46 protein-coding genes and 1 pseudogene (2 of these 47 cut by a window edge) are annotated in these 57671 nt (G+C 63.9%); 34 read left to right on the top strand and 13 right to left on the bottom strand.

The features are described from left to right. The 4 genes from ACXZ1M_RS07120 to ACXZ1M_RS07105 form a co-directional block, all read right to left on the bottom strand. Nucleotides 1-620 carry the 5' portion of an energy transducer TonB gene (locus ACXZ1M_RS07120; RefSeq protein ID WP_459052489.1) on the bottom strand. It extends 43 nt beyond the left edge of the window, so only the first 620 of its 663 coding nucleotides appear in the window; the start codon lies at nucleotides 618-620; its stop codon lies beyond the left edge, outside the window. Nucleotides 621-1137: 517 nt separating this feature from the next. Next, nucleotides 1138-2676 carry a SpoVR family protein gene (locus ACXZ1M_RS07115; protein ID WP_459052488.1) on the bottom strand — a complete coding sequence of 513 codons (1539 nt, stop codon included), beginning with the start codon at nucleotides 2674-2676 and terminating at the stop codon, nucleotides 1138-1140. Nucleotides 2677-2678: 2 nt separating this feature from the next. Continuing rightward, nucleotides 2679-3947 (bottom strand): YeaH/YhbH family protein, encoded by a 1269-nt coding sequence (locus ACXZ1M_RS07110; protein WP_459052487.1) that lies wholly within the window; start codon nucleotides 3945-3947, stop codon nucleotides 2679-2681. A 66-nt stretch (nucleotides 3948-4013) separates the two neighbouring features. After that, entirely contained in the window at nucleotides 4014-5936 is a 1923-nt protein-coding gene (locus tag ACXZ1M_RS07105; RefSeq protein ID WP_373988553.1) for a PrkA family serine protein kinase, read from the bottom strand. Between the two features lie 29 nt (nucleotides 5937-5965). Here ACXZ1M_RS07105 and ACXZ1M_RS07100 point away from each other — a divergent pair, with 29 nt between their 5' ends. Genes ACXZ1M_RS07100 through ACXZ1M_RS07090 form a run of 3 tightly spaced genes read left to right on the top strand, consistent with a single transcriptional unit; the run spans nucleotide 5966 to nucleotide 9921 of the window. Beyond that, entirely contained in the window at nucleotides 5966-6322 is a 357-nt protein-coding gene (locus ACXZ1M_RS07100; protein WP_459052486.1) for a hypothetical protein, read from the top strand. Between the two features lie 56 nt (nucleotides 6323-6378). Then, nucleotides 6379-7386, top strand: a complete 1008-nt coding sequence (locus ACXZ1M_RS07095) for an adenosine deaminase (RefSeq protein WP_459052485.1) — start codon at nucleotides 6379-6381, stop codon at nucleotides 7384-7386. Then, the gene (locus ACXZ1M_RS07090) at nucleotides 7387-9921 is read left to right on the top strand and encodes an ABC transporter permease (RefSeq protein ID WP_459052484.1); all 2535 of its coding nucleotides are present in this window, start codon (nucleotides 7387-7389) and stop codon (nucleotides 9919-9921) included. Here the strand turns inward: ACXZ1M_RS07090 and ACXZ1M_RS07085 are convergent. Both ACXZ1M_RS07085 and ACXZ1M_RS07080 read right to left on the bottom strand, forming a co-directional pair. Then, nucleotides 9918-10934, bottom strand: a complete 1017-nt coding sequence (locus ACXZ1M_RS07085) for a response regulator (RefSeq protein WP_459052483.1) — start codon at nucleotides 10932-10934, stop codon at nucleotides 9918-9920. The two genes, ACXZ1M_RS07090 and ACXZ1M_RS07085, sit on opposite strands and share 4 nt — an antisense overlap. Before the next feature lie 3 nt (nucleotides 10935-10937). Beyond that, nucleotides 10938-12203: a sensor histidine kinase gene (locus ACXZ1M_RS07080; RefSeq protein WP_459052482.1), complete on the bottom strand. Its 1266-nt coding sequence runs from the start codon at nucleotides 12201-12203 to the stop codon at nucleotides 10938-10940. Between the two features lie 176 nt (nucleotides 12204-12379). Between ACXZ1M_RS07080 and cqsA the strand changes: the two genes are divergently transcribed. The 6 genes and pseudogenes from cqsA to ACXZ1M_RS07050 all read left to right on the top strand — a co-directional run bounded on the left by cqsA (nucleotide 12380) and on the right by ACXZ1M_RS07050 (nucleotide 18874). Then, nucleotides 12380-13612: an alpha-hydroxyketone-type quorum-sensing autoinducer synthase gene (gene cqsA / locus ACXZ1M_RS07075; protein WP_459052481.1), complete on the top strand. Its 1233-nt coding sequence runs from the start codon at nucleotides 12380-12382 to the stop codon at nucleotides 13610-13612. Between the two features lie 15 nt (nucleotides 13613-13627). Then, complete coding sequence (locus ACXZ1M_RS07070) at nucleotides 13628-14020, top strand: group II truncated hemoglobin (RefSeq protein WP_459052480.1); 393 nt, start codon at nucleotides 13628-13630, stop codon at nucleotides 14018-14020. A gap of 4 nt (nucleotides 14021-14024) precedes the next feature. Next, complete coding sequence (locus ACXZ1M_RS07065; protein ID WP_459052479.1) at nucleotides 14025-15293, top strand: DNA recombination protein RmuC; 1269 nt, start codon at nucleotides 14025-14027, stop codon at nucleotides 15291-15293. Between the two features lie 14 nt (nucleotides 15294-15307). Beyond that, nucleotides 15308-16882, top strand: a pseudogene (locus ACXZ1M_RS07060) (acyl CoA:acetate/3-ketoacid CoA transferase); the annotation flags it as partial. 64 nt (nucleotides 16883-16946) lie between these two features. Then, nucleotides 16947-17726, top strand: coding sequence for a DeoR/GlpR family DNA-binding transcription regulator (locus tag ACXZ1M_RS07055; protein WP_459052478.1), 780 nt, complete (start codon nucleotides 16947-16949; stop codon nucleotides 17724-17726). 5 nt (nucleotides 17727-17731) lie between these two features. Further along, a complete protein-coding gene (locus ACXZ1M_RS07050) occupies nucleotides 17732-18874 on the top strand; it encodes an MFS transporter (protein ID WP_459052477.1) in 1143 nt (380 codons plus the stop codon). Here ACXZ1M_RS07050 and moeA read toward each other — a convergent pair. The 3 genes from moeA to ACXZ1M_RS07035 all read right to left on the bottom strand — a co-directional run bounded on the left by moeA (nucleotide 18854) and on the right by ACXZ1M_RS07035 (nucleotide 25298). Further along, nucleotides 18854-20911 carry a molybdopterin molybdotransferase MoeA gene (moeA, locus tag ACXZ1M_RS07045; protein WP_459052476.1) on the bottom strand — a complete coding sequence of 686 codons (2058 nt, stop codon included), beginning with the start codon at nucleotides 20909-20911 and terminating at the stop codon, nucleotides 18854-18856. The genes ACXZ1M_RS07050 and moeA overlap by 21 nt on opposite strands. Before the next feature lie 2 nt (nucleotides 20912-20913). Further along, a complete protein-coding gene (moaA, locus tag ACXZ1M_RS07040) occupies nucleotides 20914-22038 on the bottom strand; it encodes a GTP 3',8-cyclase MoaA (RefSeq protein WP_459052475.1) in 1125 nt (374 codons plus the stop codon). A gap of 107 nt (nucleotides 22039-22145) precedes the next feature. After that, entirely contained in the window at nucleotides 22146-25298 is a 3153-nt protein-coding gene (locus tag ACXZ1M_RS07035; protein ID WP_459052474.1) for an Rne/Rng family ribonuclease, read from the bottom strand. 670 nt (nucleotides 25299-25968) lie between these two features. On the opposite strand from ACXZ1M_RS07035, the gene ACXZ1M_RS07030 reads away from it, so the two are divergent. The 14 genes from ACXZ1M_RS07030 (at nucleotide 25969) to motD (ending at nucleotide 40136) form a co-directional block, all read left to right on the top strand. Then, entirely contained in the window at nucleotides 25969-26955 is a 987-nt protein-coding gene (locus ACXZ1M_RS07030; protein WP_459052473.1) for an RluA family pseudouridine synthase, read from the top strand. 11 nt (nucleotides 26956-26966) lie between these two features. Next, nucleotides 26967-27626, top strand: coding sequence for an HAD-IIIA family hydrolase (locus ACXZ1M_RS07025; RefSeq protein ID WP_459052472.1), 660 nt, complete (start codon nucleotides 26967-26969; stop codon nucleotides 27624-27626). A 1-nt stretch (nucleotide 27627) separates the two neighbouring features. Further along, complete coding sequence (locus ACXZ1M_RS07020) at nucleotides 27628-27993, top strand: Rieske (2Fe-2S) protein (protein WP_459052471.1); 366 nt, start codon at nucleotides 27628-27630, stop codon at nucleotides 27991-27993. Nucleotides 27994-28012: 19 nt separating this feature from the next. Continuing rightward, complete coding sequence (locus ACXZ1M_RS07015) at nucleotides 28013-29029, top strand: S49 family peptidase (RefSeq protein ID WP_459052470.1); 1017 nt, start codon at nucleotides 28013-28015, stop codon at nucleotides 29027-29029. A gap of 301 nt (nucleotides 29030-29330) precedes the next feature. Next, nucleotides 29331-30047 carry a pseudouridine synthase gene (locus ACXZ1M_RS07010; protein ID WP_459052469.1) on the top strand — a complete coding sequence of 239 codons (717 nt, stop codon included), beginning with the start codon at nucleotides 29331-29333 and terminating at the stop codon, nucleotides 30045-30047. Beyond that, nucleotides 30044-31021: a fumarylacetoacetate hydrolase family protein gene (locus ACXZ1M_RS07005; protein WP_459052468.1), complete on the top strand. Its 978-nt coding sequence runs from the start codon at nucleotides 30044-30046 to the stop codon at nucleotides 31019-31021. The genes ACXZ1M_RS07010 and ACXZ1M_RS07005 overlap by 4 nt, the downstream gene beginning before the upstream one ends. Before the next feature lie 118 nt (nucleotides 31022-31139). After that, nucleotides 31140-32330: a flagellar biosynthesis protein FlhB gene (flhB, locus tag ACXZ1M_RS07000; protein WP_459052467.1), complete on the top strand. Its 1191-nt coding sequence runs from the start codon at nucleotides 31140-31142 to the stop codon at nucleotides 32328-32330. Further along, on the top strand, nucleotides 32327-34450 hold the full coding sequence (gene flhA, locus ACXZ1M_RS06995) for a flagellar biosynthesis protein FlhA (protein ID WP_459052466.1): 2124 nt from the start codon (nucleotides 32327-32329) through the stop codon (nucleotides 34448-34450). The genes flhB and flhA overlap by 4 nt, the downstream gene beginning before the upstream one ends. Before the next feature lie 50 nt (nucleotides 34451-34500). Next, entirely contained in the window at nucleotides 34501-35454 is a 954-nt protein-coding gene (locus ACXZ1M_RS06990; RefSeq protein WP_459052465.1) for an RpnC/YadD family protein, read from the top strand. 128 nt (nucleotides 35455-35582) lie between these two features. Further along, nucleotides 35583-37082 (top strand): flagellar biosynthesis protein FlhF, encoded by a 1500-nt coding sequence (flhF, locus tag ACXZ1M_RS06985; protein ID WP_459052464.1) that lies wholly within the window; start codon nucleotides 35583-35585, stop codon nucleotides 37080-37082. Continuing rightward, nucleotides 37075-37875, top strand: a complete 801-nt coding sequence (locus ACXZ1M_RS06980) for a MinD/ParA family ATP-binding protein (RefSeq protein WP_459052463.1) — start codon at nucleotides 37075-37077, stop codon at nucleotides 37873-37875. The genes flhF and ACXZ1M_RS06980 overlap by 8 nt, the downstream gene beginning before the upstream one ends. A gap of 29 nt (nucleotides 37876-37904) precedes the next feature. Continuing rightward, nucleotides 37905-38636 carry an RNA polymerase sigma factor FliA gene (locus tag ACXZ1M_RS06975; protein ID WP_459052462.1) on the top strand — a complete coding sequence of 244 codons (732 nt, stop codon included), beginning with the start codon at nucleotides 37905-37907 and terminating at the stop codon, nucleotides 38634-38636. Further along, on the top strand, nucleotides 38618-39364 hold the full coding sequence (locus ACXZ1M_RS06970) for a flagellar motor protein (RefSeq protein ID WP_459052461.1): 747 nt from the start codon (nucleotides 38618-38620) through the stop codon (nucleotides 39362-39364). Before ACXZ1M_RS06975 ends, ACXZ1M_RS06970 begins: the two co-directional genes overlap by 19 nt. Before the next feature lies 1 nt (nucleotide 39365). Then, a complete protein-coding gene (gene motD, locus ACXZ1M_RS06965; protein WP_459052460.1) occupies nucleotides 39366-40136 on the top strand; it encodes a flagellar motor protein MotD in 771 nt (256 codons plus the stop codon). 17 nt (nucleotides 40137-40153) lie between these two features. Here the strand turns inward: motD and ACXZ1M_RS06960 are convergent, their stop codons facing one another. The 3 genes from ACXZ1M_RS06960 to flgA form a co-directional block, all read right to left on the bottom strand. Further along, complete coding sequence (locus tag ACXZ1M_RS06960) at nucleotides 40154-40630, bottom strand: flagella synthesis protein FlgN (RefSeq protein ID WP_459052459.1); 477 nt, start codon at nucleotides 40628-40630, stop codon at nucleotides 40154-40156. A gap of 7 nt (nucleotides 40631-40637) precedes the next feature. Continuing rightward, entirely contained in the window at nucleotides 40638-40955 is a 318-nt protein-coding gene (gene flgM, locus ACXZ1M_RS06955) for a flagellar biosynthesis anti-sigma factor FlgM (protein ID WP_373988525.1), read from the bottom strand. A gap of 97 nt (nucleotides 40956-41052) precedes the next feature. Further along, the gene (gene flgA / locus ACXZ1M_RS06950; protein ID WP_459052458.1) at nucleotides 41053-41751 is read right to left on the bottom strand and encodes a flagellar basal body P-ring formation chaperone FlgA; all 699 of its coding nucleotides are present in this window, start codon (nucleotides 41749-41751) and stop codon (nucleotides 41053-41055) included. 160 nt (nucleotides 41752-41911) lie between these two features. Between flgA and flgB the strand changes: the two genes are divergently transcribed. The 11 genes from flgB (at nucleotide 41912) to flgL (ending at nucleotide 52773) form a co-directional block, all read left to right on the top strand. Continuing rightward, nucleotides 41912-42340 (top strand): flagellar basal body rod protein FlgB, encoded by a 429-nt coding sequence (gene flgB, locus ACXZ1M_RS06945; RefSeq protein ID WP_459052457.1) that lies wholly within the window; start codon nucleotides 41912-41914, stop codon nucleotides 42338-42340. A gap of 2 nt (nucleotides 42341-42342) precedes the next feature. Then, entirely contained in the window at nucleotides 42343-42753 is a 411-nt protein-coding gene (gene flgC, locus ACXZ1M_RS06940; protein WP_459052456.1) for a flagellar basal body rod protein FlgC, read from the top strand. A 19-nt stretch (nucleotides 42754-42772) separates the two neighbouring features. Beyond that, nucleotides 42773-43471: a flagellar hook assembly protein FlgD gene (locus tag ACXZ1M_RS06935; protein WP_459052455.1), complete on the top strand. Its 699-nt coding sequence runs from the start codon at nucleotides 42773-42775 to the stop codon at nucleotides 43469-43471. A 51-nt stretch (nucleotides 43472-43522) separates the two neighbouring features. After that, nucleotides 43523-45079 (top strand): flagellar hook protein FlgE, encoded by a 1557-nt coding sequence (locus tag ACXZ1M_RS06930; protein WP_459052454.1) that lies wholly within the window; start codon nucleotides 43523-43525, stop codon nucleotides 45077-45079. Nucleotides 45080-45090: 11 nt separating this feature from the next. Further along, nucleotides 45091-45831, top strand: coding sequence for a flagellar basal-body rod protein FlgF (gene flgF / locus ACXZ1M_RS06925; protein WP_459052453.1), 741 nt, complete (start codon nucleotides 45091-45093; stop codon nucleotides 45829-45831). Between the two features lie 66 nt (nucleotides 45832-45897). Next, nucleotides 45898-46689 (top strand): flagellar basal-body rod protein FlgG, encoded by a 792-nt coding sequence (flgG, locus tag ACXZ1M_RS06920; protein WP_459052452.1) that lies wholly within the window; start codon nucleotides 45898-45900, stop codon nucleotides 46687-46689. A gap of 10 nt (nucleotides 46690-46699) precedes the next feature. After that, nucleotides 46700-47356 carry a flagellar basal body L-ring protein FlgH gene (locus ACXZ1M_RS06915; RefSeq protein WP_459052451.1) on the top strand — a complete coding sequence of 219 codons (657 nt, stop codon included), beginning with the start codon at nucleotides 46700-46702 and terminating at the stop codon, nucleotides 47354-47356. A gap of 5 nt (nucleotides 47357-47361) precedes the next feature. Further along, nucleotides 47362-48495 carry a flagellar basal body P-ring protein FlgI gene (locus ACXZ1M_RS06910; protein ID WP_459052450.1) on the top strand — a complete coding sequence of 378 codons (1134 nt, stop codon included), beginning with the start codon at nucleotides 47362-47364 and terminating at the stop codon, nucleotides 48493-48495. Nucleotides 48496-48507: 12 nt separating this feature from the next. After that, nucleotides 48508-49482, top strand: a complete 975-nt coding sequence (gene flgJ, locus ACXZ1M_RS06905) for a flagellar assembly peptidoglycan hydrolase FlgJ (protein ID WP_459052449.1) — start codon at nucleotides 48508-48510, stop codon at nucleotides 49480-49482. Between the two features lie 52 nt (nucleotides 49483-49534). Beyond that, the gene (flgK, locus tag ACXZ1M_RS06900) at nucleotides 49535-51493 is read left to right on the top strand and encodes a flagellar hook-associated protein FlgK (protein WP_459052448.1); all 1959 of its coding nucleotides are present in this window, start codon (nucleotides 49535-49537) and stop codon (nucleotides 51491-51493) included. A gap of 17 nt (nucleotides 51494-51510) precedes the next feature. Beyond that, a complete protein-coding gene (gene flgL, locus ACXZ1M_RS06895; RefSeq protein ID WP_459052447.1) occupies nucleotides 51511-52773 on the top strand; it encodes a flagellar hook-associated protein FlgL in 1263 nt (420 codons plus the stop codon). A gap of 165 nt (nucleotides 52774-52938) precedes the next feature. Here flgL and ACXZ1M_RS06890 read toward each other — a convergent pair whose 3' ends face one another. Then, a protein-coding gene (locus tag ACXZ1M_RS06890) for an iron-regulated protein frpC (protein ID WP_459052445.1) crosses the window boundary here: on the bottom strand, nucleotides 52939-57671 show its final stretch. It continues 5155 nt past the right edge of the window; the window shows 4733 of its 9888 coding nt (coding positions 5156-9888); its start codon lies off the right edge, out of view; the stop codon is at nucleotides 52939-52941.

Here is a 57671-nt window from a genome sequence, read left to right as displayed (position 1 = left end):
TGTGGAACGCCGTCCACGGTTGCCGGTTTGAAACGGCACTTCGTGATACCAGCGACCGCAGCTTTATCCAGATCCCTAAAGCCACTCGATTTCACAACCTTCGAATCTGCCACGCGACCGTCAGCTGCGATGAGGAACGACAGCTGAACCGTACCGGTTTCTTCGTTACGCAGCGACGACTTTGGCCATTCCGGCTTGGCGCAAGTGCCGAAGTCAACAACTGCTGCAGTACGAACACCGGTTTTCGCTGGACCAGGTGGCGCTGCCGGTGGTGCTGGCGGTGCTTTCTGGATCTCGGTAGTGGCCGGCTTCACGTTGGTCGCATTCGCGATCGTGTTGTTAGGCGGCGGCGGTTGCTGCACGTTCACCTCAACTGGCGGGATGAATGGTGGCGGTGGAGCCTTCATCTCTGGCGGAGGTGGCGGTGGTGGGAGCTCTTTCGGTGGAGGAGGTTTCACCTCCTCGATGATCTTGGTCTCCACTGGTGCGATCATCTTGTGCACCAGTCGCGTTCCCAAGCCCGTCACGATCCCATAAGCAACCAGGACGTGCAACAAAACGACAATCGTAATGCCTGTAAAGTTCTTCCCGGTGCTTTTCTCGTTGTGCGTGAAATTCATGCCTGCTTTCTCCAATACCAACTCTCTTTGGTGCTACTTAAACCCCAAAATGGCGACACAAAACAACAGCCGCATCCGGGACGTCGGCGAATTATACATACGAATTCTTGATTTTACATAGAATTTTCATCCCTAAAACCGGTTAAATTTCATAGGGTTTTCCTATATGGTAGCGCTCCCTTTGCACCGTTCTGGCTCAATATGCAAGAACCTGCGGCGCAATTTTGTGCGGGAACGCACCATGACGTTACTTAGTTTTCCCTTAAGGCCAAAAACGGAATATTGTGCTGGTAATTTTACTACTCACAATTGATAATTTGGCCGCTAAAGTTTCTTTCGTGAAATTCTTGCGAGGGCTTCTATACAAGTAGTCGTAGAAATTTATTGACTTCCCGCCCGCGCCGTGCCTTCCGCAAAAAAAACCGGGAGCAGCGCGCCGTCGCTACCCCCGGTTTGATGCTTGCAAGAGCCGTGCCTGAGTTCGCACCCCGGCGAACTGCTCTATATATATGTCGGTTCAGAAGGTGCGGCCGCGTTTCTCCCGCTTCACTTCCAGGGTGCTGACCACCTCGCCGCCCGGCCCCACCGTCTCCAGGTGCACATCGAAGCCCCACAGCCGGGCCACGTGCTTGAGCACCTCGCCGGCCTGCTGGTTGAGCGGGCGCCGTTGGAACTGGCTGTGGCGCAGGGTCAGCGCGCGGTCGTCCTGGGTGTTAACCGACCACACCTGGATGTTGGGCTCGCGGTTGCCGAGGTTGTACTGCTCGGCCAGCTGGTGGCGCACATAGCGGTAGCCCAGGTTGTCGTGGATGGCCGAGACGCTGAGCTTCTCGTTGTCGTCGTCGTCCAGCACGGCGAAGAAGTGGAACTCGCGGATCAGCTTGGGCGAAAGGTATTGGGCGATGAAGCTTTCGTCTTTGAAATTGCGCATGGCGAAATCCAGCGTCTTACGCCAGTCGCTGCCGGCGATGTCGGGGAACCATTCGCGGTCCTCGTCGGTCGGGTGTTCGCAGATGCGGCGGATGTCGGTCATCATGGCGAAGCCCAGCGCGTAGGGATTGATGCCGCTGTAATAGGGGCTGTTGACGGGCGGCTGGTAGACCACGTTGGTGTGGCTCTTCAAGAACTCCATCATGAAGCCGTCGGCGATCACGCCCTCATCGTACAACTGGTTGAGGATGGTGTAGTGCCAGAAGGTGGCCCAGCCCTCGTTCATCACCTGGGTCTGGCGCTGCGGGTAGAAGTACTGGGAAATCTTGCGCACGATGCGCACCATCTCGCGCTGCCACGGCTCCAGCAGCGGCGCGTACTTCTCGATGAAGTACAGCAGGTTCTCCTCCGGCTCGGGCGGGAAGCGCTTGACGACGCGGTTGACTTCCTCTTCCTCGCGCCGTGGCAGGGTGCGCCACAGTTCGTTGATCTGCGACTGCACGTAGGCTTCGCGCTCCTTCTGCCGCGCACGTTCCTGCGCCAGCGACAGCTTGGCAGGCCGCTTGTAGCGGTCGACGCCGTAGTTCTGGATGGCGTGGCAGGAATCGAGCAGGGTTTCCACCGCGTCGATGCCGTGGCGCTGCTCGCACTCGGCGATGTAGTTCTTGGCGAACACCATGTAGTCGACGATAGCGTCGGCGTCGGTCCAGGTGCGGAACAGGTAGTTACCCTTGAAGAAGGAGTTGTGGCCATACGCCGCGTGCGCGATCACCAGCGACTGCATGGTCAGGCTGTTCTCCTCCATTAAATAGGCGATGCAGGGATTGGAGTTGATGACGATCTCGTAGGCCAGGCCCATCTGCCCGCGCTTGTAGCCCTTCTCGGTGCTCAGGAAGTGCTTGCCGAAGGACCAGTGGTTGTACGACACCGGCATGCCGACCGAGGTGTAGGCGTCCATCATCTGCTCGGCGGTGATGATCTCCAGCTGGTTGGGATAGGTATCAAGCCCGAAGCCTTCGGCGACGCGGCGGATTTCCTGGTGTATCTGCTCGATCAGCTCGAACGTCCATTCGGACTGCTCCGGCAGGGCGTTCGGGTGCTTGGGCTTGGGCGTCATATCATTCATGATTATTTCGGCTGCTTCTTGAACAGTTCACGGAAGACCGGATAGATATCAGCCGGCGTGACGATTTTCTGCATGGCGAAATGCGGGTGGTGATCGGGCACCTGCGAATACTGCTCCCATAGATTTTGCGGCGGACCGTCGGTGATCTCGACGTAGGTGTAGTACTGCACCTTGGGCATGATGGTGTTGACCAGCAGCTGGCGGCACAGCACCGAGTCGTTGTCCCAGTTGTCGCCGTCCGAGGCCTGGGCCACGTAGGAGTTCCAGGCGCCGGCGCCGTAGCGCTCGTCGATCACCTTGTCCAGCAGGTGCAGGGCCGAGGACACCACCGTGCCGCCCGATTCGCGCGAGTGGAAGAATTCCTCCTCGTCGACTTCGGCAGCCGCCGTGTGGTGGCGGATGAAGACCACTTCGATCTTGTCGTACACGCGCTTGAGGAACAGGTACAGCAAAATGAAGAAACGCTTGGCGGTGTCCTTGCGGGTTTCGTCCATGGAGCCGGAGACGTCCATGATGCAGAACATCACGGCCTGGGTCATCGGCTTGGGCACCTTGACGCGGTTGGTGTAGCGCAGGTCGAACGGGTCGATGAAGGGGATGGCCAGCAGGCGCGTGTGCAGGTGGTGGATCAGCTTTTTCAGCTCGACCACGCGCAGGTCCTGCAGCGGCACGCCTTCCAGCAGCAGTTCTTCCAGTTCGCGCTCGGCTTCGATGACGCGCTTGCGCGAGTTGCCGCCGACGGCGATGCGCCGGCCCAGTGCGCCGCGCAGCGAACGCAGCACGTGGATGTTGGACGGCGTGCCCGACATATTGTAGCCGGCGCGCTGGTTCTTGAAATCGGTGGTGGCGGTGAGCTGGGTCTTGACCAGGTTGGGCAGTTCCAGGTCTTCGAAGAAGTAGTTCATGAATTCTTCGCGCGAGAGCTCGAAGATGAAATCGTCCTCGGTCAGCTGGTCGCTGTTGCCAGCTTTGCCGCGTCCGGAGCCGGCGCCGCCCTTGGGACGGTTGATCTGGTCGCCCTTCAGGTATTCCTGGTTGCCCGGATTGACCACTTCCCAGATGCCGCCATGGGCATGGCCGAACGAGGGCTCGCTCACATCCTTGACCGGGATGGAGACTTTTTCGCCGTTTTCAACGTCGGTGATGGAACGTCCTTTGATGGCGCGTCCCACCGCGTCCTTGATCTGGGCCTTGTAGCGTCGCAAGAACCGCTCGCGGTTGACCGCGGACTTGTTCTTGCCTTGCAAACGACGGTCGATGAGGTAAGTCAAAAGATGCCTCCTGCTGCTATTGGTCGGCGCCGCGCCGCCCGTGCACAGGCGGCGCGCAGATACTGCTTAGGACGACTTCCTCACGCGCAGATACCATTCGCACAGCAAGCGCACCTGCTTGGCCGTGTAGCCTTTCTCCACCATGCGCGCGACGAAGTCGGCGTGCTTGTTGGCGTCTTCCGCGCTGGCCTTGGCGTTGAACGAAATAACCGGCAGCAGTTCTTCCGTATTCGAGAACATTTTTTTCTCGATCACCGTGCGGAATTTCTCGTAGCTGGTCCACGCCGGGTTCTTGCCCCCATTATTAGCGCGCGCCCGCAGCCCGAAGTTGACAATCTCGTTGCGGAAGTCCTTGGGGTTCGAAATCCCGGCCGGCTTCTCGATCTTCTCCAGCTCGTTGTTCAGCGACTCGCGGTCGAAGCTTTCGCCGGTATCGGGATCGCGGTATTCCTGGTCCTGGATCCAGAAGTCGGCAAAGGTCACGTAGCGGTCGAAGATGTTCTGGCCGTACTCGGAATACGATTCCAGGTAAGCGGTCTGGATTTCCTTGCCGATGAATTCGACGTAGCGCTGCGCCAGGTGCTCCTTGATATACGAGAAGTACTTCTGTTCCAGCTCGGGCGGGAACTGCTCGCGTTCGACCTGCTGCTCCAGCACGTACAGCAGGTGCACCGGATTGGCCGCCACTTCCGAATTGTCGAAGTTGAAGACCTTGGACAGGATCTTGAAGGCGAAGCGCGTCGACAGCCCGTTCATGCCTTCGTCCACGCCGGCATAGTCCACGTACTCGTGCAGCGACTTGGCTTTCGGATCGGTGTCCTTGAGGTTCTCGCCGTCGTACACCAGCATCTTGCTGTAGATGCTGGAATTTTCCGGATCTTTCAGGCGCGACAGGATGGCGAACTGCGACATCATGCGCAGCGTGCCGGGCGCGCACGGCGCTTTCGACAGCGAGGAGTTGGCCAGCAGCTTGTCGTAGATCTTGATCTCGTCCGCCACCCGCAGGCAGTACGGCACTTTGACGATGTAGATCCGGTCCAGGAATGCTTCGTTGTTGCGGTTGTTCTTGAAAGTCTTCCACTCCGACTCGTTCGAGTGCGCCAGGATGATGCCGTCGAACGGAATCGCGCCGAAGCCCTCGGTGCCCTTGTAGTTGCCTTCCTGGGTGGCGGTCAGCAGCGGGTGTAGCACCTTGATCGGCGCCTTGAACATCTCGACGAATTCCATCAGGCCCTGGTTGGCCAGGCACAGGCCGCCCGAGTAGCTGTAGGCGTCCGGATCGTCCTGCGAATAATCTTCCAGCTTGCGGATATCGACCTTACCCACCAGCGAGGAAATATCCTGGTTGTTCTCGTCGCCCGGCTCGGTCTTGGAAATGGCGACCTGCTTGAGCACCGAAGGGTAGCGCCTGACTACGCGGAACTGATTGATGTCGCCGTTGAACTCGTGCAGGCGCTTGACCGCCCATGGGCTGGGGATGTTGCGCAGGTAGCGGCGCGGGATGCCGTAGTCTTCTTCCAGCAGCACGCCGTCCTCTTCCTCGTTGAACAGGCCGAGCGGCGATTCGTTGACCGGCGAGCCCTTCAGGCAATAGAAGGGCACGTGTTCCATCAGGGACTTGAGTTTTTCGGCGATCGACGATTTACCGCCGCCCACCGGGCCCAGCAGGTAAAGGATCTGCTTGCGTTCTTCCAGGCCCTGCGCGGCGTGGCGGAAGTAGGCCACTACCTGCTCGATCACTTCCTCGGTGCCATAGAATTCGCGGAATGCCGGATAAATCTTGATGACCTTGTTAGCGAAGATGCGCGACAGCCGGGTATCGTTGCGGGTATCGACCAGGGTGGGCTCGCCGATGGCGGCCAGCATGCGCTCGGGGGCGCTGGCGTAGGTGAGTCGATCTTTTTTGCAAAGGTCGAGATATTCCTTCATGGACATCTCTTCTTCTTTGGTCCGTTCGTACCGTGCGGCGTAGTTGTCAAAAATGGTCATTTGAATGTCCTTTGATGATGGAAACTTGCTTGTCACGGGTCACCGGCAGTTCGCCTGCCCTGGCCCTGGTTCGTATCAATCCTTTCAGTCTTATTTTTCTTGTGACCAGCTTCCCTTTGGCGGCGCGGATTGCCCGCGCCTTTGAGCTGGCTTTATGGCCGGATGACGGCTTTTATGTGTTGGTCGTAACGCTTCTTACGTCTATGAAATTGATTATTGCGCTATTGGTGAAGGAAGTCAAAAGTTATGTCGTCATATCTTTAATACCCTTTTGTAACGGCCTGATTCAAAAGAAAAATATCGAATTCGCCATGACGTTTTTCGCGCGTTTTCCTAGCGTTTCGCACCACAGTATCATGCCTTTGAAAGATGTGCAGACACACTAAACGCCGCATGCGATAAGATGCCCTTATTAAGCAACCATGTAACAGGAATAAATCAAATGTTGAACGAACAATTGCGCCGCGTGTTGGAACAGATGCCGAAAGCTGAACTGCACATCCACATCGAGGGCTCGCTGGAACCCGAACTGATCTTCGCGCTGGCCGAACGCAACGGCGTCAAGCTGGCCTATGGCTCGGTGGAGGAACTGCGCGCTGCGTATGCTTTCACCGACCTGCAATCTTTTCTCGACATCTATTACGCGGGGGCCAGTGTGCTGTTGCAGGAGCAGGATTTCTACGACATGACCATGGCCTACCTCAAGCGAGCCGAGCAGGACAATGTGCGCCACACGGAAATCTTCTTCGATCCGCAGACGCACACCGCGCGCGGCGTCGACATCAAGGTGGTGATCGATGGCATTTACCGCGCGTGCCAGGACAGCCCGGTCAGCGCCACGCTGATTCTGTGCTTCCTGCGCCATCTGTCGGAGGCGGATGCGATTGCCACGCTGGAAGCGGCGCTGCCGTATCGCGACAAGTTCATCGGCGTGGGCCTGGATTCGTCGGAAGTGGGCAACCCGCCGGAGAAGTTTGCGCGCGTGTTCGCGCAGTGTCGCGAGCTGGGCTTGCACCTGGTGGCGCATGCGGGCGAGGAGGGACCGCCGGCGTACATTTACACCGCGCTTGATACGCTGAAGGTGGAGCGCATCGACCACGGCGTGCGCTGCCTAGAAGACAAGGCGCTGACCGAACGCCTGGCGCGCGAACAGATGGCGCTGACGGTGTGCCCGCTGTCCAACATCAAGCTGTGCGTGTTCGACAAGATGGAGCAGCACAATATTCTGGAGTTGCTGGATGCGGGCATTGTGGCGACCGTCAATTCGGACGACCCGGCTTACTTTGGCGGCTACATGAACGACAACTTCATCGCCACCTTCGAGGCGCTGCCGCTGGGCTTGTCGCACGCGCAGCGCCTGGCGCGCAACGGCTTCAGCGCGGCCTTCCTGCCGGCCGAGCAAAAGCAGAAATACCTCGACGAAGTGGATGCCTTCTTCTCCAAGATCTAAATGTTCAAACTCGCCTTGAAAATGACGGCACGCGATTGGCGTGCCGGCCAGTTGCGCTTTCTGCTGATCGCGCTGACGGTGGCCGTGGCCGCCTTGTCCGCCACCGGCTTCTTCATCGACCGCCTGCGCAGCGGGCTCGATCGTGACGCCCACCAGCTGCTTGGCGCCGATGTCGTCGCCAGCGCCGACCTGCCGGTACGCGCCGAGTGGCGCGCGCAGGCGCTGCAGCGCGGCCTGACCGTCACCGACACCATCAGCTTCCCCAGCATGGCCCAAGCGGGCGAGGGCGAGGATTCATCTTCCGTGCTGGCGGCCCTGAAAGCGGTCGGCCCCGGCTACCCGCTGCGCGGCAAAGTCAAAACCACCACCGACGCCGCCCAGGCCGAACAAAGCATCGGCACGCCCGCCGCCGAGGTGCCGGCCCCCGGCACCGCGTGGGTCGAGCCCGGCTTGCTGGGCAGCCTGAAAACCCAGGTCGGCCAGCAGATCCAGCTGGGCGACAAGAAATTCACCATCACCCGCCTGATCGCCGCCGAGCCGGATCGCGGCGCCAACTTCCTGGCCTTCGCGCCGCGCGTGATGTTCGCGCTGGAAGACCTGGAGGCGACCAATTTGATCCAGCCCGGTTCGCGCGTGAATTACCGCATGCTGGTCGGCGCGCCGCCGTCGCTGAAGAACGGTGCCCAGGCCGCCAAGGCCTACGAGGAGTGGCTGAAGACCGACATCAAGAACAACAACACCAAGGGCGTGCGCGTGGAGTCGCTGGACGGCCGTCCGGAAATGCAAACCACGCTGGAACGTGCCGACCGCTTCCTGTCGCTGGTCGGCCTGCTGTCGGCCATGCTGGCGGCCGTCGCCGTGGCCATGGCCGCGCGCCGCTTCATGCAGCGCCACCTGGACGCCTGCGCCATGCTGCGCTGCCTGGGCCTGACGCAGAACCAGGTCACCACCATGTACCTGATCGAATTCCTGCTGGTCGGCCTGCTGGGTAGCGCCATGGGTGTGGCGGTCGGCTTCGGCGGCCACTACGTGCTGCTGGAAGTGCTGGGCGCGCTGGTGTCGAGCGAACTGCCGGCGCCGACCATCTACCCGGCGCTGCAGGGCCTGGCCATCGGCATCCTGCTGCTGGCCGCGTTTGCGCTGCCGCCCATCCTGCAACTGCGCAAGGTGCCGCACAACCGCGTGATCCGCCGCGAGCAGGATGCGCCGCAGGTCGGCGCGCTGGCCACCTACGGCTTCGGCATGGGCGGCTTTACCGCGCTGCTGCTGTGGCAGGCGGGCGACCCGATGATGGCGCTGTACACGGCGCTCGGTTTCTTTGGTGCGTTTGCGCTGTTCGGCCTGGTCGGCTGGCTGGGCTTGAAGTCGCTGCGCTCCCTGCGCGGCGCCATCGACCATCAAAGCTGGCGCTTCGCCATCACCTCGCTGCAGCGCCGGCCCGGCGCCACCATCGTGCAGATCGTCTCGCTGGCGCTTGGCATGATGGCGCTGCTGGTGCTGACCGTGGTGCGCGGCGACCTGATGACGGCCTGGCGCAACGCCACCCCGGCCGATGCGCCGAACCGCTTCATCATCAATATCCAGCCGGAGCAGCGCGCCGAACTGGCGCAGCGCCTGCAGGCGGCGGGCGTGAGCTACGCGCCGCAGTATCCGATGATCCGTGGCCGCCTGATCCAGGTGAACGGCAAGCCGGTCACCGCCGAAACCTACACCGAGGATCGCGCGCGCGGCCTGGCCGACCGTGAGTTCAACCTGTCCACCATGGCGCAGATGCAGGTCGAGAACAAGATCGTCGACGGCAAGTGGTTCGAGGACAAGCCCGGCGCGCCGGAAGTGTCGGTGGAGGAGGGCATCGCCAAGACGCTGCGCTGGAAGTTGGGCGACAAGCTGCGCTTCGACATCGCCGGCACGCCGGTGGACGTGACCATCACCAGCATCCGCAAGCTCGATTGGGGCTCGATGCGGGTGAACTTCTTCGCCATCATCAACCCGGCGGCGATGACGGAGATTTCGCAAAGCTGGATCACCGCCTTCCACCTGCCGCAGGGCCAGGGTGCGGTGATGAACGGCCTGACGCGCGATTTCCCCAATCTGACCATCGTCGACGTCGGCGGCATCCTGCGCCAGGTGCAAGCGGTGCTGGACCAGGTGATCACGGCGGTGGAGTTCCTGTTCGTCTTCACGCTGGCCTCCGGCGTGCTGGTGCTGTACGCGGCCTTGATGGGATCGCAGGATGAACGCACACGCGAGGCCGGCCTGCTGCGCGCGCTGGGTGCGACCCGCAAGCAGCTGTCGCAGGCGCAGTTGATCGAGTTCTCTTTGGTCGGCGCGCTGTCGGGCGTGCTGGCGGCCAGCGGCGCGGCCGCCATGGGCTGGGCGCTGGCCACCTACCAGTTCAAGTTCGCCTGGAGCTTCAGTCCGATGGTGTGGCTGGTGGGCCTGGTGGCGGGCGCGCTGTGCGCCATCGCCGGCGGCTGGCTGGGCCTGCGCAACGTGCTGCGCCAGCCGCCGCTGCAAACCCTGCGCGAAGCCTAAGCCGCGATCACCTGCGGCTGCATCTCCTGCAGGAATTGTGAATAGGTGTACGGCCGTTGGTCGAAGTAGTGGGCCGGCAGGTCGAACAGCGCCCAGTAGTAAGTCTCCTTGCCCTGGCAGATGCGCGGCGCCGCGCAGTAGCGGTGCCAGTTCTCGTGCATGCTGCTGGTGTACATGCCGTCGCCGAAGGGATCGCTGAAGAAGGTCAGCACGCGCCGCTCCAGCAGCGCGTGCAGCAGCGAGCGCGGGGCGTCGCTGTCGCGGGCGATTTCGTATTGCGCGTACATGCTTTTCTCCGTTTCGATCACCATCAGCGTGGCTTTGCCGTGCTGGTCGAGGAACAGGATGCCGGTCGGATTCGGGAAGATGTAGTGCTCGACGAAGCCCAGCGTGCGCTTGAGCTCCCGCACCACTTCGGCCAGCGCCGGATCGCACAGGAAGCGGTAGTCGTGCAGCGCCACCATTTCGCGCAGCGTGTCGGAGCCGTGGTCGAAATAGGTTTCCTGCAGCGCCGCCACTTCCATTTCCAGCAGGTCCAGCGCATGTTCGTCGCTCTTCTTGATGTAGCGGTCGATCAGGCCGCGGTTGAAGGCGGTGACGGCGATCTTTTCATCGGCCGCGCCGGTGAACAGGATCTTCTTGCAGGGCAGGTGCGCCACCGCCGCGCAGAATTCCAGCCCGTTCATCTGCGGCATCGAGTAATCCACCACCAGCACCGACGGCGTGGCGAAGCGCTGCCGCTGCTCGGCGATGCGGTAGATGCGCTCCAGGTCCAGCGCCACGTTGCACTGGTCGGCCGGCAGGTTCTGCATGTCGAAGTTGACGTGCAGTGGCACGCCGTTGGCGGCGCCATCGGGCACGCTGTTGCGCAGCCAGTGCAGCGCCTCGGTGGTGTCGTGGAAGGTCTTGTTGGCCAGCGTGTGATCGAGCTGGAACGACAGGCTGCGCAGGAAGGAGTCGCTGTCGTCAACCAGTACGGTCAGCGTGGGATGGGCATAGACAGGTAGATGCATGGTTCACCTCGCGGGAAATTCCAGGACGAAGATGGCGTAGGCGCTCTCGCGCGAGACGCAACGGATGTTCGCACCCCAGGCATCCATGATTTCACGGCACAGCGCGAGTCCGATGCCGGCGCCGTTGTGCGGCGGATGCGAGTAGAAACGGTGGAAGATCAGCGACATCTGCTGCGCCGCGATGCCGCAGCCGGTGTCGATGAACAGCAGGCGCGGCGGCTGGTGCTTGCCGTCGATGACGATGCGCACGCGGCCCTTGCCGGCGCGCTGCACGGCGCGCAACGCGTTGCGCATCAGGTTGAGCAGCACCACCACGGCCAGCTCGGTCTGACCGGCGAACTGGAAATTGTCGCGCATTTCAAGGCGTACCATTTTTTGCTGCTTCTGCGTGGCGAAGGGATAGCGCTTGAGCACGGCCTCCACCACGCCTTCCATCGACACGGTTTCCACCGGGTTGAGGTTTTGCCGCACCGCCGTGGCGCTCAGCAGGAACAGGTCGATCATGTGGTTCATGTGGCGTACCTCGAACTGGATGCGCGCCAGCGCGTCGGTCATGCTGGCGCGGTCGTCCTTGCTGTGCAGCTGCGCTCCCCCCATCAGGCGCAGCAACCCGCGCACATTGGCGTCCACGCTGGTGAGCGGCGTGCGCAGCTCGTGCGCCACCGTGGCCAGGCCGGCACCCATGCCGGCCAGCTTTTCCTGCGCCAGTACATGGCGGCTGATCTTGGCGGCCGATAGCGCAGCGATGGTGAACCAGTGGATCGGCACCTGCTGCAGCACCGCGCTGCTGAGCAGCATGTCGCCCGCGCCCAGCGCCGTCGCCGCCGCGCAGGCCAGCGCCGTGCCGATGGCGTAGGCGCGCAGCGCCAGTCCGGTGTCGAAATGGAATAGCACCACCAGGCCGATCAGCAGCGACTCGCTCCACACGCCGGAGGCGTGGTTCATCAGGAACATGAAGGTGAAGAAGAACGGAAAAATATAGCTGAGCGTGACCAGCAGGTAGAGGTCGAGCATCGGCCGGCTGAACTGGCGCGCGAACAGGCCCATGGCGCACAGCAGGATGCCGAGCATGCGCAGCGGCAGCGACTCGTACTCCTGCGGGAAGAAGTGCTGCCAGATCACGTAATACAGCGGCATGCCCACCGTGCCGATGCACGCCAGTAGCAGCACGCGCACGGTCGCGTGGTCTTCGCGGCCGTGGTAAAGCAGCAGCGACTGGAGCAGCCGCTGCGTTCCGCGCTTCCAGTGTTCGTGCAGGGAGGGCCTCATGATGGCTTTTGATTTTTATCAAGCAGCAATCATCGCCCTAATTTGTAACGCATTTGCACATATTGAAACGGTAATTGATCTGCATCAATCTCGATGAGTTTTTTTCGCAGCATGGTCTGGTTTGTCATTCCTAAAAAAACAATCTTTTTTGTCCAAAGCTCAACTGGAGAAATGCCATGACCCATGCGATTGCCCAACACATCCATTCCGACTCCCTGCCCGATTTCGTTACGCGACGCATGGACTTGCATTACGTCACCCGCATCCAGCAGCTACTGGGCGGCGAACATCCCCACGCCTGGCAGCCGACCCCGGCCGGCGCCGTGTTCCTGGCGGGGAACGATTATCTGTGCATGGCGGGCGAGCCGGCGCTGGTGGGCGCGCAGGTGGCGGCCTTGCAGAACAGCCACGGCGAGCTGCTGATGTCGGCGGTCTACCTGCAGGAGGGCAGCGCCCAGCACCGGCTCGAACGCAAGCTGGCGCGCTTCATGGGCGCGGAGGACGGCATCCTGGCGCAATCCGGCTGGGCCGCCAATGTCGGCCTGGTGCAAACCCTGGCCGGTCCCGGCATTCCGGTCTACCTGGACATGCAGGCCCACGCCTCGCTGTGGGAGGGCGTGCAGTCGGCCGGCGCCATGCCGGTGTCGTTCCTGCACAACGACATGGAGCACCTGCAGAAGCAGCTGCAGCGCCATGGGCGCGGCCTGATCGGGGTCGATGCGCTGTACAGCACCAACGGCAGCCTCGCGCCGCTGATGGAGCTGGCGGACATCGCCGAGCGCAGCGGCAGCATGCTCCTGGTCGACGAATCGCACTCGCTCGGCACCCACGGTCCGCGCGGCGCCGGGCTGGTGGCGGCGCTGGGCCTGAGCGAACGGGTGCACTTCCGCACCGCCTCGCTGGCCAAGGCGTTTGCCGGGCGGGCTGGATTCATCACCTGTTCCAGCCAGTTCAAGGGCTACTTCCTGTCCGAGTCGCGCCCGGCGATCTTCAGTTCCTGTTTGCTGGGCCACGAGCTGGCATGGTTCGACGCCGCCATCGACTTCATCGCCGCCGCCGACGACCGCCGCGCCGCGCTGCTGGCCAATGCGCGCGAACTGCGCGACAGCCTGGATGCGCTGGGCTACAACGTCAGCGACGGCAGCGAGCAAATCATCGCGCTGGAGCCGGGGCCGGAACCGAAGACGCTGGCCCTGCGCAAGCTGTTGGAGCAGCATGGCGTGTACGGCGCCATGTTCTGCGCGCCGGCCACGCCGAAGAACCGCTCGCTGGTGCGGCTGACGCTTAATTCCGGCCTCGATGCGGCGCAGCTGGCGCGCATCGTCGATGCCTGCGATGCGGTGCGCGGCCAGGTCGATCTGCAGAACTGGTCTTCCACGCGGCGCCTGCGCAAGCTGGCCCTCGTATAAGCTATCATGGCGGGTATGACTGAAGAATCTCGTACCCTCTATGAAGTAATCGGCGGCGAGTCGACCATCCGCGCGATGGTCGACCGCTTTTATGACCTGATGGAACTCGAACCGGAGTTCCAGTTGCTGCGCTCCGTGCACGGCCCGTCGCTGGAGAACGCCAACCAGCGCCTGTTCATGTTCCTTAGCGGCTGGATGGGCGGCCCGGACCTGTACCAGGAAGCGCACGGCCATCCGCGCCTGCGCATGCGGCACATGCCGTTCGCCATCGGCACCCAGGAGCGCGACCAGTGGCTGCGCTGCATGGCGTGGGCGATGGAGGATGTCGGCATCGACACCGAGCTGCGCGTGCGCCTGATGAATTCCTTCTTCCAGACCGCCGACTGGATGCGCAACAAACCGGATTGATTCCATGACCCAGATCGAGTTCTTCGTGCTGTTGGCCGCCCTGGTGGCGGTGATCGCCTTGCAGGTGATGGCGTTGCTGCGCGCCAGGGGCGGCGCGGCCGGCGACCTGGCCGAACGTATTGAACGCGTCGAGCGCGAAGTGCGCATGCAGTTGCAGACCACGGCGCAAACCACCAACGCCGCCACCGTGCAGCAGTTCGAGGCCGTGCGCCGCCAGCTGGATGAACAAGGCCTGGCCGCGCGGCACGAACAGGCGCGCAGCCTCAAGCTGTTCGCCGACAGCATGAACCAGCGCATGGTGGAAGTACGCGCCACGCTGGAATTGAAGATCAAGGATCTGCAAGCCGACAACGGCGCCCGCCTGGAAGAGATGCGCAAGACGGTCGACGAAAAACTGCACGCCACGCTGGAGACGCGTTTGACTGCGTCGTTCCAGCAGGTGTCGGAACGGCTGGAGCGCGTGCACCAGGGCTTGGGCGAGATGCAGCAGCTGGCGCTGGGCGTGGGCGATTTGAAACGCGTGCTGACCAACGTGAAAACGCGCGGCACCTGGGGCGAGGTGCAGCTGGAAATGCTGCTGGAGCAGGTGCTCACCGTCGACCAGTATGCCAAGAACGTCGAGACCATCGTCGGCAGTGGCGCACGCGTGGAGTTTGCGCTCAAGCTGCCGGGCCAGACCGAAGGCGGCGCGCCGGTGTGGATGCCGATTGACGCCAAGTTCCCGAAAGAGCAGTACGAACGCCTGCTGGAAGCGGCCGACAACGCCGATGCCGATGGCGTGGCGCAGGCGGGCCGCGAGCTGGAACGCGCGGTGCGGCTGGAGGCCAAGACCATCTCCGAGAAGTACGTGTCGCCGCCGTACACCACCGACTTCGCCATCCTGTTCCTGCCGACCGAGGGCCTGTACGCGGAAGTACTGCGCCGTCCCGGCCTGGCTGACGAATTGCAGCGCGTGCACCGCATCAGCATCGCCGGGCCGTCGACGCTGACGGCACTGCTCAACAGCCTGCAGATGGGCTTCCGCACGCTGGCGCTGGAGAAGCGCTCGTCCGAAGTGTGGCAGGTGCTGGGCGCGGTGAAGACCGAGTTCTCCAAATTCGGCGACGTGCTGGCCGCGACCAAGCTAACATTGGAACGCGCGGCCAAGAATATCGAATCGGCCGAAACCCGCAGCCGCCAGATGGCGCGCAAGCTCAAGACGGTGGAGGCCTTGCCGAGCGAGCAGGCGCAATTGCTGATCGGCGCAGACCTGGACAAGATCGATCCCGACTGAGGAAGGAAGCCGCCATGCCTGCCCGCATTCCTGAGTTTCCCCCGGCCGGCATGCCGTCGGTGCAGCGCGACAAGGTGGTGAGCGCGGCGGATGCGGTCAGCCTGATCCGCGACGGCGACACCATCGCCACCGGCGGTTTCGTCGGAGTCGGCTTTGCGGAAAACATTGCGGTGGCGCTGGAGCAGCGCTTCCTGGCGGACGCCGCGCCGCGCGACCTGACGCTGGTCTATGCCGCAGGGCAGGGCGACGGCAAGGAGCGCGGCCTCAATCACTTCGGCCACGAGGGCCTGCTCAAGCGCATCGTCGGCGGCCACTGGAGCCTGGTGCCCAAGCTGCAGCAGTTGGCCATGCGGGGCAAGGTGGAAGCGTATAACCTGCCGCAAGGCGTCATCAGCCAGCTATTCCGTGACACCGCCGCCGGCAAGCCGGGCCTGCTGACCCACGTCGGCCTCGGCACCTTTGTCGATCCGCGCCACGGCGGCGGCAAGATCAACACTCGCACCACCGAGGAGCTGGTGGAACTGGTGACGCTGGGCGGCAAGGAGTACCTGTTCTACAAGACGCAGCCGGTGCACGTGGCGATCATACGCGGCACCACGGCCGACGCCAGCGGCAACGTCACCATGGAGCGCGAGGCGCTCACGCTGGAAGCGCTGGCGATCGCCATGGCCGCGCACAATTCGGGCGGCATCGTCATCGTGCAGGTGGAGCGCATTGCCGAACGCGGCACGCTCAATCCGCGCCAGGTCAAGATTCCCGGCATTCTGGTCGATTGCGTGGTGGTGGCGGAAAAGCCGGAATACCACATGCAGACCTTCGCAGAACCGTACAGCGCGGCCTTCGCCGGCGAGCTGCGCGTGCCCTTGTCGGCGGTGGCGCCGATGCCGCTGTCCGAGCGCAAGGTGATCGCGCGGCGCGCGCTGATGGAGCTGCGGCCGAACAATGTGGTCAATCTCGGCATCGGCATGCCGGAAGGCGTGGCTGCCGTCGCCGCCGAAGAGAAGCTGCTCGATCTGGTGACGCTGACGGCGGAACCGGGCGTGATCGGCGGCATGCCGGCAGCGGGCCTGAACTTCGGCGCCGCCACCAATGCGGACGCCATCATCGACCAGCCCTACCAGTTCGACTTTTACGACGGCGGCGGCCTTGATGTGGCGATTCTCGGGCTGGCGCAGGCCGACCGCCACGGCAACCTGAACGTCAGCAAATTCGGCAGCAAGCTGGCCGGCGCGGGCGGCTTCATCAACATCAGCCAGAATGCGCGCAAGGTGGTGTTCGTCGGCACCTTCACCGCCGACAAGGGCGCCACGCGCAAGTTCATCAAGGAGGTGGAGCACCGCACCTACAGCGGCGAGTATGCGGCGCGGCGCGGGCAGGAGGCGCTGTTCGTGACCGAGCGCTGCGTGTTCCGGCTGGCGCTGGAGGGCGGCATGTCCTGCCTGGAGCTGATTGAAATCGCACCGGGCGTCGACGTCGAACGCGACATCCTGGCATACATGGATTTCCGGCCCGCGATCAGTCCGCAGCTGAAGGAGATGGACGCGCGCCTGTTCGCGCCGCTGGCGATGAACTGGCGCGCCGACCTGATGCTTGTTTGAGCGTATTTGTGCGTGTTTGTTTACACTTCGACGTAAGCCGTGTACACTTTCGTGCATGAAAAAAGAACCCCTGTTGCTGCCCGAGCGGCACGCATTGATCTTGCAACAACTGACTACGGAAGGCCGGGTGCTGGCCGCCGTGCTGGCGCGCGAGCTGGCGGTGACCGAAGACACGATCCGCCGCGACCTGCGCGACCTGGCCGCCGCCGGCTTGTGCCAAAAGGTCTACGGCGGCGCGGTGCGCATGCCGAACGCGCCGGAAGGCGGCTCGCTGAGCCAGCGCATGGAGCGCGACCAGGCCGACAAATCGCGGCTGGCGCGCGCTGCCGCCATGCTTGTGCAGCCGGGCAGCGTGGTCTTCCTCGATGCCGGCTCCAGCAACCTGGCCATCGCCGATGCCTTGCCGCCGGTGGCGTTGACGGTGCTGACCAATGCACCGTCGATCGCCGCGCGCCTGCTGGACAAGCCGCATATCGACTTGATCATGATCGGCGGCCGCATCAAGCAGAGCCTGGGCGGCAGCGTGGGCGCGACCGCGCTGCGTGAACTGGAACTGCTGCATCCGGACCTGTACTTCATCGGCGCCTGCGGCGTCGACGTGAAAGCCGGCGTGACCGCCGTCGATTATGAAGAAGCGGAATTCAAACGCCGCCTGGCCGCGCAAAGCAAGGCCACGGCGGTGGTCGCCACCGGCGCCAAGCTGGGCGCGGTGGCATCCTACGGCGTACTGCCGATCTCTCAACTCACCCACTTGATCGTCGAAGCCGACGCAGGCGAGGATCTGGCCGCAGCCTACGCTGCCGCCGGCGCCAACCTGCTGCGTGCCGACGCCTGAACCTTATGCAAACCACTGATTTGAAACACCGCGTCTCGACGCGGCTGGCCTTCCTTGCCGCCGGCATGGCCATGTCTTCCTGGGCGCCGCTGGTGCCCTATGCGAAAGCGCGCACCGGCGTCGAAGCCGCGCAATTGGGCGTGCTGCTGCTGTGCCTTGGCATCGGCTCGCTGCTGGCGATGCCTGTTACCGGCGTGCTGGCCGCGCGCTTCGGCTGCCGCCGGGTTATCCTGGCGTCCGGCCTGGGTTGCTGCGCCGTGTTTCCCTTCCTGGCCATCGCGCCCAGCGCGCCCTTGCTGGCGCTGACTTTGTTCCTGTTCGGCGCCACCATCGGCACGCTGGATGTGGCCATGAACGTCCAGGCCGTGATTGTCGAGAAGGATTACGGCGGTGCGCTGATGTCCGGTTTCCATGGCCTGTTCAGCGTGGGTGGCATTGCCGGCGCTGGGTCGATGACGGCCATGCTGTGGCTGGGCATGGACATCGTCAGCGCCTCGGTGGCGATGACGGCGGTGGTGGCGCTGGTGCTGCTGGTGGCCGGTCCTAACCTGCTGCGTGAAGCGCCGGCGGCGGAACGCGATGCGCCGTTGCTGGTGGTGCCGCGCGGCGCGGTGGTGGTGATCGGCCTGCTGTGCATGGTCGTGTTCCTGGCCGAAGGCGCGGTGCTCGACTGGAGTGCTGTACTGCTGACCAATGGCGGCATGAGCGGCGCGCAGGGCGGCCTGGGTTATGCGGCGTTTGCGGTGGCGATGACCGTCGGCCGCCTGAACGGCGACAAGATCGTGCAGCGCTGGGGCGGACCGCGTGTGCTGCTGCTGGGCGGACTGGCGTCGGCGGCGGGCTTTCTGATGGTGGTGCTGGCGCCGAGCGCATGGCTGGCGCTGCCGGGCTTTGCGCTGATCGGCTGCGGCGCGTCCAACATTGTGCCGGTGCTGTTCACGGCCGCCGGTGCGCAGAAGGACATGCCGGCCAGCCTGGCGGTGAGCGCGATTTCGACCATCGGCTACGCAGGCATTTTGGCGGGGCCGGGCCTGATCGGCTTTGCGGCGCATGCCGTGGGCTTGCAGTGGGCTTTCGCGGCGCTCGGTGTCGGCATGCTGCTGGTGGCCGCCAGCAGCCGCAGTCGCCTACAGCAAACCGTCGAATAGCAGCACGTCGACCATCTGGCCGGCGGCGACGTTGGCCTGGTCGTGGTGCAGCACCACGATGCAGTTGGCTTCGCTCATGGAGCTGAGGATGCCCGAGCCTTGGGCGCCGGTCAGGCGCACTTGCGCGGCGCCGTCGACGCCGGTGCTGACGATGCCGCGCTGGTATTCTGTGCGGCCGGGGCGTTTGCGGATCGCTTCCGAGGCGCGCGCCTGCAGTGTCGGCAGGGTGCTTTCGGTGCCCATCATGCGCAGCAGGGCGGGGCGGGCGAACATGTAGAACGAGACCATCACCGCGACCGGATTGCCGGGCAGGCCGAATAGCCAGGCGCTGTCCTGTTCCGTTTCAACCTTGCCGAAAGCGAGTGGACGGCCGGGGCGCATGGCCAGCTTCCAGAATTCGACGTCGCCGATCAGCGCCATGATGTTGCGCGTGTAGTCGGCCGCGCCTTCGGAGACGCCGCCGGAGGTGATGATGGCGTCGGCCTTGCCGGCGGCGTCGCGCAGGGCGGCTTCCAGCGCTTGCGGATCGTCGCGCACGACGCCGAGATCGATGACCTCGCAGCCGAGGCGGGTGAGCATGCCGAATAGGGTGTAGCGGTTGCTGTCGTAGACGCAGCCTTCGTCGAGCTGGTCGCCCAGCGAACGCAGTTCGTCGCCGGTGGAGAAGAACGCGACCTTGAGCTTGCGGCGCACGCTGGCTTGGCAGATGCCGAGCGAGGCGATCAGGCCCAGGTCGGCGGGACGCAGGCGCTTGCCGGCGGCGATGGCGATGCCGCCCGCTGGCAGGTCTTCACCGGCGCGGCGCAGGTTGGCGCCGGCGCAGATGGCGTTGGCGGCGATGGTGACCTGGTTGCCGTCGATGGCGGCGGCCAGTTCCTGTGGCAGCACGGTGTCGCAGCCGGACGGGATGGTGGCGCCGGTCATGATGCGGATGCATTCGCCGGCTTGCGGGGCGTGCGTGAATGGGTGGCCGGCGTAGGCGATGCCGATGACTTTGAAGGTGGCCGTGGCCGCGCCGTCCGCCGACAGGTCGGCGCCGCGCAGGGCGTAGCCGTCCATGGCCGAGTTGTCGTAGGCGGGGACGTTGATCGGTGAAATGATGTCGGCGGCCAGCACGCGGTCCAGGGCGGCCAGCAGGGGCAGCGTTTCGGTCGCCTCGACCGGCGCGATGCGCTCACAGATGCGGCGCCGCGCCTCCTCGACCGGCAGCGCGACCGGATCGCCGTCGCGCGCGGCTTGCGCGGGCGCCGCGTCAGCCGTGATCGCCGCCGCCGCCGGACCGCCGTCGTGTGCGGCCTGCGCCGGCGCTGCCGTGATCGTCGTCGCGGCAGCGCCGCCGTCGCGCGTGGCCGGCGCAGTGCCGGGCGCGGTCGCTGGTCCCGTCGCATGGGGCGGTGGCGGTGCGGCGGGCGCCGTGCGTTCGTGGTGCTGCAGCTCTTCCAGCGTATTGATGTTGCTGAACGCGGCGCTGTCGTCGAACAGCACTTCAGCAACGCGCAGCGTGTTGAAGAAGCCTTCCATGCGGCGCGCGCCGGTGTCGAGGTAGGCGTCCAGCTGCGGCAGCACCGCAGCCTTGATCAAGCTGAAGACAGGATGCGGCTGGCGGAACGGCGCCGCCTCCGGCTGCTCCGGATCGCGCTCCATGGTCACGGCCATCGCCATGTCGGCGCCTTGCGCTTCCATCGCCGCGTACAAGCGCTCGGCCAGATCCGCCGGGAAGAACGGCGAATCGCACGGCGCCGTCAGCAGCAACTCGCTAGGGCAGAACTGCAAGCCGATCTGCAAGCCGGCCAGCGGCCCGGCAAAGCCATCCAGATAATCCGGCAGCACCGGCGACTCGCCGGCGATGGCCTGGTACTGCGGCAGGTTGCGGTTGGCGTTGATCGCCACCATGCCCACCTGCGGCGCCAGCCGCGCCATCACATGCGCCACCAGCGTCGCGCCGCGAAACGGCTGCAAGCCCTTATCGACGCGCCCCATGCGGGTGCCGCGTCCGCCCGCCAATATCAGTCCCGTGATCTTGCTCTTCAAAGACAAAACTATCCCCCGATGTAAGACATTTCTACTTTATTGGCGCTGCGTTCCTGCTTGAACGCCTCGGTCTGGCTGGTGCGCAGTTCCGAATAGCGGTCGCTCCGCGCGCGCCACAGGTGCGCCAGCGCGGTGCTGATCTCGGCGTCGCTGCGGCCTTCGCGCAGCAGCGCGCGCAGATCGTGGCCGCTGGTGGCGAACAGGCAGGTGTACAGCTTGCCCTCGGTCGACAGCCGCGCGCGTGAACAGTCCGAGCAGAACGCCTGGGTCACGCTGGAGATCAGGCCGATCTCGCCGCTGCCATCGGCGTAACGCCAGCGCGATGCCGTCTCGCCGGCGTAGTTTGCGGCCACCGGCGTCAGCGGCATCTCGGCGCCGATGCGGCGCACCACTTCGGCCGATGGAATCACCTCATCCATTTTCCAGCCGTTGGAGGCGCCGACATCCATGTATTCGATGAAGCGCAGCACGTAGGGGCTGCCACGGAAGTGACGCGCCATCGGCAGGATTTCCTGGTCGTTCATGCCGCCCTTGACCACCATGTTGATCTTGATCGGACCGAGGCCGACCTGGTGGGCGACGTCTATGCCTTTGAGTACGTCGTCGACCGAGAAATCGACATCGTTCATGCGCTGGAAGGTGGCGTTGTCGAGCGCGTCCAGCGACACGGTGACACGTTGCAGGCCGGCGTCCTTCAGCGACTGCGCCTTGCGCGCGAGCAGGGAGGCGTTGGTGGTCAGCGTCAGGTCCAGCGGCTTGCCGCTCGGTGTTTTTAACTCGGCCAGCATGCCGACCAGTTTTTCGATGTTCTTGCGCAGCAGCGGTTCGCCGCCGGTGAGGCGGATCTTTTCCACGCCGTGCGCGATGAACAGCCGGGCGATGCGGGTGATTTCCTCGAACGACAGCAGCGAGGTGTGCGGCAGGTATTGGTAGTCGCTGTCGAACACCGCTTTCGGCATGCAGTACACGCAGCGGAAGTTGCAGCGGTCCGTGACCGAGATGCGCAAGTCATGCAGCGGCCGCGCCAGGCTGTCGCTGAGCAGACCGGTCGGCGTTTCCAGTGTCGCAGGGACGACCGGCGCGCGCGAGGCTTCGCCGCGCTGCTCGGTCATCATGATAATTTTTTCTGCCATATTGCTGTTTACGAAATCCACGTTGCCAACCTCTAAGGCAGCTACGATAGCATGATAAAAAAAGGGAAGCACGAGGCTTCCCTTTTTAACAGACTGCCGACGCCGTTTTAACGGCGGGTGTCTACCTGAACCAACGGCTCTTCCACTTGCGGTGGCAGCGGCTTGCGTTCACGTGGAACGCGGGCCGGTGGCGCTACCTGGGCGGCTGCTTCCTGTGCGGCGCGCAGCTTGGCCGGGTCAGTGGCGGCCAGCGTCAGGCCAGCGGAGCTCAGCACGGCTTGCAGGTCGATCGGTGCCGATGGCGCCGGTGCGGCTGCAACTACTGGTGCTGGGGCAGCCACTGGCGACGGGGCAGGTGCAGGAGCTGGAGCAGCGACCACCGGAGCGACCGGCTCGACCGCCAGCGGCGCTGCAGGTGCAGGCTCGACGGCGACCGATGCGGCGACTTCAGCAACCACGGCCGGCGTTTCCACCGCTGCCGGGGCAGGGGCTTCCACTGCGGCGGCTACGACAGGCTCGGCGGCTGGTGCGGAAACTTCTGCGGCCACTGGTGCTGCTTCGGCAACTACCGCAGGTGCGGCGGCTTCGGCAACTTCCACTGGTGCGGCTGCGACTGGTGCCGGCGCAACAACTGCTTCAGGCTCGGCAACTGCTGCGGCTTCCACCGGGGCGGTTTCCGCTGATGCTGGTGCTGGTGCAGGTGCTGCCACTGGTGCTGCTTCTTCTGCAATGGCGGTCACGGCGGCGACTGCTGCCGGTGCGATTGGTGCTTCAGGTGCGGCTGGCGCAACTGCAGCAACCGGAGCAACAGCTGCCTCGGCGGCAACAGCCGCAACTGGCGCTGCTGCGGCGGCTTCCGCTGCCTCGGCAACGTCGGCTACCGGGTTGAAGCTCAGTTCGGCCTGTTCGCCGTCTGCGCCTGCTGCCGATTCCTGGCCTTCAACGCCTTCGCGTTCACGACGGTTACGGTTGCGGCCGCCACGACGACGACGACGGCGTGGCTCATCGCCTTCACCTGCCACATCGTTTTCATCGCCCTCTGGACCGGCGTTCGGCGCCGATTTCAGGATGCTGGTGGCGCCGTCGACTGCAGGACCGGCCGATGCCAGTGCTGCGGTGTCCAATGCCAGCTCTTCCACTTTGGCTTCCACTGGCGCTTTGTCGGCGCGTGGTTCGCGTGGCTGACGTGGTGGACGTTCGCCGCGCTCGGCACGTTCCGCGCGCTCAGGACGCTCGGCGCGCTCCGGACGTTCAGCACGTTCGCGTGGCTGGCCTTCCGCTACCTGCTCGCGTGGCTCGCGGCCTTCACGTGGAGGACGTGGCTGGCGTGGTGGACGGCCGTTGGCGTCCGCTGCCTTGCCTTCTTCCTGGCCTGGACGCGCTGCGCCTGGTTCTTTCTCTTCGCGCTCGCCACGGCCGCCTTTGCTATTGCGGTTGCGGCCGCGTGGACCACGTGCATTGCGGTCGCCACGGTCGCCGCCGGCTGGAGCCTTGACCACGATGGTCGGCTGCTGCGGCAGGGCAGGGGTTTCCGGCTTGCCGGTGAAGAAGCTGATCAGCTTGGCAAAGAAACCTTGCTCGGCCGGCGCTGGCACTGGGGCCGGCGCTGGCTTGATGACGGTCTCGGTCGGCTTGCGCTCGACCAGCGGCGCAGGCTGGTCAGGGGTGATGGTCTTGACCATGGCTTCCTGGCGCGGCTTGACTTCTTCCTTCTGGCGCTTGCTGTAAGCCATATCGGTTTCGGCGTGCTCGACCAGCGAGTAGCTGGCGGCGCTGTCTTCCAGGCGCGGATCGTCGTGCTTGATGCGCTCCAGCTTGTAGTGCGGCGTTTCCAGGTGCTTGTTCGGTACCAGGATCACGGTGATGCGGTGACGGGTTTCGATCTTCAGCACTTCGCCGCGCTTTTCGTTCAGCAGGAAAGCGGCAACGTCCACCGGCACTTGCACGTGGATGGTGGCCGAGTTTTCCTTCATCGCCTCTTCCTGGATGATGCGCAGGACTTGCAGGGCCGACGATTCGGTGTCGCGGATGTGGCCGGTGCCCGAGCAGCGTGGGCAGGTCACGTGCGAACCTTCGGACAGCGAAGGACGCAGGCGCTGGCGCGACAGTTCCATCAGGCCGAAGCGCGAGATCTTGCCCATCTGGACGCGGGCGCGGTCGTGGTGCAGGGCGTCTTTCAGACGCTGTTCCACTTCGCGCTGGTTCTTGGCCACTTCCATGTCGATGAAGTCGATCACGATCAGGCCGCCCAAGTCGCGCAGGCGCAGCTGGCGGGCCACTTCTTCAGCGGCTTCGCAGTTGGTGTGGAAGGCGGTGGTTTCGATGTCGGAACCGCGGGTGGCGCGGGCCGAGTTGACGTCGACGGACACCAGGGCTTCGGTGTGGTCGATCACGATGGCGCCGCCCGATGGCAGCGGCACGGTGCGCGAGTAGGCGGTTTCGATCTGGTGTTCAATCTGGAAACGCGAGAACAGCGGTACGTCGTCGCTGTAGCGTTTTACACGGTGCACCATGTCGGGCATCACGTGGCTCATGAACTGGTGGGCTTGCTCGTAGATCTCGTCGGTATCGATCAGGATTTCGCCGATATCAGGCTGGAAGTAGTCGCGAATCGCGCGGATCACCAGCGACGATTCCTGGTAGATCAGGAACGCGCCGGAGGCCGACTTGCCGGCGCCTTCGATCGCGCGCCACAGTTGCATCAGGTAGTTCAAGTCCCACTGCAGTTCATCGACGTTGCGGCCGATGCCGGCGGTGCGGGCAATCACCGACATGCCTGGCGGCAGGTCCAGCTTGTCCATGGTTTCGCGCAGTTCCTGGCGCTCTTCACCTTCGACGCGACGGGAAACACCACCACCGCGCGGGTTGTTCGGCATCAGCACCAGGTAACGGCCGGCCAGCGAGACGAAGGAGGTCAGGGCCGCGCCTTTGTTGCCGCGCTCTTCCTTTTCCACCTGGACCATGATTTCCTGGCCTTCGCGCAGCGCTTCCTTGACGGAAGCATTGCGCACGTCCACGCCTTCGCGGAAGTAAGTGCGTGCTACTTCTTTGAATGGGAGGAAACCGTGGCGATCTTCGCCATAGCTGACGAAGCAGGCTTCGAGCGATGGTTCGATGCGGGTGATCACGCCTTTGTAGATATTGGACTTGCGCTGTTCGCGTCCGGCGGTTTCGATGTCGATATCGATCAGTTTCTGACCATCGACAATCGCTACGCGCAGCTCTTCTTGCTGCGTAGCGTTAAATAACATGCGTTTCATTGTTTTAACTCCGCGACCCTTGGGCCATCTATGCCGTCCGGTTTCTTAGGACCGGTGCGGCAAGCTACAGGGATATACGCGAGAATTAGAACGATTGCGGTGGGTATGCCCATCCTGTGCGGCCGCGTAGACTGGCCGCAACTGGGCGCATGAGGTTGATCGACATGCCGAGTGCTCGCTTCATCTGTAGTTCTCCATGCGGCCCCGACGGGCGGCAGAAAAGAACAGACGGAGAGCAGCGTCTTAATGGCCAGATCTCGACCAGGCTTTCAAACTACAAGTATTACAACTTCGGTAACCAGGCTGGTTTCAGCCTTCCGTCGAGCTTGCAGCGAGCATGGGGTCTGGCGAAAACGGCAAGCGTTATCAACTACTCATCAACCGGCCAGCCGAACTTATGATCAGGCTGACCGGACTTTATCCTTACTATCCAATCATTCTTCTTCAGCATCCCTGTCGCCATCCGATTACAACTACGGTGCGACCCTGATTCCGACAGGGGTGGTGCGTATACATTTTTTCCTCTGAATTTGCAATTTGGCGAGGCCAGTGGAGACGCCCCTGTGTAAAATGTGCTTTTATTCTTACACTTGCCGCAGTAAGTACCGCAGCGAACTAATTATATATTCAAAATGAAGGACTTAGAGAGATTTCTGGGAAGACAGAGCAAATGAAGATGCAAAAAGATGTTGTTCCCGCTTCAACGTCCGCCCCGCTGCAAGCCCAATTCGTCACCATCACTGAAGAAGAAGCCGGTCAACGGATAGATAACTACCTGTTGCGCGTTTGCAAAGGCGTGCCGAAAAGCCACGTCTATCGCATCCTGCGTTCGGGTGAAGTGCGCGTTAACAAGGGTCGTATCGACCAGCTGTACCGTTTGGTCCAAGGCGACATCGTCCGTATTCCACCGATCCGCCTGGCGGAAAAGCAGGAAAACCATGTCCCGGCCGCCGAATTCAAGATTATTTTCGAAGACAGCCACCTGCTGGTGATCGACAAGCCGGCCGGCGTGGCCGTGCACGGCGGTTCCGGCGTGTCGTTTGGCGTGATCGAGCAGTTGCGCGCCTCCCGCCCGGACGCCAAGTTCCTGGAACTGGTGCACCGGCTGGACCGCGAAACCTCGGGTTTGTTGTTGTTGGCGAAGAAACGTTCGGCGCTGACCAACCTGCACGAGCAAATGCGCGATGGCCTGACCGACAAGCGCTACCTGACCATGGTGGCGGGCGACTGGAAGAATGCGCGCCAGCATATCAAGCTGCCGCTGCATAAATACACCACCGCCGACGGCGAACGCCGCGTCTCGGTGTCGGAAGACGGCAATGGCATGGAATCGCACACGATTTTCTCGCTATTGAAGAAATTCGACGGTTTCGCCTTGCTGGAAGCCGAGCTGAAAACCGGCCGCACGCACCAGATCCGCGTTCATCTGTCATCGTCCGGCTTCCCCATCCTGGGCGACGACAAATACGGCGATTTCCCGCTGAACAAGGCTTTGCAAAAAGCCACGGAAGGACGCGGCGCGCTGAAACGCATGTTCCTGCACGCGCATCAAATTACGTTTACCCATCCTGACTCAGGCAAAAACATGACGCTCAATGCGCCATTGGCCGCCGAATGTGATCGATTCTTGGTAAGCTTGGGCAAACCACTTAATTAATCGCAAACACAATGGCAAGAAAGCAATTTGATCTGATCGTTTTCGATTGGGATGGCACGTTAATGGATTCCACATTAACGATCGTAAAGTGCATCCAGGCCGCCGCGCGCGACCTGGCCTTGCCGGTCCCGCGTGACGACGCGGCGGCCCACGTCATCGGCCTGGGCTTGCATGAAGCCATGCAGGCCGTGTTGCCGGATGTCGATCCGGCTTACTATCCACGCATGGTGGAGCGCTACCGCTACCACTTCCTGTCGCGCGACCACGAAATCAGCCTGTTTCCCGGCGTTCTGGACATGTTGCAGGAATTGTCGCAAAACGGCTATTTCCTGGCCGTGGCCACCGGCAAAAGCCGGGTCGGCTTGAACCGCGCCATGAACGATGTCAAAGTATTGTCCTTGTTCGATGCCACACGTTGCGCTGATGAAACCTTCTCCAAACCGCATCCGGCCATGTTGCAGGAATTGACGCGCGAATTGGGGCAGGATATGCGGCGTACGGTGATGATCGGCGATACCACCCATGATCTGTTGATGGCCAGCAACGCCGGCGCGGCCGCTATTGCGGTCGAGTATGGCGCCCATCCGGTCGATCAGCTGCATGCCTGCAAGCCGATGTACTCGGCCAAGACGGTGGCGGAGCTGCATCAGTGGCTGAGCGAGCACGCCTGAGATGGAGGACATCCTGATCTGCGCCTCGGAGGCCATCGTCGATGGCGGCCGGGGCGTGCGCTTCGCCCTGACGGCCGGCGGCGCCGATGGCACCGGCTTTGTCGTGCGTCATCGCGGCAAGGTCTACGGCTACCTGAACCGCTGCGCCCACGTGCCGATCGAACTGGACTGGGCTGAAGGCGAGTTCTTCGAATCGAGCAAGCTGTACCTCATGTGCTCGACCCACGGGGCGATTTATGTGCCGGAAACCGGGCAGTGCGCCGGCGGCCCCTGCCGTGGCGGCCGGCTGCGGCCGATCACAGTGGTGGAGCACGATGAGCAGATTTACTGGCAGCCCGACGACTACGTGCGCCCCGCGCGCGCCTGACTAACCAATAAAGCAATCCATGAGCGACAACCTCGACCCGAGCAGCAATCCTCCTTCAGCCCCTGCGCCACAGCCGGCCAAGCCGGGCGTCAGCGCTTCCAACTGGGAGCGTGAAGTGCTGGAAAAACTCGTATTTGCCACCCTGAAGGAGCAAAAGGCGGCGCGCCGCTGGGGCATCTTCTTCAAGGCGCTGACCCTGTTGGTGGTGGTGTTCGCGCTGAGCGCGTACTTTGATTTCAGCTGGACCGGCTCGGACGGCGAAACCCTGGGCCGCCACACGGCGCTGATCGAAGTCGAGGGCTCCATCGAGTCCGAAGGCAGCGGCTCGGCCGCCGTGGTGATCCCGGCGCTGAACAAGGCGTTCTCCGATACCGGCTCGGTGGCGGTGGTGCTGCATATTAATAGCCCGGGCGGCAGCCCGGTGCAGGCCGGCATGATCGTCGACGAGATGCTGCGCCTGCGCAAGGGCTACCCGGGCAAGCCGCTGTACGTGGTGGTGGACGAGATGTGCGCTTCCGGCTGCTATTACATTGCCGCCGGCGCCGACCGTATCTACGTCAACAAGGCCAGCATCATCGGCTCCATCGGCGTGCTGATGGACGGCTTCGGCTTTACCGGCGTGATGGAAAAAGTCGGCGTGGAGCGCCGCCTGCTGACCGCCGGCGAGAACAAGGGCTTCCTCGACCCGTTCACCCCGGTGAGCGAAAAGCACAAGCAGCATGCCCAGGCGATGCTGAATGAAATTCACCAGCAATTCATCCAGGTGGTGCGCGACGGCCGCGGCAAGCGCTTGAAAGAAACGCCGGAAATGTTCTCCGGCCTGTTCTGGACCGGCGCCAAGTCCATCGAAATGGGTCTGGCCGACGCCTACGGCACCGTCGACAGCGTGGCGCGCGACGTGGTCAAGGCCGAAGATATCGTCGACTACACCCAGCATGAAGGCTTGCCTGAGCGCGTGCTGAAGAAGTTCGGCGCCGCCATGGGCGCGGGGGCGATGAAGTCGGCGGTGGACACGGTCAAGCCCAGCTTGCATTAATGACGTCTTAGTCGCAGTGGTAGGACGACTGGCTCACCGATTAATATTATCAATCCAGTCTTTTTTGAGCTTGCGCATCCCCTTGGTTGAACTATAGTGGTTTTGTAGTTCTTACCAAGGAGGGCATATATCAACACTTTCCGGTTGTGCAGTACAACGTAGAGAACTACTCAACTGCATCATGGATGCGGAGTAGAGAGAATTTCGATTCCTCATATAAGTCCCTTTGTGGGGCTGAAAACAGCGGCGCAATGCCGCTGTTTTCTTTTGATGGCCGGTCGCATCCTGTAAAATCGCGTCCATGAGCAAATTATCCTTGGACCGCATCCTGCAATCGCAGGGCTATGGCACCCGCAAGTATTGCCGCTCCCTGATCGAGGACGGCGAAATCACCATCAATGGTGTGGTGCACGACAACTACAAAGAAACCCTGGAAACCGACGGCCTGGTGTTCCGCCTGTTCGATGAAGACGTGGTGTACCGCGAACACGTCTACATCGCGCTGCACAAGCCCGCCAATTTCGAGTGTTCGCGCAAGCCCAGCCACCATCCCGGCGTGCTGACCCTGCTGGCCGAAGAACTGAGCTGGCGTGACGTGCAGCCGGTCGGCCGGCTCGACCACGACACCACCGGCATGCTGCTGATGTCGGACGATGGCGCCTTTATCCACGCGCAATCGTCGCCGAAGCGTCATGTGCCGAAGATTTACCAGGCCACCACGGCGGAACCGGTCACCGACGAACTGGTCGCCCAACTGCTGGCCGGCGTGCAGCTCCACGACGAACCGGCGCCGCTGGCGGCGCAAACCTGCATCAAGCGCGGCGAACACCAGCTGGAAATCGTGCTGGAGCAGGGCAAGTACCACCAGGTCAAGCGCATGCTGGCGGCCGCCGGTAACCATTGCGCGGCCTTGCACCGCTCGGCCATCGGCGGCCTGGAGCTGGCGGCGCTGGACCTGGACGAGGGCGAATGGTGCTACCTGACGCCTGAACAACTGGCTTTGCTGGCGCCGGCATGAAGCTCGCCACGCTGAAGGACGGCACCCGCGACGGCCAGCTGATGGTGGTCTCGCGCGACCTGAAAACGGCCCAGCTGGCGGATGGCGTGTGCCGCACTCTGCAGCGCGCGCTTGACGATTGGACCTTCATCTCCCCGCAACTCGACGCCATCTACCTTGAACTGAACCGGGGCGGCGGCCGCCGCAGCTTCGATTTCGAGCCGGCCAAGTGCATGGCACCGCTGCCGCGCGCGTTCCAGTGGGCCGACGGTTCGGCCTACGTCAACCACGTCGAACTGGTGCGCAAGGCGCGCGGCGCCGAGATGCCGGCCTCGTTCTGGGAAGACCCGCTGATGTACCAGGGCGGCAGCGACGATTTTCTCGGCCCGACCGACGACATCACGCTGGCGCGCGAGGAGTGGGGCATCGATTTCGAAGCGGAAGTGGCCGTGATCACCGACGATGTGCCCATGGGCGCCACCGCCGACCAGGCCCACCAGCGCATCCGCCTGCTGATGTTGGCCAACGATGTTTCGCTGCGCAACCTGATTCCGGAAGAGCTGGCCAAGGGCTTCGGCTTCGTCCAGTCCAAGCCGGCCACCAGTTTTTCGCCGGTGGCGGTGACGCCGGACGAGCTGGGCGACGCCTGGAAGGGCGGCAAGGTGCACCTGCCGCTGTTGTCGACCTGGAACGACAAGCTGGTCGGCAAACCGCAGGCCGGGGTCGACATGGTGTTCAACTTCCCGCAACTGATCGCCCACCTGGCCAAGACGCGCAACCTGCGCGCCGGTTCCATCATCGGTTCCGGCACCGTGTCCAACAAGGACGCCCGGCGCGGTTATTCCTGCATCGCCGAACAGCGCTGCCTGGAGATGATCGCCGGCGGCGAGCCGGTCACTCCCTTCATGGCGTTCGGCGACACCATCCGCATCGAGATGCTGGACGACGGTAAATCCGTGTTCGGCGCCATCTCGCAAACTGTAAAACAAGCCTGAGTTTCCGTAGGGAATCGTGGATATGGCGGTGAAAACCCGCCGTATTCCACCGATGATCTTGCCCGGCCGCCATCGATAATGGCAAGGTCAAGACTAACCCACGCATCAGGCAGACCCCATGGCAGACGACAGCGACGCAGAAAAGACCGAACCCGCGTCAGCGAAGCGCCTCGAGCAGGCGCGTGAAGAAGGCGACGTTCCCCGTTCGCGGGAAGTGGCGACGTTTACCGTGCTGATGGCGGCCGGCGCCGGCCTGTGGATGACGGGCGACGGCCTGGTCGGCCAGCTGCATTCGGCCCTGGTGTCGGGCCTGACCCTGGACCAGGAACAAATTTTCAACGCCGACGTGCTGTTCCGCCGCATCGGCATGGACGTGGTGCGCGTGCTGATCGCCTGCCTGCCGTTGGGCGTGGCGGTGATGCTGGTGGCGCTGGCCTCGCCGCTGCTGGTGGGCGGCTGGCTGTTCAGCAGCAAGGCCTTCATGCCGAAGTTCAGCAAGCTCAATCCCGTCAGTGGCATCAGCAATATGTTCTCGAAGAACGCGCTGGTGGAGCTGGTCAAGGCGATACTGAAGACGGTGGTGGTCGGCTTCGTCACCTGGATGGTGGTGATGAAGTACAAGGATGCGGTGATTGGCCTGTCGGTCGAGCCGCTCAAGCTCGGCATCGGCCACACGCTCAATATGCTGGCCAGCAGCTTCCTGTTCATCGTCGGCGCGCTGGGCCTGATCGCCGCCATCGACGGCCCGTACCAGATGTGGCATTACGCCGACAAGCTGAAGATGACGCGCCAGGAGCTGATCCAGGAATCCAAGGAATCGGACGGCAATCCACAGATCAAGGCCAAGATCCGCCAACTGCAGCGCGAGATGGCCAAGCGCCGCATGATGGCCGACGTCCCGACCGCCGATGTGGTGGTGACCAACCCGACCCACTACGCGGTGGCGCTGAAGTACAACGACGGTATGCGCGGCGCACCGAAAGTGGTGGCCAAGGGCACCGACGAGGTGGCCGCCAAGATCCGCGAAATCGCCAAGGAGAACAAGGTCGCCATCCTGGAAGCGCCGGCGCTGGCGCGCGCGCTGCACAAGCATACCGAGATCGGCGACGAGATTCCGGAACAGTTGTACGCCGCCGTGGCTGAAGTGCTGGCCTATGTGTTCCAGCTGCGCGTGTTCAACCGTGGCGGCGGCAACCGTCCGGACGTGCCGAAGAAACTCGATGTGCCGCCGACCATGGACCCGCTCGATCCAGCTTTCATTCCCAAGCACGGCACGCCACCAGATTTGACTAACGGAGCACCAGTATGAACGCCCTCAGCAATATGAAGTTACCGCCATGGCTGCAAGGCCTGGCCAATTCGAAGAACAAGGGCAGCGTGGCGGCGCCGATACTGATCATCATGTTGCTGGCGATGATGATCCTGCCGTTGCCGGCGTTTGTGCTCGACATGTTCTTCAGCTTCAATATCGCGCTGTCGGTGATCGTGCTGCTGACTTCGCTGTACACGGTCAAGCCGCTGGACTTCATGTCCTTCCCGACCATCCTGCTGGTGTCGACCATGTTGCGCCTGTCGCTGAACGTGGCCTCCACCCGCGTGGTGCTGACCGAAGGCCACACCGGCGCCGACGCGGCCGGTAAGGTGATCGAGGCCTTCGGCCACTTCCTGATCGGCGGTAACTATACGGTCGGTATCGTGGTGTTCGTGATTCTGACCATCATCAACTTTGTGGTGGTGACCAAGGGTGCGGGCCGTATCGCCGAGGTGGGCGCGCGTTTCGCCCTGGATGCGATGCCGGGCAAGCAGATGGCGATCGACGCCGACCTGAACGCGGGCCTGATCGGCGAAGCGGAAGCCAAGAAGCGCCGCAGCGAAGTGTCGATGGAAGCCGAGTTCTACGGCGCCATGGACGGTGCCAGTAAATACGTGCGCGGCGATGCCGTGGCCGGTATTCTGGTGACCGTGATCAACGTGGTGGGCGGCCTGCTGGTCGGCCTGATCCAGCACGACATGCCGTTTGCCGACGCCCTGAAAAACTACACGCTGTTGGCCATCGGTGACGGCCTGGTGGCGCAGATTCCTTCGCTGATCATTTCGATCGCGGCCGGTATCGTGGTGTCGCGCGTGGCCAACGACCAGGACATCGGTTCGCAGCTGGTGGGCGAGCTGTTCGCCAAGCCGGAAGTGCTGTACATCACGGCGGCCATCATCGGCGGTATGGGCCTGATTCCGGGCATGCCGAATCTGGTGTTCCTGATGCTGGCCGGCGCGCTCGGTGGTTCGGCCTACCTGATGTCGAAGAAGAAAGTCGAGAAGGCTGCGGCCGAGACGGCGGCGGCGGAAGCCTCGGCCCCGGCTGCCGCAGCGGCGGCGGAGCAGGAGGAAGCCAGCTGGCAGGACGTGATGCCGGTCGATACGCTGGGCCTGGAGGTTGGCTATCGTTTGATTCCGCTGGTGGACAAGACCCAGGGCGGTGAGCTGCTCAAGCGCATCAAGGGTATCCGCAAGAAGTTTGCGCAGGAGGTCGGTTTCCTGGCGCCGCCGGTGCACATCCGCGACAACCTGGAGCTCAAGCCATCGGCCTACCGCATCGCGCTCAAGGGCGTGGAAGTGGGGACGGGCGAGGCTTTCAACGGTCAGTATCTGGCCATCAATCCTGGTATGGCCACCGGCACTTTGCAGGGCCTGGTGACCACCGATCCAGCCTTCGGCCTGCCGGCCGTGTGGATCGATGCCAGCGCGCGCGACCAGGCGCAGGGCATGGGCTACACTGTGGTCGATGCCGGCACGGTGGTGGCGACCCATTTGAACCATCTGATCACCACCCATGCCTCCGAGCTGCTCGGCCGCGCCGAGGTGCAGGCCTTGCTCGATCACCTGAGCAAGGAAGCGCCGAAGCTGGTGGAGGACCTGGTGCCGAAGATGATCCCGCTGTCGACCTTGCAGAAAGTATTGCAGAATCTGTTGACGGAAGGCGTGCATATCCGCGACATGCGCAGCATTATCGAAACCCTGGCCGAGCATGCGGCGCATACCCAGGATTCCGGCGACCTGACGGCGCTGGTGCGCATTGCGCTGGGCCGGGCCATCGTGCAGCAGTTGTTCCCGGGCGCTGGCGAGTTGTCGGTGATGACCTTGGACAATCGTCTTGAGCGTTTGCTGATGCAGGCGCTGGCGGCCAGCGGTGCGGACGGCACCGGCATCGAGCCGGGCTTGGCCGACACCATTGCGCAGCAGGCGGCGTCGGCGGCGCAGCAGCAGGAAGCGCTGGGGCTGACGCCGGTGCTGCTGGTGCCGGGGCCGTTGCGCGCGCTGCTGTCGCGCTTCCTGCGCCGCGCTTTGCCGCAACTGAAGGTGCTGTCGCACGCAGAGATCCCGGAAAGCAAAACCATCCGTGTCACGGCGCTGGTGGGCCAGCAACCAAGCTGAGTTTGATCCGGCCGCTATCGTCGTTCATCCGGGCAGTCTAGACTGCCTGCATGAACGACGACTACGACACGCCGTGGAAAGAAGTGGTCACGCGCTACTTCCCCGAATTCATGGCTTTTTACTTCCCTGATGCGCACGCCGCCATCGACTGGTCGCGCGCGCATGATTTCCTCGACCAGGAATTCGCGGCGCTGTCGTGCGATGCCGAGCTGGGCAAGCGCCTGCTCGACAAGCTGGTGCGCGTGTACCTGCGCGATGGCGGCGAGCATTGGGTGCTGGTGCATCTGGAAGTGCAGGGCTGGCGCGATGCCGCGTTTGCCGAGCGCATCTTCACCTATCACTACCGCGTGTACGACCGCTACCGGCGGCCCCTGGCCAGCATGGCGGTGCTGGCCGATAGCGGCATGCGCTGGCGGCCAGCGTCGTTCGGGTATCGACTGTTGGGCTGCTCAATGCGTTTGGATTTCCCGGTGGTCAAGCTGCGAGACTATGCGCAGGATATGGAATCCCTGATGAGCAATCCTAATCCGTTTGCCCTGGTCACCGCTGCGCACCTGCTGACGCAGCAGACCCAGCACCACTTGCATCAAAGGCGGCACGCCAAATGGCGTTTGGCCAAGCTTCTGTATCAGCGGGACTGGGACAAGCAGCGTATCATCGATTTGTACCGGATGATCGACTGGATGATGCGTTTGCCAGCGTCGTTGGACCGTCGGATCCGCTACGCTGTTCTGCAATTGGAAAGGAGGGAGACCATGACTTACATATCCTCAATTGAACGTATCGGAATGGAGATTGGCCGGAGGCAGGGGCTGGAGGAAGGGCGGCAGGAAGGACGGCAGGAAGGTGGCGCTGCGGTGCTGTCGGCTGTGCTGGCGAAACGCTTCGGGCCGCTCGATGCGGCTGTGGCGGCGCGGCTGGCGCGGGCCGATGTCGGGCAGATGTCGGCCTGGGCGCTTAACTTCGTCGATGCCCGCTCCCTGGACGAGGTTTTCCGCGACTGAATTGCGGCCCATTTCCACCCCTGTTCATCAGATCGTTTCCAGAGTGCATCGTCAATAATGGAAGCATAGGAGTGAAGGCGTCTCGCTGGAAGACGCACTGCTCGATATGCTTCCCTTGAGAGACGGTCATGAACGTTAAAAAATTTACCGCGTCCACTTCCCGCGACGCGCTGCGTAAAGTCCGCGAATCGCTCGGCCCCGACGCCGTGATCCTGTCCAACCGCCAGTCAGACGGCGTGGTCGAAATCCTCGCCCTGGCGAACGACGACGCCGCCTCGCTGGCCATGCCCGCACCGCACTCGCCGATGTCCGAACCGGCGCCTTCGCTGGACCTCGGTCCAGCCACCATCGCCAACGCCCGCATCGAGCCGCGCTTCGATGACGAAGCGTTTGCCCCGCGCGCCCCATTCGCCGCCCAGCCAGCCTTCCAGCCAGCGCCCCAGCCGGCACGCCAGGCCCCGGCCGCCAGCTTGCCGCAGCAGCCGCAGCACCGCGTAGTCGCCTCGCACTCGTCGCTGGCCACCAAGGTTGCCGCAGCAGCGGCCGCGCCGGCGCCAGCGCCAGTAGCGCAGCCGCAGCCGAAAGCCGCACCGGCGTTCGACGCCAGCCAGATCGCCGCCATGGTTTCAGCCGCCGTCGCCAGCGCCAAGCAAAGCGCGGCCGTGGAAATGAGCGGCATGATGAATGAAATCCGCGCCATGCGCGGCATGATGGAAACCCAGCTGGCCGAACTGTCCTGGGGCGCGACGCAAGCGCGTGAACCGCACAAGACCGCCGTGCTGCGCGCCATGCTGGCGGCCGGCTTCTCGGCCAGCCTGTCGCGCTACCTGATCGAAAAACTGCCGGCCAGCCAGCGCGACGCCGCCGACAGCCTGCGCTGGATCAAGACCGTCCTCACCCGCAACCTGCAAACCATGTCGAACGAAGACGCGCTGATCGACCAGGGCGGCGTGTTCGCGCTGGTCGGCCCGACCGGCGTCGGCAAGACCACCAGCACCGCCAAGCTGGCCGCGCGCTGCGTGATGCGCCACGGCCCGGACAAGCTGGCCCTGATCACCACCGACGCCTACCGCATCGGCGCCCACGAACAGCTGCGCATCTACGGCAAGATCCTCGGCGTGATGGTGCACTCGGTGAAAGACGAGGCCGACCTGCGCATCGCCCTGAAGGAACTGAAAAACAAGCACACCGTGCTGATCGACACCGTCGGCGTCAGCCAGCGCGACCAGATGGTGACCGAACAGGTCTCCATGCTGCAGGGCGCCGGCTCCGACGTCAAACGCCTGCTGTGCCTGAACGCCACCGCCACCCAGGAAACCCTGAGCGAAGTGGTGCGCGCCTACCAGGGCAGCGGCCTGGCCGGCTGCATCATGACCAAGCTCGACGAAGCGGCCGCGATCGGCAACGTGCTGGACGTGGTGATCCGCCAGAAGCTCAACCTGTTCTACGTCTCCAACGGCCAGCGCGTGCCGGAAGATCTGCACCTGGCCGATCCGGCCTACCTGATCGACCGTGCTTTCAAGCTGAAACGCGATGTCGCCGAAACCCAGTATCTCGATGCGGAGCTGCCTCTGCTGATGAGCAACGCCAACAACGAACACGGCGCGCGCGAGGTGCATCTTGGCTAATTTTAATTTCGACCAGGCCGAAGGCCTGCGCCGCATGCTGGCGGGGCCGCGTCCCCGCATCGTCACCTTCCTGTCGGCCGCGCCGCAGGACGACAAGGGTTCCATGCTGGTCAACCTGGGCGCCTCGCTGGCCCGCGCCGGCAACGACGTGCTGATCGTCGACGCCTGCGCCAGCGCCCACGGCGTGGCCTCGCGCCTCGGCGTCGACGGCGGCCACAGCCTGCTGAACGTGGCACGCCAGGAATGCGCGCTGAACCAGGTGATCCACCCGGTGCCGCAAGGGTTCTCTGTGGTGTCCATGACACGCGGCGCCATGCGCGCCGGCCCCGACGAAACGCGGCGCCTGGCCAAGGCCTTCGACGTCATGGCCAAGCAGACCGGCATGGTGCTGGTGGATGGCGAATTCGACGGCGACGCCTTCCCGGTGCCGGTGATGGCCAGTTCGGAAATCGTGGTGCAGGTGTCCAACAGCGCCGCCTCGATCAAGGCTGCCTACAGCATGATCAAGCGCCTGAACCAGGAACTGGGCCGCCGCCCGTTCGGAATTCTGGTCACCGGGGCTTCCGAATCGGAAGCAAAGGTGGTATACGATAATATGGCACAGGCAGCCAGCCGTTACCTGGCCGTCAACCTCGTTTCCATGGGGTCGGTGCCGGCGGATGAATACCTGCAACGTGCTGCGCGCTTGGGGCGCGCGGTGGTCGATGCGTTTCCGCTGGCCGGTGCTTCGGTCGCGTTTCGTCAACTGGCGGGACGCTTCGCGCTGGGAGGGAATAGCCAGCTCAGTGCGTAACTAGACACAATAAGACAAAAATTATTCGAATGTATACGGTAAAAGGGAAAGCGGACAAGGATACCTTACTGACGGAGCATATGCCGTTGGTCAAGCGCTTGGCCCACCACATGAAGGCGAAGCTGCCGCCCAGCGTCGAAGTCGACGATCTGGTGCAAGCCGGGATGATCGGCCTGCTCGATGCCATCAGCCGTTACGAAGAAACGCACGGCGCGCAATTTGAAACCTACGCGGTGCTGCGCATCCGCGGCGCCATGCTGGACGAGTTGCGCAACAGCGACTGGCTGCCGCGCTCGCTGCGCCAGAACATGCGCAAGGTCGAGGCGGCGATGTCCACCTTGCAGCAGCGCCTGGGCCGGCCGCCGAGCGAATCGGAAGTAGCCAAGTCGCTCAAGCTGTCGCTGGCCGACTACCAGGAAATGCTGGGCGACGGCGGCGGCCACCAGCTGGTCTACTACGAAGATTTCCACGACGACGACGGCAACGACAGCTTCCTGGACCGCTACGCGGCCGACGACGACGCCGATCCGCTGCGTTCGCTGCTCGACGGCGACTTCCGCCAGGCCGTGATCGACGCCATCGACATGCTGCCGGAGCGCGAGAAAATGTTGATGGGCCTGTACTATGAAGAGGAGCTCAACTTGAAAGAAATCGGCGCCGTGATGGGCGTATCGGAATCACGCGTATCGCAATTGCATACGCAAGCCGTGGCGCGCCTGCGCGCCTCACTGCGGGAGCGGTCTTGGACTGGGCCAGCGTAGCCGGCGTGCTGGTGGCGCTGGCCGGCATCGTCATCGGCCAGGGCCTCGAAGGCGGCAAGCTCAGCTCGCTGCTACAGCCGGCCGCCTTCGCCATCGTGGTGATCGGTACTTTGGGTGCGGTACTGCTGCAGACCCGCATGAAAACCTTTTTGCGCGGCCTGCGCATGCTGCGCCTGGTGTTCGCGCCGCCGCCCGACAGCCGCGCCGCGCTGGCGCGCGACATCAACGCCTGGAACCTGGCGGCGCGCCGCGACGGCTTGCTGTCGCTGGAGCGCTACATGCTCGCCTCCAAGGACAAGTTCAACACCAAGGGCCTGCGCCTGATCGTCGACGGCATCGCGCCGGACAAGCTGCGCCAGCTGCTCGACACCGAAATCACCGCCTATGAAACGGAAGAACGCCAGGCGGTGCGCATCTGGGAATCGGCGGCCGGCTATTCGCCCACCATCGGCATCCTGGGCGCGGTGCTGGGCCTGATCCACGTGATGGAAAACCTGACCGATCCGAGCAAGCTCGGTTCCGGCATAGCGGTGGCCTTCGTCTCGACGATTTACGGCGTCGGCCTGGCCAACCTGTTCTTCTACCCGATCGCCAACAAGCTCAAGGCCATCGTCACGCAGGCCGTGCACCAGCAGGAGATTGCGGCGGCGGTGTTCTACGACATCGCCACCGGCGACCACACGCGGGTGATCGACGAGCGCATCGCCACACTGTTGCGGGAGCACTGAGATGCAGCACCGGCGCGCGCGCAGGAAGTTCGACGACGAACCGGAGAACCACGAGCGCTGGCTGATCTCCTACGCCGACTTCATTACGCTGCTGTTCGCCTTTTTTGTGGTGATGTATGCGATTTCGGCGGTCAACATCGGCAAGTACCGGGTGTTTTCCGACGCGCTGGGCGACGCCTTCGGCGGCAAGGGCGCGGCCGAGCGGGTCAACACCGAAGTGCCCAATCTTCCCATCCCCAATCCGGCGCTGAAGCGCCGCACCGAGTTGCTGCGCAAGGAAAAAGAGCAGATGACCAAGCTGGCGCAGGACTTGTTGTCCACGCTGGCGCCGCTGGTCAAGGAGGGCAAGGTGCGGGTGACGCAGAACAGCCGCGGCGTCAGCGTCGAAATCAATGCCTCGGTGCTGTTCGATCCGGGTGATGCGCGCCTGACCAGCGAATCGACCGAAGCGCTGCGCGCGGTGGCCAGCCTGCTCAAGGCCGACAGCCACAATGTGCAGGTGGAAGGGCATACCGACAACCAGCCGATCGGCAATACGCGTTTCCCGTCCAACTGGGAACTGTCGTCGGTGCGCGCCAGCAGCGTGGTGCGCCTGTTCATCGATGCAGGTGTGGCGCCGGAGCGGCTGACGGCCGTGGGCTTCAGTTCCAACGTGCCGGTGGCGCCCAATGACACGCCGGTCGGGCGCGCCCGCAACCGCCGCGTGGCGGTGACCATCCTCTCGGGTATTCCCGATCCAAGCACGGAATTGCCGACGGCGCCGGCGCAATAAGAATTTGCGGGGAGGTCTTAGCCGGCCAGGAAGCCGCGGCTGCGCGGCAGGGAGGTCGAGATGCCGCCCGGGCCATAGAAGTTGTTGGCCGATCCGCCCGGCGGACGCAGCGCCTGCAGCGCGCCCTGGGTGTGGCCCATCTGCTTGTTGATCAACATGCCATTGACGCGGTTCAGCTCCTTGGCTGCACGCGTATGCTGCAGCAGCGCCTGCCACAGGCCGGCCGATTCCTCGCGTGCTACACCGCTGGCGGCGATCCACGCATCCATGCCGGCTTCCTCGGCGGGGAAACCACATTTGCCCAATGAACGGTGACGTTGCGCCGACAACAGGGTCATTTGCGTGACCAGCGCGGTCTTGCGGGTGGTGATGGCCGGCAGGCCTTCGATTTCCGCCGTCACCAGCAGTTGCTGTTCCTGGCGCAGCAAGTCCAACAAGGTGGACATGATTTGCTCTTCTTCGCGCAGGCTGTTCAGCGGGGTGACGGTGGTCATGATTATCCTATCGTTTTCGTGAGTGCAGCAGATCCTTGACCGTGTCGAGCAAGCCATCCGCTACTTTTTCCGAGTTGACCTGGAACTGGCCGTCGGCTATCGCCAATTTGATGCGTTCGACTTTTTTGGTGTCGAACACGGCATTGGCGCCGCCGGCAGAACTGGCCGCCATCGCCTGGCCTTGCGGCGACAGGCGCACATTGTCCGAGGCGACATTCGTCGCTGCGGTTTCCGCCGCCTTCTCCGCGCCGCGCGCGGTGGAGGAGGTGGCCGCAGGCGTCGACGGCAAGCCTGGCGTGCTCTTTAAAGTGTCATTAATTTTCACAGCAATTTCCTTCTCAGCTAGGAGTACGAAACTCCGGGATCTGAGTCGGTAACGGCGGCCTGGCCGTAAACTTTAGCGGGTCCGTGGTGCAGCTCGCTCAAAAAGCCACCTCCACCAGTCCGCCGCTCTTGGCGATGCCGGTGATTTGCTGGCCGGCGGCGGTTTTCACCTGCACCACCTGGCCGTCGCCGGCCGTGCTCATGGCGCGCGCCTCGGCCGATACGCTGAAGCCGTTGCCGGTCGATACCAGGCGCACCAGTTGTCCGGATTGCACCACCGGCTTGCTGCGCAAGGTATCAAGCCGCAAGGGAGTTCCTGGCGGCAACGAAACATTGGCGCTGCGGCCGATCACCTGGCTGACGTCGGTGGCTATCCCTGCAGGCAATGTTGTCAAATCGCCCTTGAGGATGGTCAGCTGGCCGGCGTCGATGGGTTGGCCCTGCACCAGCGGCGCGGCGCTGGCGACGTAGTCGCCGATCACCGTCACGCTGGCTTGAATATATACCGTCCAGGCCGATGGCGTCGCACAGCGCACGCCGACCGAGGTCTTGCCCCAAGCGCGCGCGCCGGGCATGAAGAAAGCTTGCGGCGCCGGGCAGGCGGCCAGGTTCAGGCGCGGATCGACGGCGCCCACGGTGATCGTGACTTGACCGGGCAGGCCGCCGGCCTGCACCTGCAGGAATTGCTCGACCGTGCCCTTGAGCGCGGCGATGTCCTGGCGGCCGGCCTGTGCGGCGGCGCCGTTGCACAGCGCGGCGCCGAGCAGGGCGGCGGTAATCAATAAGCGTGATTTCATGGTGAGCATAGTCGGTTCCCCTTCAATGTGGCCATCATAGTCCGGCGGCCTGGACTTGAAGCCTTGAATAGGATGGGAAAACCGGGGCTTATTGGCCGATGGTGACAAGTGGCAACTCCGTATCATCGAACCTGTCACCAATGTGGAAGAGGAGCGCATCATGCTCGGCAGCAAACTAGACAATTACCTGAGCTTCAATGAAACGGCGCTGAGCCTGCGTTCGGCGCGCCAGACCGTGCTCGCTTCCAATATTGCCAATGCGGACACCCCGAACTACAAGGCGCGCGATATCGACTTCAGCAGCGCCTTGAAGTCGGCGCTCGACAAGAACAACCCGAATGCCCAGCAGACGCTGAACACCACCGCCGCCAGGCATTACCCCAACCCCCTGCAAGACGCCGGTACGCTGGCCGACGGCACGCCGCTGCTATACCGCGGCGTGGTGCAGGGCGCGGTCGACGGCAACACGGTCGACATGGACGTCGAGCGCAACCAGTTCGCCGACAACGCCATTCGTTACGAAGCCGGGATCACCGCCATCAACGGCCAGATCAAGTCGATGCTGGCGGCGCTACAGTCAGGGAACTAATCATGTCGCTCTTTAAAATCTTCGATGTCTCGGGTTCGGCCATGAGCGCGCAGGCGCAGCGCCTGAACGTGGTGGCCTCCAACCTGGCCAATGCCGACAGCGCCACCAGCGCCAGCGGTGAAGCCTACCGCGCGCGCCAGGTGGTGTTCGAGGCGACCACGCCGACCAACGGCGGCACCTCGACCGGGGTGCGCGTCAAACAGGTGGTGGAAGACCAGTCGCCGATGAAAATGATGTACGACCCCAAGCATCCGGCGGCCGACGAAAACGGCTATGTGACCATGCCCAACGTGAACGTGGTCGACGAGATGGTCAACATGCTGTCGGCTTCGCGCTCCTACCAGACCAACGTCGAGACCATGAACGCGGCCAAAACCCTGCTGTTGAAAACCCTGACCATCGGTCAAAACTAAACAATAGAACGAGATCATCATGGCTATTAGCGGCATTATCGATACGCCCAAGGCGGCGGCCACCAACACGGTAGCGACCAAGACCACCACCGACACCACCAGCGTGCAGGCGGACCAGGACAAGTTCATGAAGCTGCTGGTGACCCAGCTGCAGAACCAGGACCCGCTCAATCCGATGGACAACGCGGCCATGACCAGCCAGCTGGCCCAGCTGTCGACCGTGACCGGCATCAACAAGGTCAACGCCACGCTGGAGTCGCTGCGCAGCGACATCACCACCTCGCAATCCTCGGCCGCGATCAACCTGATCGGCAAGGGCGTGCTGGTGGAAGGCAAGGGCATCGAGCTCAACAGCGTGACCGGCGACGACGGCAAGGTCACCAAGTCCAGCGTGTTCGGTATCGACCTGGCCTCGGACTCGCAGGCGGTGTCGATCGAAATCAAGGACAAGGCCGGCAAGACCGTGCGCACCATGAGCATGACCAATGCCGAGGCCGGCACTTACCCGGTCACCTGGGACGGCACCAAGGACGACAAGACCGTGGCCGACGCCGGCAGCTACACCTTCACCGTCAGCGCCACCAACGCCGGCAACAAGGTCACCTCCACGCCGCTGCAACTGGCGGCGGTCGCCAGCGTGTCGACCGGCAGTGGCGGCGTCAAATTGAATACCTCGCTCGGGCATTTCGCCATGAGCGATGTGAAAGAAGTTTTGTAAGCGCAGATTGTTCAAGTAGCACCAACAAGTCACACCTCATAGGGGAATAGCATGTTCCAACAAGGACTGAGCGGCCTGAATGCCGCATCCAAATCGCTGGATGTCATCGGCAACAACATTGCCAACGCCAGCACCGTGGGCTTCAAGAGTTCGCAGGCGCAGTTCGCCGACCTGTACGCCAACTCGCTCAACGGCGTGTCGGGCAACAACGCCGGTATCGGCGTGTCGGTTTCCAAGCTGGCGCAGCAATTCACCCAGGGTAACCTGGAGTCGAGCAGCAACCCGCTGGACGTGGCGATCAACGGCGGCGGCTTCTTCCGCCTGGTGGTCAACGGCGCCGTGCAGTACTCGCGCAACGGCCAGTTCCACGAGGATGCCAGCCATACCCTCGTCAACGCGCAGGGCGCGCAGCTGACCGGCTACCTGTCCAACACCGCCGGCGTGATCCAGCTCGGTTCGCCGGTGCCGTTGACCCTGGACAAGTCCGACCTGACGCCGGTGCAAACCACCGAAGCGAACTTCCAGCTCAACCTGAGCTCGGCGGAAAAGGTGCCGGCGACCAATCCGTTCGACGCCAATGATCCGACCAGCTACAACAAGCAGACCGTGCTGAACGTGTACGACAGCCTGGGCACCGCGCACATCATGACGACCTACTACGTCAAGACCGACGCCAACACCTGGGACGTGTACGCCGCCGCCGACAACAAGGAAATCGTCTCGGCCAGCGTGGCCGCCACGGTGGCCACCGACCAGCCGACCATCGATGCCCGCACCGCCTACAACGACCTGGTGAAAGCCACGCCGCCGGTGCCGGCCGACATCGCCATCGCGGCCGCCAACTACGCCACCGCCGCCTACAACGCCATGCTGACGGCCGCCTCGGTGCCGCCGGCCGCCGCCACCCAGGCCCAGCTTGATGCCCTGACGGCCGCCTACACCGCGCTCGACCCGGTGCCGAGCGGTTCGATCACCGGCAAGACCCCGGACCAGATCAACGCCCTGCTGGGCGCGGCCATCACCGTGCCGGCGGTCAAGGTCGGCACGCTGCTGTTCACCAAGAGCGGCGCGCTCGACCCGCAAGCCATGGCCCTGTTGCCGGTGCCGCAAACGCTGCCGTTCCAGATCCAGTTGCCGATCTTCCCGGACACCGGCGCAATAGTGCCGATGACGGTCGCCACCACCTTCGACAAGACCACCCAGTATGGCAGCGTGACCAACGACCTGGGCTCGGTCCAGAACGGTTACTCGGCCGGTTCCTGGCAGCGTTACTCGATCGACGAGAACGGCGTGATCCTGGGCCAGTACAGCAACGGCAAATCGCGCGCCATGGGCCAGATCGCCATGGCCAACTTCGCCAGCGTGGACGGCCTGACGCCACTGGGCAACAACGCCTGGGCCGAAAGCTCGAGCTCGGGTCCACCAACCATCGGCACGCCGAACGCCGGTTCGATGGGTCAGCTGCGCTCCAGCGCGGTGGAAACCTCGAACACCGACCTGACGGCCGAGCTGGTCAACATGATCACCGCGCAGCGCGTCTACCAGGCCAATGCGCAGACCATCAAGACCGAGGACTCGATCCTGCAGACGCTGGTGAACCTGCGTTAATGAGGTAAATCATGGACCGCCTCGTCTATACCGCGATGACCGGTGCCCGGCACGTGATGGAGCAGCAAGCCACCGTGTCGAACAACCTGGCCAACGCCACCACCACCGGCTTCCGCGCCCAGCTCGATACGTTCCGGGCGGTGCCGGTGGTGTCCGAGGGCTTGCCCACGCGCGCCTTCGTGACCGACTCCACGGTGGGCTCGGACTGGCGTGCCGGTCCGATCGAAACCACCGGCCGCGCGCTCGACATCGCCATCCGCGACCAGGGCTGGATCGCGGTGCAGTCGGCCGACGGTTCGGAAGCCTACACCCGCAACGGCAGCCTGAAGGTGACCGAGAACGGCATCCTGCAAACCAGCTCCGGCCAGACCGTGATCGGCGACGGCGGCCCGATCACGGTGCCGCCGGACACCAACGTGACCATCGCCAGCGACGGCACCATCAGCGTGATCGCCAACGATTTCCAGCCGGGGCCGTCCAACACGCTGGGGCGTATCAAGCTGGTCAATCCGGACACGAAGAACCTGCTGCGCGGCGACGACGGCCTGTTCCGCCAGGCCGACGGCACGCCGGCCCAGAACGACGCCACCGTGCGCGTGGTGGATGGCGCGCTGGAGGGCAGCAACGTCAGCCCGGTCGATTCCATGGTCAACATGATCAGCTTGGCAAGGCAGTTTGAAATGCAAATGAGCCTGATGAAGAATGCCGAGAATAACGCCGCAAAAGCCACCCAGATCCTCGCTTTGAGTTGATGACCTCTCCCGCATAATGCTTGCATGGGATGAGCTCATTGTTCATCCGGCATCGGGAGAAGCATCATGATACGTTCGTTATGGATCGCCAAGACTGGCATGGAAGCGCAGCAGACGCAGATGGACGTCACGTCCCACAATCTGGCCAACGTCAGCACCAACGGTTTCAAGAAGTCGCGCGCCGTCTTCGAAGATCTGCTGTACCAGAATATCCGCCAGCCGGGCGCGCAATCGTCGCAGCAGACCAATCTGCCGTCCGGCCTGCAGCTCGGCACCGGCGTGCGCACCGTGGCCGTCGAGCGCATCCACACCCAGGGCAATCCGCAGTCGACCGGCAACGATAAAGACATCATGGTCAACGGCAGCGGTTTCTTCACCGTGCTGCTGCCTGATGGCACCACCGCCTACACCCGCGACGGCTCCTTCCAGCGCGACAACAACGGCCAGATGGTGACCTCGGAAGGCTTCGTGCTGCAACCGGCCATCACCATCCCGATCACCGCCCAGTCCATCACCGTCGGCCGCGACGGCACCGTTTCGGTCAACGTCGCCAACGGCAACGGCGCCACCAGCACCCAGCAGTTGGGCAGCCTGCAGCTGGCCACCTTTATCAACCCGACCGGGCTGGAATCGAAGGGCGAGAACCTGTACGTGGAAACCACCGCCTCCGGCGCGCCGCAGCAGAACACGCCGGGCAGCAACGGCACCGGCACCATCCTGCAGGGCTATGTCGAAACCTCGAACGTCAACGTGGTGGAGGAGATGGTAAATATGATCCAGACCCAGCGCGCCTACGAAATCAATTCCAAGGCCATCACCACCTCGGACCAGATGCTGCAGAAGCTGTCGCAGATGTAAGGACCTGATCATGAAATCCTTCACCATCATTCTTGCCGCCACCGTGCTGCTGAGCGCCTGCCAGACCGCGCCGACCTCCATCGTGAATTCGCCGATGACCGCGCGCCCGCTGACCAGCGAACAGCTGCAGGCCGTGCCCAACAACGGCGCCATCTACCAGCCGGCCGCCTTCCGTCCGGTGTTCGAAGACCGCCGCGCGCGCCACGTGGGCGATGTGCTGACCCTGGTGATCACCGAGCGCACCTCGGCCAACAAGGCCGGCACCAGTGCGGGCAACAAGACCGGCAAGGTCAGCGCCACCTTGCCGAAGGGCCTGCAAAGCACCTTCGGCAATCCGCTCACGGTCGGCAGCGATAGTTCGTATTCCGACGGCGACAACCAGACCGCCAGCAACGCCTTCACCGGCACCATGGGCGTGACCGTGGTCGAGGTGCTGAGCAACGGCAACCTGATCGTGGCCGGCGAAAAGCAGATCGGCATGAACAAGGGTACCGAATACATCCGCTTCTCCGGCATGATCAATCCGGACAGCATCGCCACCGGCAACACCGTGCAGTCGACCGCCGTGGCCGACGCCCGCGTCGAGTACCGCACCGCCAACCAGATCGACCGCGCCGAGCTGTCGTCGATGGCGTCGCGCTTCTTCCAAAGCCTGCTGCCGTTCTGACCATCATGAAAACTACCCTCAAAGCCGCCGCGCTGGTCTGCCTGTCCGCCACATTGACACTTCTGGCGCCGCATGCCGGCGCCGAGCGCATCAAGGACCTGGCCAGCATCGCCGGCGTGCGTCACAACCAATTGATCGGCTACGGCCTGGTGGTGGGCCTGGACGGCAGCGGCGACCAGACCACGCAAACCCCGTTCACGGTGCAGAGCGTGATCTCGATGCTGCAACAGCTGGGCGTGAACCTGCCGCAGGGCGGTTCGCAGCTGCAATTGAAAAACGTGGCGGCGGTGATGGTGACGGCCTCGCTGCCGCCGTTCTCGCAGCCGGGCCAGACGCTGGACATCACGGTCTCGTCGATGGGCAACGCCAAGAGCCTGCGCGGCGGCACGCTGCTGATGACGCCGCTGAAAGGCGCGGACGGCCAGGTCTACGGCATGGCCCAGGGCAATGTGCTGGTGGGCGGCGTCGGCGTGCAGGCCGGCGGCGCTGGCGGTGGCGGCAGCTCGCTGACCGTCAACCACCTGAGCGTGGGCAAGATCTCGGGCGGCGCCACGGTGGAACGCGCGGTGGCCAGCAACCTGGGCGAGAACAACATCATCAAGCTGGAACTCAACAATGCCGACTTCGCCACCGCCAGCCGCATGGTCGAAGCGATCAACGACAAGTACGGCGCCGGCATCGCCTACGCGCTCGACAGCCGCGTGATCCGGGTGCAGGCGCCCAGCGGCAGCGACCAGCGCGTGAGCTTCATCGGCACGCTGCAGGACATGCAGGTCAATCCGGCCGAGCAGGCCGCCAAGGTCATCATGAACGCGCGCACCGGTTCGGTGGTGATGAACCGCGCCGTCACGCTGGAGACGTGCGCCATTTCCCACGGTAATCTGTCAGTATCGGTCAACGCCGACACGCAGGTCAGCCAGCCTAATCCGCTGTCGGGCGGCCGCACCGTCGTCACGCAAAATCCGCAGGTCGGCATCAAGGCCGACGGCGGCAAGGTGATGATGGTCAAGGGCGGCGCTTCGCTGGCCGAAGTGGTCAAGGCGCTCAACGCCATCGGCGCCACGCCGCAGGACTTGCTGTCCATTTTGCAGGCCATGAAGGCCGCCGGTTCGCTGCGCGCCGAACTGGAAATCATTTAAGCGGGTGCCACCATGGCCAGCCAGACTTCCACCTCCAACGACCTCAACGGCAAACTCGCGCTCGATGTGCGCGATATGGGCAGCCTCAAGCAGTCGGCCCGCGCCGGCAGCCCGGAGGCGCTGAAGACGGCGGCCACGCAGTTCGAGGCCATGTTCGTCAACATGATGCTCAAGAGCATGCGCGAAGCCACGCCGCAGGACGGCATGATGGACAGCCAGCAGAGCAAGATGTTCACCACCATGCTCGACCAGCAGACCAGCCAGAACATCGCCAAGAAGGGCATCGGCCTGGCCGACATGCTGGTGCGCCAGTTGTCGGCCAAGACCGACGCGGCCGCGCTCGGCATCGGCGGAGCGGGCGACGCCAGCAGCGCCAGCAACGCCGGCAGCTTTGCCGGTGCGGCCAGCCTGATGGACGCCAAGCTGCAGCGTGCGATTGCCGCCGCCGGTGGCAATGCGGCCGCGACCGCCGCCAGCAGCACCAGCCGCGTCGATGGCGCCGCCAGCACCAACAAAGGTTCGCAGGCGCCGCACGTGCGCAGCTTCCAGGAAAAGCTGTCGGCCCACGCCGAGGAGGCCAGCAAGGCCACCGGTATTCCGGCCAAGTTCATGCTGGGCCAGGCCGCGCTGGAATCGGGCTGGGGCAAGCGCGAGATCAAGGGCCGCGACGGCAGCAACAGCAACAACCTGTTCGGTATCAAGGCCACCAGCGACTGGAAGGGCAAGGTGGTCGAGGCCACCACCACCGAGTACGTCAACGGCAAGGCGCAGACCAAGGTCGAGCGCTTCCGCGCCTACGACAGCTATGCCGACAGCTTCAAGGATTACGCGCGCTTGTTGGCCAGCAATCCACGTTACGAAAAAGTATTGGCCAGCGCGGGCGACGCCAGCAGTTTTGCCCAAGGCTTGCAGAAGGCCGGCTACGCCACCGACCCGCATTACGCCAGCAAACTGACCAGCATCATCAAGCGCTCGCTGGCAGGATAGTCAAGTTTTCCCGGTAGCTGCCGTTACCACTCACATATAGAGTAAAAATATTATGTCCAGTCTCCTCAGCATCGGTAAAAGCGGCTTGTTGGCAGCCCAGGTAGGGTTGTCGACTACCGGCAACAATATCACCAACGCCAACACGGCCGGCTACAACCGCCAAGTGGCGATCCAGGGCGACACCGGCACCCAGTACCAGGGCTTCGGCTATGTCGGCTCGGGGACGGAGATCCAGGCCGTGCGCCGCTACTACGACAACTTTCTGGCCACCTCGCTGCGCAACGCCGAGTCCAACCAGGCCTCGCTGGACGCTTACAGCTCGCAGATCAGCCAGATCGACAACCTGCTGGCCGACACCACGGCCGGCCTGTCGCCGGCGCTGCAGGACTTCTTCAACGGCGTGCAGAACGCCACCGCCAGCCCGGCCTCGGCCGCCGCACGCCAGTCGCTGCTGTCGAACGCCGAATCGCTGGCCTCGCGCTTCCAGGGCATGAGCGCGCGCCTGAACGAGATCGCCTTCGGCGTCAACAACCAGATCAAGTCCAACGTCGGCGAGATCAATGCCTACGCGCAGCAGTTGGCCGACATCAACCTGACCATCGCCGGCCTGACCACCAGCACCGCCGCGCCGAACGACCTGCTCGACAAGCGCGACCAGATGCTGACCGAGCTCAACAAGCTGGTCAAGGTCACCGTGGTCCCGGGCGACAACAATATGCTGAACGTCTCGTTCGGCACCGGCCAGCCGCTGGTGGTGGCCAACAAGGCTTTCCAGCTGGCCACGTCCACTTCGCCGACCGACGTCAGCCGCGTGACCATCGGCTACGCCACTTCCTCGGGCGCCTTCAGCGAATTGCCGGACCAGGTGTTCACCGGCGGCCAGCTGGGCGGCCTGATGGAGTTCCGCAACGGCGCCATGGACCGCGCACAGAATTCGCTGGGCCAGATCGCCGCCGGCCTGGCCACCGCCTTCAACGCCCAGCACGTGCTGGGCCAGGATGAGAACGGCGCCCTCGGCCAGAATTTCTTCAACCCGATCCAGGCCTATGTCGGCACCAGCAGCCGCAATTCGCAGGCCAGCACAGCCGAAGTGACGGCGGTGGTGACCGACGCCAGCGCGCTGACCGCCAGCGACTACAGCGTCGATTTCGACGGCACCAATTTCAACGTCACGCGCAAGAGCGACGGCCAGATCACCCAGATCAATCCCTTCCCGCAGACCACGCCGCAGGTGATCGACGGCGTGGCCTACAGCATCAGCGGCACGCCGCAGCAGAACGACAACTTCCTGGTGCGGCCGACCTACAACGCCGCCACCGATTTCTCGGTGGCCATCAAGGACCGCGACAAGATCGCGCTGGCGGCGCCGATCGCCACCGCCGCGCCGACCGCCAACGCCGGCAACGGCAAGATTTCGGCCGGCACGGTCGACCAGAATTACCTGACGCCAGGCAACGCCTTGACCGCGCCGGCCACGCTGACCTTCGACAAGGCGACCGGCACCTTCTCCGGCTTCCCGGCCGGGCAGGACGTGACGGTCACGGCCAACGGCACGGCCACCGTGTATCCGGCCGGCACGCCGGTGCCGTACACGGACGGCGCCAACATCAGTTTCGGCGGCGTCAACTTCGCCATCAGCGGCACGCCGGCCGACCTCGACACCTTCACGGTCGGCCCCAACACCAGCGGCGTGGGCGACAGCCGCAACGGCGCCTTGCTGGCGGGTTTGCAGACGAAAAATATTTTGGACAACGGCAAGGCCACGTTCCAGACCACCTACGCCCAGATGGTCAACTTCGTCGGCACCAAGGCGCGCGAGTCGCAGATCAGCGGCACGGCCGCCGACGCCGCCGTCAAGCAGGCCACCAGCGCGCAGCAGAGCGTGTCCGGTGTCAACCTCGATGAAGAGGCGGCCAACCTGTTACGCTATCAGCAAGCGTACCAGGCCAGTGGCAAGGTCATGCAAGTGGCCAGCCAGTTATTTGACACGTTGCTCAGCCTGGGCAACTAGAAAGATAGGGTAGCACCATGGTGATGCGCATCAGTACCAGGACCATTTACGACGTCGGCTCGGCGCAGATTACCTCGCTGCAGACGGCCATGTCGCGCACACAGCAGCAGCTGTCCACCGGCCGCAAGAACCTCACCGCCGCCGACGATCCGATCGCCACCGCGCGCGCGGTGGAGGTCACGCAGTCGCAATCGCTGAACACCCAGCTGGCGACCAACCGCGCCAACGCCAAGGCGGTGCTGTCGACCGAAACCACGGCGCTGGCCAGCACCACTTCGCTGCTGCAGGACATCAAGGACCTGGCGGTCAAGGCCGGCAACGGCTCGTACACGCAGTCGGACCGCCAATCGGTGGCGATCGAGCTGGAAGCGCGGCTGGCCGACCTGCTGGGCCTGGCCAACACGTCGGACGGCGTGGGCGGCTACGTCTTCGCCGGGTACAAGTCGACCACCTTGCCGTTCACCAAAACCGCCGCCGGCGCCGACTACCAGGGCGACCAGGGCCAGCGTTCGCTGCAGGTCGGCTCGACCCGCACCATCCCGATCACCGACTCCGGCGCCTCGGTCTTTGAAAGCAACCCGAGCGGCAACGGCACCTTCGTCACCACGCCGGACGCCGCCAACTACGGCCGCGGCGGCACCGGCATCATCAGCGCCGGCTCGGTCAAGGACGCCACGCTGCTGACCGGCCACAAGTATCAGATCGACTTCCAGGTGGTGCCGGAGACGCCGGGCGTGCCCAAGCAAACCACCTACACGGTGACCGACCTGACCACCGGCAACCCGGTGCCGCCGGCGCCGGTGCCGGCGGTGCCGCAGTCCTATGTCAGCGGCCAGAACATCAGCTTCGACGGCGTGCAGTTTGACGTCAAGGGCGAGCCGGCGGACGGCGACAACTTCGCGCTCGAGCCGTCGACCAAGCAATCGATCTTCACCACGGTGCAGGGCTTCATCGACGCGCTGCGCGGGCCGGGCGATGGCGCCACCGGCCAGGCCAGCCTGAGCAACAAGCTCAACCAGTTGCAGGTGAACATCGACAACGCCACCGACAATGTGCTGTCGGTGCAGGCGGCGGTCGGCTCGCGGCTCAAGGAACTGGACTACCTCGACAGCTCGGGGGACGACTTGGGCCTGCAGTATGCGACCACGCTGTCGGACCTGCAGGACGTCGACTACACGGCGGCGATCTCGCTGTTCACCCAACAGCAGACCACGCTCACCGCCGCGCAGAAATCCTTCACCACGATGTCGGGCCTATCGCTGTTCAACTACATCAGCTAATTTTCTCCCGCCGCAAAAAAATGGCCAGCTGAAATCAGCTGGCCATTTTCATTTGCGCTTCAGCAATCAGGGTCAGCTCTGTCATTTGGACATTTGGGAACTTTCGTGTCACTGGAAAGTTCCGCAATGTCCGAATGACAGAGCTGACCCTAAATTGCTTTTGCGCTACTTCGCTGCCAGGATGCCTTGTGTGGCGCTGGCTTGCTTGCGCAGCCAGTCGTCGTGCTGGGCCGTGGCCGAGCCGCTCAGGGCGGTGGTGGACTGGTAGTGCTGCAGTTGGCCCGCCAGCGCGGCGACGCTGTTGTTGAGGCTGCTGTCGGTGGACGGCTGCGTCAGCTGGCCGGCGGCGGTGTTGCTGCCGGTGTTGCCGGCTTGCTGGCCGTAGCTGCCGATCGCCTGCGTCAGCTTGGCCGTGCGCTGGGCCAGGAACCAGACGTCGGCCACTTCGTGCGTGCTGCCGTCGGTGCTGGTGTAGCTCGACGTCAGGCCGACCCAGTTGCCCTCGTTGAGCACGCTGGTTTGCTGCGCCGCGACCTGCATGCTGGCCACGCCCAGTTCGGTCAGCGTCTTCAGTTCGCCAGCCTGGCTGACGCCGTCCGCGTTGGCGTCCACCCAGACCCGCAGGTCGCCGTAACGCGCGTCCTTGCTGTCCACCACGCCATCGTGGTTGTTGTCGAGCTCGGCCAGGGCGGCGAAGCCGTCGGTGGTCTTGCCGCCGCTGTTGCTGTGGGTGGCGGTGCCGAACAGTTCGCTGCCATCGTTGATCAGGCCGTCACCGTTGCGGTCCAGGGCCAGCAGGCCGTCGCCGGCACCGACCCAGCCCGTGCTGACCTTCTGGCCGTCGGCGCGGATGTCGAACCGCACCCCGGCGCCGATGCCCAGCGTGGTGACGCCGTTGCCGTCCAGGTCGAGCACCAGCGGGCTGGCCGTCAGGGCGGCGCGTTGATCCGCCGAGAGCGCGTTGAGCTGCGAGGCCAGCAGTGCCGATACCTGGCTCATGGTCAGCGTGCTCAGCTGGTCAACGCTCAGTTGCGCGAAGAGGGCGGGCTTCAAGCTGTTGATCTGCGAGGTTTTCAAGGCCACGATGTCGCTTTCGTCCAGCGCGGCCAGTTGATCGGAGTTCAGGGCGTTGAGGGCGGCGGCCGACAGCGCACGCATGTCGGCGCTGCTGAAGGTGTCGATCTGCGCCACGGTCAGGCCGAGGATCTGGGGCGCGCCCAGCGCCGCCAGCTGCTTGGTGCTGAAGGTGTCGAACAGCGTCGAGTCCAGCATGGCGATCTGGTCGGACGTCAGATAGGAAATCTGCGCCGTGGCCAGCTTGGTCATGCTGCTCAAGCCGTTCAACTGGTCGGTGCTCAGGGCCTTGATCTGCGAGGCGATCAGCGACGGCAGCGCTCTGGTCGACAGCGCGTTGAGCTGGTCCACCGTCAGCACCGCGATCTGCGCCGAGGTCAGCAGCGGCAATTGCTTGGACGTGATGGCGCTCATCGCGGACACGCTCAGCAGCGGCACCTGGTCGGTGCTCAGGTATTGCAGGACCAGGCCGGACGCCTGTTGGGTGGTCAGGCTGCCCAGTTGGGCGGTCGACAGTTGCGCCACCTGCGGCGCTTTCAGCGCGGCCATCTGCGACGAGCGCAGCGACTGGAAGCTGTCGGCGTCGAGCGCGTTCAACTGGTCCGAGGTCAGCGCCTGCACCTGCGTCGAGTTCAGCGTGCCCAGCGTCGACAGGGCGTTGAGCTGGTCGGTGCTCATCACCCGGACGTCGCCGACGGTGATGCCCTGGATCTGGCCGGTGGTCAGGCCGCCCAGCTGGTCAAGCGTGAGGAAACTGAATTGACGCGAGGTGAGGGCGGTCAGCTGGCTGGAGCTCATCGCCCGCAAGTCTTCCAACTCGACGGCGGCGATCTGGTCCGAGGTCAGGCCGGGCAGCGCGGCGAGGGACAGGGCCCTGGTTTGCGCCGGGGTCAGCGCGGCGATCTGGTCGGTGCTCAGCGTGCCGAGCTGGATTTTCGACAGCGAGGCCAGCTGCGCCGTCCGCAAGCCGGCGATGTGGTCGGCGTCCAGCGACAGCAACTGGTCGCTGGAGAGCACGCTGAATTGCAGCGTGGTCAGCGGGCTGAGCGAGCTCAGGCCGCCCAGCTGGTCGGTGTTCAGGGCCTTGATCTGGGCCTGGGTCATCGTGGCGATCTGGCCCGTGGTGAGCACGCCCATCTGGTCCACGCTCAGCAGCTGGATCTGGGTCGACGTCAGGGCGGCGAACTGGCTGGTCTTCAGGCCGGCCAGGTCGGCGTCCTCCATCGCGGCCAACTGGTCGGCGTCGAGCGTGCGGATGGCGTTGGTGCTGACGGCGCGCCACTGGGCCACGCTCAGCAGCGGGATCTGGGTCAGCGTGAGCGAGGCGAACTGCCTGGTCGACAGCGCGGCGATCTGCGCCGTGGTGAGCGCGGCCAGCGCGGCGTCGTCGAGCGCGCCCAGGCTGTCGGTGCTCAGGCCCGCCAGTTGGCCAGGGCTCAGCCATGGCAGGATCATGGCCTGCTGGCCGGTGGTCAGGGCGTGGATCTGGTTGGCGTTCAGCGAACGCAGCTGCCGCGAGCTCAGCGCCATCAACTGGCCGTCGCTGATGACCGCCATGTCCGCCGTGCCCAGCGCCATGATTTGGCCCGTGCTCAGCGCGGCCATATCGCTGAGCTCGATCGCCGCGAACTGGTCGGTGTCGAGCGCGGCGATGGCCTTGGTGCTGAGCGCGCGCAGCTGGTTGCCGCTGAGGCCGACGATCTGGTCGGTGGTGAGGCCGCGCGTCTGGCTGGCGCTCAGGCCGGCCAGGGCGGCCGTGCTGACCACGGCGATCTGGTCGAGCGTCAGCGCTTGCAACTGGTTGGTGGTCAGCGCCGCCAACTGCGCCGAGCGCAGGGCGGCGATGTCGGCGCCTTCGATGGCGGCGATCTGGGCGGCGGTCAAGGCCTGCAGGGCCGGCGTGGTCATGGCGAGCAGGTCGCCGGTGTCGAGGGCGACGATCTGCTCGTTGGTGAGCAGCGGCGTCTGGCTGTTGGTGAGGGCGGCGATCTGGCGCGTGGTCATGGCGGCGATTTGCGCCGCCGACAGGCCCGGCAACTGGTCGGTGGTCAGGGCCCGCACCTGCGCGGTGCCGAGGGCGCTAAATGCGCTCAAGGCGTTGAGCTGGTCGGTGGTCAGGATCGCCACCTGGCCCGCCTTCAGGCCGGCCAGGCTCTGGGTGCTCAGCGCGGCGACCTGGTCGGTGCTGAGGATTTGCAGCTGGTCGGAATTGAGCGACTGCAGCTGCGCCGATTTCAGGAAGGCGAAGTCGCCGGCGTCGATGTACTGGATCTTGGTGGCGTCCAGGCCCTTGAGCGCGGTGGTGCTGAGCGCGCCGACTTGCGCGCCGCTCAGGTAGGCCAGCTGGTTCTGGTCGAGCACCGCCACCTGCATCGAGGTCAGGGCGGCGATCTGGCGCGTGTTGAGGCTATCGATATCGCTCTGCGTCAGCGCGGCGATGCGGGTGGTCGACAATTTGGCGATGTCGGCGGTGCTGGCGTTGGCCAGCTCCGGTTGCACGGCGGCCTGCTGGTCGGGGCTCAGGGCCGCGTATTGGGCGGCGCTGAAGGCCGCCACTTGGGCGCTGCTCAGCGCGTGCAACTGGTCGGTGCTCAGCGCGGTGATCTGGTCGGTGGTCAGGGCGCGCAGCTGCATGCTGTTGAGCGCGGCGAAGTCCTCGACTTCGAGCACCATGATTTGTGCCAGGCTCAGGTGCGACAACAGGCTCACCGACAGCGCCCGTGCTTGCGCGGTCGACAGCGCGATCAGCTGGGCATCGGTCAGGCCCGCCACTTGCGCGGCGTTCAGCGCGGCGATCTGGTTGGTCTTGAACGAGGTCAGGCTGTCGACCGCCATGTTGAACAACTGGTCGGTGCTGAGGGCGCGTACCTGGTTGGTGGTCAGCGCGGTCAGGCTGCTCAGCGCCTCGAGCTGGGCATTGCTCAGGTAGCCGATCTGGCGGGTGCTGAAGGCGGCGATTTCCTGCGTGCTCAGGTTGCTGTACTGGCTGAGCCACAAGCCGGCCAGCTGGTCGCTGGTGAGGGCGACGATCTGGCGCGAACTGAGCGCGCGCAGGTCGACGTCTTCCAGCGCGTTCAACTGGTCGGTGCTGAGGGCGGCCAGGGCGGCGACCGACAGCGCGCGCATCTGCGCGGTGGTCAGGGCCGGCATCTGGTCGGTGGTCAGGAACTGGATCTGGACGCTGTTCAGCGCGGCCAGCTGCGAGGTCTTCAGGTTGGCGATCTGATCGGGCGTGAGCGCGATGATCTGGTCCGACGACATGCCGCCGATCTGCTTGGTGCCGAGGCCGGCGAGGCTGCTCAGCGCGGCAAATTGCTGGGTGGTCATCACGCCCAGCTGGATGGTGGTCAGCGCGCCGATTTCCTGCGAGGTGAAGGCCGACAGCTGGAGCGGCGTCAGCGCGACGATCTGGTCGGTGTTCAGGCTGGCGACCTGGGCGGTGCTGAGGGCGGCGATGTCGGCCTGTTCAATGGCGGCGATCTGGTCGGTGTTGAGGCGGCTCAGGGCGGCGCTGCCCATGCCGCGCACCTGCTGCGTGGTCAGCGCGACGATCTGGTCGGTGCTCAGCGATTGCAGCTGCAGGCTGCTGAGCGCGGCCAGCTGGGCGGTTTTCAGGGTTGGAATTTGTCCCAGCAACAAGGCGCCGATCTGGTCGCTGGTCAGGGCGCGCACCTGCAACGTGGTCAGCGGCGCCAGCGAAGCCAGGCTGTTGATCTGGTCGGTGCTGAGCGCGGCGATCTGCTGGGTGGCCAGGGCGCCCAGCACCTTGGTGCCGATGGCGCCGAACTGGAGCGCGCTGAGCACCGCCAGCTGGTCGCTGTTGA

Source organism: Duganella paludis (assembly GCF_054461335.1).
The sequence above is the reverse complement of the archived record's forward strand: the minus strand, read 5'-3'. Positions and strand labels throughout refer to the sequence as shown.

Coding starts and splice junctions, on each gene's coding strand:
- ACXZ1M_RS07115 (WP_459052488.1), bottom strand. CDS start 2,676: ATGAATGATATGACGCCCAAGCCCAAGCACCCGAACGCCCTGCCGGAG.
- ACXZ1M_RS07105 (WP_373988553.1), bottom strand. CDS start 5,936: ATGACCATTTTTGACAACTACGCCGCACGGTACGAACGGACCAAAGAA.
- ACXZ1M_RS07095 (WP_459052485.1), top strand. CDS start 6,379: ATGTTGAACGAACAATTGCGCCGCGTGTTGGAACAGATGCCGAAAGCT.
- ACXZ1M_RS07090 (WP_459052484.1), top strand. CDS start 7,387: ATGTTCAAACTCGCCTTGAAAATGACGGCACGCGATTGGCGTGCCGGC.
- ACXZ1M_RS07085 (WP_459052483.1), bottom strand. CDS start 10,934: ATGCATCTACCTGTCTATGCCCATCCCACGCTGACCGTACTGGTTGAC.
- ACXZ1M_RS07080 (WP_459052482.1), bottom strand. CDS start 12,203: ATGAGGCCCTCCCTGCACGAACACTGGAAGCGCGGAACGCAGCGGCTG.
- cqsA (WP_459052481.1), top strand. CDS start 12,380: ATGACCCATGCGATTGCCCAACACATCCATTCCGACTCCCTGCCCGAT.
- ACXZ1M_RS07070 (WP_459052480.1), top strand. CDS start 13,628: ATGACTGAAGAATCTCGTACCCTCTATGAAGTAATCGGCGGCGAGTCG.
- ACXZ1M_RS07065 (WP_459052479.1), top strand. CDS start 14,025: ATGACCCAGATCGAGTTCTTCGTGCTGTTGGCCGCCCTGGTGGCGGTG.
- ACXZ1M_RS07055 (WP_459052478.1), top strand. CDS start 16,947: ATGAAAAAAGAACCCCTGTTGCTGCCCGAGCGGCACGCATTGATCTTG.
- ACXZ1M_RS07050 (WP_459052477.1), top strand. CDS start 17,732: ATGCAAACCACTGATTTGAAACACCGCGTCTCGACGCGGCTGGCCTTC.
- moaA (WP_459052475.1), bottom strand. CDS start 22,038: ATGGCAGAAAAAATTATCATGATGACCGAGCAGCGCGGCGAAGCCTCG.
- ACXZ1M_RS07035 (WP_459052474.1), bottom strand. CDS start 25,298: ATGAAACGCATGTTATTTAACGCTACGCAGCAAGAAGAGCTGCGCGTA.
- ACXZ1M_RS07030 (WP_459052473.1), top strand. CDS start 25,969: ATGAAGATGCAAAAAGATGTTGTTCCCGCTTCAACGTCCGCCCCGCTG.
- ACXZ1M_RS07025 (WP_459052472.1), top strand. CDS start 26,967: ATGGCAAGAAAGCAATTTGATCTGATCGTTTTCGATTGGGATGGCACG.
- ACXZ1M_RS07020 (WP_459052471.1), top strand. CDS start 27,628: ATGGAGGACATCCTGATCTGCGCCTCGGAGGCCATCGTCGATGGCGGC.
- ACXZ1M_RS07015 (WP_459052470.1), top strand. CDS start 28,013: ATGAGCGACAACCTCGACCCGAGCAGCAATCCTCCTTCAGCCCCTGCG.
- ACXZ1M_RS07010 (WP_459052469.1), top strand. CDS start 29,331: ATGAGCAAATTATCCTTGGACCGCATCCTGCAATCGCAGGGCTATGGC.
- ACXZ1M_RS07005 (WP_459052468.1), top strand. CDS start 30,044: ATGAAGCTCGCCACGCTGAAGGACGGCACCCGCGACGGCCAGCTGATG.
- flhB (WP_459052467.1), top strand. CDS start 31,140: ATGGCAGACGACAGCGACGCAGAAAAGACCGAACCCGCGTCAGCGAAG.
- flhA (WP_459052466.1), top strand. CDS start 32,327: ATGAACGCCCTCAGCAATATGAAGTTACCGCCATGGCTGCAAGGCCTG.
- ACXZ1M_RS06990 (WP_459052465.1), top strand. CDS start 34,501: ATGAACGACGACTACGACACGCCGTGGAAAGAAGTGGTCACGCGCTAC.
- flhF (WP_459052464.1), top strand. CDS start 35,583: ATGAACGTTAAAAAATTTACCGCGTCCACTTCCCGCGACGCGCTGCGT.
- ACXZ1M_RS06975 (WP_459052462.1), top strand. CDS start 37,905: ATGTATACGGTAAAAGGGAAAGCGGACAAGGATACCTTACTGACGGAG.
- motD (WP_459052460.1), top strand. CDS start 39,366: ATGCAGCACCGGCGCGCGCGCAGGAAGTTCGACGACGAACCGGAGAAC.
- ACXZ1M_RS06960 (WP_459052459.1), bottom strand. CDS start 40,630: ATGACCACCGTCACCCCGCTGAACAGCCTGCGCGAAGAAGAGCAAATC.
- flgA (WP_459052458.1), bottom strand. CDS start 41,751: ATGAAATCACGCTTATTGATTACCGCCGCCCTGCTCGGCGCCGCGCTG.
- flgB (WP_459052457.1), top strand. CDS start 41,912: ATGCTCGGCAGCAAACTAGACAATTACCTGAGCTTCAATGAAACGGCG.
- flgC (WP_459052456.1), top strand. CDS start 42,343: ATGTCGCTCTTTAAAATCTTCGATGTCTCGGGTTCGGCCATGAGCGCG.
- ACXZ1M_RS06935 (WP_459052455.1), top strand. CDS start 42,773: ATGGCTATTAGCGGCATTATCGATACGCCCAAGGCGGCGGCCACCAAC.
- ACXZ1M_RS06930 (WP_459052454.1), top strand. CDS start 43,523: ATGTTCCAACAAGGACTGAGCGGCCTGAATGCCGCATCCAAATCGCTG.
- flgF (WP_459052453.1), top strand. CDS start 45,091: ATGGACCGCCTCGTCTATACCGCGATGACCGGTGCCCGGCACGTGATG.
- flgG (WP_459052452.1), top strand. CDS start 45,898: ATGATACGTTCGTTATGGATCGCCAAGACTGGCATGGAAGCGCAGCAG.
- ACXZ1M_RS06915 (WP_459052451.1), top strand. CDS start 46,700: ATGAAATCCTTCACCATCATTCTTGCCGCCACCGTGCTGCTGAGCGCC.
- ACXZ1M_RS06910 (WP_459052450.1), top strand. CDS start 47,362: ATGAAAACTACCCTCAAAGCCGCCGCGCTGGTCTGCCTGTCCGCCACA.
- flgJ (WP_459052449.1), top strand. CDS start 48,508: ATGGCCAGCCAGACTTCCACCTCCAACGACCTCAACGGCAAACTCGCG.
- flgK (WP_459052448.1), top strand. CDS start 49,535: ATGTCCAGTCTCCTCAGCATCGGTAAAAGCGGCTTGTTGGCAGCCCAG.
- flgL (WP_459052447.1), top strand. CDS start 51,511: ATGGTGATGCGCATCAGTACCAGGACCATTTACGACGTCGGCTCGGCG.